The organism is Streptomyces sp. NBC_01116 (assembly GCF_041435495.1).
Lineage (GTDB): Bacteria > Actinomycetota > Actinomycetes > Streptomycetales > Streptomycetaceae > Streptomyces.
The window spans coordinates 2,405,877-2,463,547 of the sequence record NZ_CP108644.1 but is presented as its reverse complement, the minus strand read 5'-3'; the positions used below and the strand labels follow the sequence as shown (position 1 = coordinate 2,463,547).

At 71.6% G+C, this 57,671-nt stretch carries 48 protein-coding genes, 2 tRNA genes and 2 pseudogenes (2 of these 52 cut by a window edge); 19 read left to right on the top strand and 33 right to left on the bottom strand.

Annotated features, from left to right (window positions below; translation table 11 throughout):
- Both OG245_RS10710 and OG245_RS10705 read left to right on the top strand, forming a co-directional pair.
- Window positions 1–29, top strand: a tRNA-Asn gene (locus OG245_RS10710) (it extends 44 nt beyond the left edge of the window).
- 233 nt (window positions 30–262) lie between these two features.
- Window positions 263–336: transfer RNA gene (locus OG245_RS10705), tRNA-Ile, on the top strand.
- A gap of 250 nt (window positions 337–586) precedes the next feature.
- Here OG245_RS10705 and OG245_RS10700 read toward each other — a convergent pair.
- From OG245_RS10700 to OG245_RS10675, 6 genes and pseudogenes are all read right to left on the bottom strand, one after another.
- Window positions 587–1,243, bottom strand: a complete 657-nt coding sequence (locus tag OG245_RS10700; RefSeq protein WP_371623295.1) for a contact-dependent growth inhibition system immunity protein — start codon at window positions 1,241–1,243, stop codon at window positions 587–589.
- 13 nt (window positions 1,244–1,256) lie between these two features.
- Complete coding sequence (locus OG245_RS10695; RefSeq protein WP_371623294.1) at window positions 1,257–1,556, bottom strand: RNase A-like domain-containing protein; 300 nt, start codon at window positions 1,554–1,556, stop codon at window positions 1,257–1,259.
- A 56-nt stretch (window positions 1,557–1,612) separates the two neighbouring features.
- Entirely contained in the window at window positions 1,613–2,182 is a 570-nt protein-coding gene (locus OG245_RS10690) for a hypothetical protein (RefSeq protein ID WP_371623293.1), read from the bottom strand.
- 735 nt (window positions 2,183–2,917) lie between these two features.
- A pseudogene (gene xdhC, locus OG245_RS10685) lies at window positions 2,918–3,718 on the bottom strand (xanthine dehydrogenase accessory protein XdhC); the annotation flags it as partial.
- 1 nt (window position 3,719) lies between these two features.
- Window positions 3,720–6,137: a xanthine dehydrogenase molybdopterin binding subunit gene (gene xdhB, locus OG245_RS10680; RefSeq protein WP_371623292.1), complete on the bottom strand. Its 2,418-nt coding sequence runs from the start codon at window positions 6,135–6,137 to the stop codon at window positions 3,720–3,722.
- Window positions 6,134–7,597: a xanthine dehydrogenase small subunit gene (locus tag OG245_RS10675; RefSeq protein ID WP_371623291.1), complete on the bottom strand. Its 1,464-nt coding sequence runs from the start codon at window positions 7,595–7,597 to the stop codon at window positions 6,134–6,136. Before OG245_RS10675 ends, xdhB begins: the two co-directional genes overlap by 4 nt.
- Window positions 7,598–8,477: 880 nt before the next feature.
- Here OG245_RS10675 and OG245_RS10670 point away from each other — a divergent pair.
- The 3 genes from OG245_RS10670 to OG245_RS10660 are packed head-to-tail and all read left to right on the top strand — an operon-like array spanning window position 8,478 to window position 11,967.
- The gene (locus OG245_RS10670; protein WP_371623290.1) at window positions 8,478–9,845 is read left to right on the top strand and encodes a uracil-xanthine permease family protein; all 1,368 of its coding nucleotides are present in this window, start codon (window positions 8,478–8,480) and stop codon (window positions 9,843–9,845) included.
- Window positions 9,842–11,260, top strand: coding sequence for an amidohydrolase family protein (locus OG245_RS10665; protein ID WP_371623289.1), 1,419 nt, complete (start codon window positions 9,842–9,844; stop codon window positions 11,258–11,260). Before OG245_RS10670 ends, OG245_RS10665 begins: the two co-directional genes overlap by 4 nt.
- The gene (locus OG245_RS10660; RefSeq protein WP_371623288.1) at window positions 11,257–11,967 is read left to right on the top strand and encodes a TSUP family transporter; all 711 of its coding nucleotides are present in this window, start codon (window positions 11,257–11,259) and stop codon (window positions 11,965–11,967) included. The genes OG245_RS10665 and OG245_RS10660 overlap by 4 nt, the downstream gene beginning before the upstream one ends.
- On the opposite strand, the gene OG245_RS10655 is transcribed toward OG245_RS10660, so the two are convergent.
- The 3 genes from OG245_RS10655 to OG245_RS10645 form a co-directional block, all read right to left on the bottom strand.
- On the bottom strand, window positions 11,951–12,994 hold the full coding sequence (locus OG245_RS10655) for a substrate-binding domain-containing protein (RefSeq protein ID WP_371623287.1): 1,044 nt from the start codon (window positions 12,992–12,994) through the stop codon (window positions 11,951–11,953). The genes OG245_RS10660 and OG245_RS10655 overlap by 17 nt on opposite strands.
- Before the next feature lie 67 nt (window positions 12,995–13,061).
- Window positions 13,062–13,376, bottom strand: a complete 315-nt coding sequence (locus tag OG245_RS10650) for a multidrug efflux SMR transporter (RefSeq protein ID WP_371623286.1) — start codon at window positions 13,374–13,376, stop codon at window positions 13,062–13,064.
- Between the two features lie 103 nt (window positions 13,377–13,479).
- Window positions 13,480–14,220 (bottom strand): SDR family NAD(P)-dependent oxidoreductase, encoded by a 741-nt coding sequence (locus OG245_RS10645; RefSeq protein WP_371623285.1) that lies wholly within the window; start codon window positions 14,218–14,220, stop codon window positions 13,480–13,482.
- Window positions 14,221–14,320: 100 nt separating this feature from the next.
- On the opposite strand from OG245_RS10645, the gene OG245_RS10640 reads away from it, so the two are divergent.
- Window positions 14,321–14,941, top strand: a complete 621-nt coding sequence (locus tag OG245_RS10640; RefSeq protein WP_371623284.1) for a TetR/AcrR family transcriptional regulator — start codon at window positions 14,321–14,323, stop codon at window positions 14,939–14,941.
- Between the two features lie 51 nt (window positions 14,942–14,992).
- Here the strand turns inward: OG245_RS10640 and OG245_RS10635 are convergent, their stop codons facing one another.
- Both OG245_RS10635 and OG245_RS10630 read right to left on the bottom strand, forming a co-directional pair.
- Window positions 14,993–15,553 carry a hypothetical protein gene (locus OG245_RS10635; RefSeq protein WP_371623283.1) on the bottom strand — a complete coding sequence of 187 codons (561 nt, stop codon included), beginning with the start codon at window positions 15,551–15,553 and terminating at the stop codon, window positions 14,993–14,995.
- A gap of 227 nt (window positions 15,554–15,780) precedes the next feature.
- On the bottom strand, window positions 15,781–16,389 hold the full coding sequence (locus OG245_RS10630; protein WP_371623282.1) for a GNAT family N-acetyltransferase: 609 nt from the start codon (window positions 16,387–16,389) through the stop codon (window positions 15,781–15,783).
- 205 nt (window positions 16,390–16,594) lie between these two features.
- Here OG245_RS10630 and OG245_RS10625 point away from each other — a divergent pair, with 205 nt between their 5' ends.
- Window positions 16,595–17,869, top strand: coding sequence for an MFS transporter (locus OG245_RS10625; protein WP_371623281.1), 1,275 nt, complete (start codon window positions 16,595–16,597; stop codon window positions 17,867–17,869).
- Window positions 17,870–17,934: 65 nt separating this feature from the next.
- On the opposite strand, the gene OG245_RS10620 is transcribed toward OG245_RS10625, so the two are convergent.
- Both OG245_RS10620 and OG245_RS10615 read right to left on the bottom strand, forming a co-directional pair.
- The gene (locus tag OG245_RS10620) at window positions 17,935–19,284 is read right to left on the bottom strand and encodes a carboxyl transferase domain-containing protein (protein ID WP_371623280.1); all 1,350 of its coding nucleotides are present in this window, start codon (window positions 19,282–19,284) and stop codon (window positions 17,935–17,937) included.
- Window positions 19,274–20,812: an acyl-CoA synthetase gene (locus OG245_RS10615; protein ID WP_371623279.1), complete on the bottom strand. Its 1,539-nt coding sequence runs from the start codon at window positions 20,810–20,812 to the stop codon at window positions 19,274–19,276. The genes OG245_RS10620 and OG245_RS10615 overlap by 11 nt, the downstream gene beginning before the upstream one ends.
- Before the next feature lie 424 nt (window positions 20,813–21,236).
- On the opposite strand from OG245_RS10615, the gene OG245_RS10610 reads away from it, so the two are divergent.
- Together OG245_RS10610 and OG245_RS10605 are read left to right on the top strand one after the other, a co-directional pair.
- Window positions 21,237–23,726, top strand: a complete 2,490-nt coding sequence (locus OG245_RS10610) for a PQQ-dependent sugar dehydrogenase (RefSeq protein ID WP_371623278.1) — start codon at window positions 21,237–21,239, stop codon at window positions 23,724–23,726.
- Window positions 23,723–25,888 carry a ThuA domain-containing protein gene (locus OG245_RS10605; RefSeq protein WP_371623277.1) on the top strand — a complete coding sequence of 722 codons (2,166 nt, stop codon included), beginning with the start codon at window positions 23,723–23,725 and terminating at the stop codon, window positions 25,886–25,888. The genes OG245_RS10610 and OG245_RS10605 overlap by 4 nt, the downstream gene beginning before the upstream one ends.
- A 71-nt stretch (window positions 25,889–25,959) precedes the next feature.
- On the opposite strand, the gene OG245_RS10600 is transcribed toward OG245_RS10605, so the two are convergent.
- Complete coding sequence (locus OG245_RS10600; protein WP_371623276.1) at window positions 25,960–27,183, bottom strand: nitrate/nitrite transporter; 1,224 nt, start codon at window positions 27,181–27,183, stop codon at window positions 25,960–25,962.
- A 127-nt stretch (window positions 27,184–27,310) separates the two neighbouring features.
- On the opposite strand from OG245_RS10600, the gene OG245_RS10595 reads away from it, so the two are divergent.
- Window positions 27,311–27,742: an Lrp/AsnC family transcriptional regulator gene (locus tag OG245_RS10595; RefSeq protein ID WP_371623275.1), complete on the top strand. Its 432-nt coding sequence runs from the start codon at window positions 27,311–27,313 to the stop codon at window positions 27,740–27,742.
- Between the two features lie 29 nt (window positions 27,743–27,771).
- On the opposite strand, the gene OG245_RS10590 is transcribed toward OG245_RS10595, so the two are convergent.
- The 3 genes from OG245_RS10590 to OG245_RS10580 form a co-directional block, all read right to left on the bottom strand.
- Window positions 27,772–29,379, bottom strand: coding sequence for a GAF domain-containing protein (locus tag OG245_RS10590; protein WP_371623274.1), 1,608 nt, complete (start codon window positions 29,377–29,379; stop codon window positions 27,772–27,774).
- Window positions 29,380–29,428: 49 nt separating this feature from the next.
- Entirely contained in the window at window positions 29,429–30,466 is a 1,038-nt protein-coding gene (locus tag OG245_RS10585; RefSeq protein ID WP_371623273.1) for a rod shape-determining protein, read from the bottom strand.
- Between the two features lie 211 nt (window positions 30,467–30,677).
- Window positions 30,678–31,247 (bottom strand): hypothetical protein, encoded by a 570-nt coding sequence (locus OG245_RS10580; RefSeq protein ID WP_371623272.1) that lies wholly within the window; start codon window positions 31,245–31,247, stop codon window positions 30,678–30,680.
- A gap of 123 nt (window positions 31,248–31,370) precedes the next feature.
- Between OG245_RS10580 and OG245_RS10575 the strand changes: the two genes are divergently transcribed.
- Window positions 31,371–32,201 carry a hypothetical protein gene (locus OG245_RS10575; RefSeq protein WP_371623271.1) on the top strand — a complete coding sequence of 277 codons (831 nt, stop codon included), beginning with the start codon at window positions 31,371–31,373 and terminating at the stop codon, window positions 32,199–32,201.
- Between the two features lie 9 nt (window positions 32,202–32,210).
- On the opposite strand, the gene OG245_RS10570 is transcribed toward OG245_RS10575, so the two are convergent.
- Window positions 32,211–32,639 carry a MarR family winged helix-turn-helix transcriptional regulator gene (locus OG245_RS10570; protein WP_371623270.1) on the bottom strand — a complete coding sequence of 143 codons (429 nt, stop codon included), beginning with the start codon at window positions 32,637–32,639 and terminating at the stop codon, window positions 32,211–32,213.
- Between the two features lie 131 nt (window positions 32,640–32,770).
- Here OG245_RS10570 and OG245_RS10565 point away from each other — a divergent pair, with 131 nt between their 5' ends.
- From OG245_RS10565 to OG245_RS10550, 4 genes are all read left to right on the top strand, one after another.
- Entirely contained in the window at window positions 32,771–33,790 is a 1,020-nt protein-coding gene (locus tag OG245_RS10565; RefSeq protein ID WP_371623269.1) for an NADP-dependent oxidoreductase, read from the top strand.
- A gap of 101 nt (window positions 33,791–33,891) precedes the next feature.
- On the top strand, window positions 33,892–34,320 hold the full coding sequence (locus tag OG245_RS10560; protein ID WP_069754619.1) for an organic hydroperoxide resistance protein: 429 nt from the start codon (window positions 33,892–33,894) through the stop codon (window positions 34,318–34,320).
- Between the two features lie 93 nt (window positions 34,321–34,413).
- Window positions 34,414–35,229, top strand: a complete 816-nt coding sequence (locus tag OG245_RS10555) for an EI24 domain-containing protein (RefSeq protein WP_371623268.1) — start codon at window positions 34,414–34,416, stop codon at window positions 35,227–35,229.
- Window positions 35,226–35,834: a LysE family transporter gene (locus tag OG245_RS10550; RefSeq protein WP_371623267.1), complete on the top strand. Its 609-nt coding sequence runs from the start codon at window positions 35,226–35,228 to the stop codon at window positions 35,832–35,834. Before OG245_RS10555 ends, OG245_RS10550 begins: the two co-directional genes overlap by 4 nt.
- Window positions 35,835–35,859: 25 nt before the next feature.
- Here the strand turns inward: OG245_RS10550 and OG245_RS10545 are convergent, their stop codons facing one another.
- Both OG245_RS10545 and OG245_RS10540 read right to left on the bottom strand, forming a co-directional pair.
- A complete protein-coding gene (locus tag OG245_RS10545) occupies window positions 35,860–36,885 on the bottom strand; it encodes an aldose epimerase family protein (RefSeq protein WP_371623266.1) in 1,026 nt (341 codons plus the stop codon).
- 11 nt (window positions 36,886–36,896) lie between these two features.
- A complete protein-coding gene (locus tag OG245_RS10540; RefSeq protein ID WP_371623265.1) occupies window positions 36,897–37,805 on the bottom strand; it encodes an SGNH/GDSL hydrolase family protein in 909 nt (302 codons plus the stop codon).
- A gap of 401 nt (window positions 37,806–38,206) precedes the next feature.
- On the opposite strand from OG245_RS10540, the gene OG245_RS10535 reads away from it, so the two are divergent.
- Entirely contained in the window at window positions 38,207–38,701 is a 495-nt protein-coding gene (locus tag OG245_RS10535) for a DUF3145 domain-containing protein (protein WP_371623264.1), read from the top strand.
- A 183-nt stretch (window positions 38,702–38,884) separates the two neighbouring features.
- Here the strand turns inward: OG245_RS10535 and fabF are convergent, their stop codons facing one another.
- From fabF to OG245_RS10510, 5 genes are all read right to left on the bottom strand, one after another.
- Entirely contained in the window at window positions 38,885–40,147 is a 1,263-nt protein-coding gene (gene fabF, locus OG245_RS10530) for a beta-ketoacyl-ACP synthase II (protein WP_371623263.1), read from the bottom strand.
- Window positions 40,148–40,223: 76 nt separating this feature from the next.
- Window positions 40,224–40,472, bottom strand: coding sequence for an acyl carrier protein (locus tag OG245_RS10525; RefSeq protein ID WP_014045780.1), 249 nt, complete (start codon window positions 40,470–40,472; stop codon window positions 40,224–40,226).
- Between the two features lie 63 nt (window positions 40,473–40,535).
- Window positions 40,536–41,567, bottom strand: coding sequence for a ketoacyl-ACP synthase III (locus OG245_RS10520; protein ID WP_371623262.1), 1,032 nt, complete (start codon window positions 41,565–41,567; stop codon window positions 40,536–40,538).
- Window positions 41,568–41,576: 9 nt separating this feature from the next.
- Complete coding sequence (locus OG245_RS10515) at window positions 41,577–42,491, bottom strand: ACP S-malonyltransferase (protein ID WP_371623261.1); 915 nt, start codon at window positions 42,489–42,491, stop codon at window positions 41,577–41,579.
- Window positions 42,492–42,580: 89 nt separating this feature from the next.
- Complete coding sequence (locus OG245_RS10510; RefSeq protein WP_371623260.1) at window positions 42,581–43,780, bottom strand: PucR family transcriptional regulator; 1,200 nt, start codon at window positions 43,778–43,780, stop codon at window positions 42,581–42,583.
- A gap of 141 nt (window positions 43,781–43,921) precedes the next feature.
- Between OG245_RS10510 and OG245_RS10505 the strand changes: the two genes are divergently transcribed.
- Together OG245_RS10505 and OG245_RS10500 are read left to right on the top strand one after the other, a co-directional pair.
- On the top strand, window positions 43,922–44,581 hold the full coding sequence (locus tag OG245_RS10505) for a pirin family protein (protein ID WP_371623259.1): 660 nt from the start codon (window positions 43,922–43,924) through the stop codon (window positions 44,579–44,581).
- A 76-nt stretch (window positions 44,582–44,657) separates the two neighbouring features.
- Window positions 44,658–44,864 (top strand): annotated as a pseudogene (locus OG245_RS10500) (SGNH/GDSL hydrolase family protein); the annotation flags it as partial.
- A gap of 34 nt (window positions 44,865–44,898) precedes the next feature.
- Here OG245_RS10500 and OG245_RS10495 read toward each other — a convergent pair.
- The 8 genes from OG245_RS10495 to OG245_RS10460 all read right to left on the bottom strand — a co-directional run bounded on the left by OG245_RS10495 (window position 44,899) and on the right by OG245_RS10460 (window position 51,991).
- The gene (locus OG245_RS10495; RefSeq protein ID WP_371623258.1) at window positions 44,899–45,612 is read right to left on the bottom strand and encodes a DinB family protein; all 714 of its coding nucleotides are present in this window, start codon (window positions 45,610–45,612) and stop codon (window positions 44,899–44,901) included.
- 117 nt (window positions 45,613–45,729) lie between these two features.
- A complete protein-coding gene (locus tag OG245_RS10490) occupies window positions 45,730–46,137 on the bottom strand; it encodes a hypothetical protein (protein WP_371623257.1) in 408 nt (135 codons plus the stop codon).
- 42 nt (window positions 46,138–46,179) lie between these two features.
- A complete protein-coding gene (locus tag OG245_RS10485) occupies window positions 46,180–46,683 on the bottom strand; it encodes a GNAT family N-acetyltransferase (RefSeq protein ID WP_371623256.1) in 504 nt (167 codons plus the stop codon).
- 30 nt (window positions 46,684–46,713) lie between these two features.
- Complete coding sequence (locus OG245_RS10480) at window positions 46,714–48,150, bottom strand: MFS transporter (protein ID WP_371623255.1); 1,437 nt, start codon at window positions 48,148–48,150, stop codon at window positions 46,714–46,716.
- A gap of 194 nt (window positions 48,151–48,344) precedes the next feature.
- Window positions 48,345–48,623: a hypothetical protein gene (locus tag OG245_RS10475; protein ID WP_371623254.1), complete on the bottom strand. Its 279-nt coding sequence runs from the start codon at window positions 48,621–48,623 to the stop codon at window positions 48,345–48,347.
- Window positions 48,624–48,733: 110 nt separating this feature from the next.
- Window positions 48,734–49,003 (bottom strand): DUF397 domain-containing protein, encoded by a 270-nt coding sequence (locus OG245_RS10470; RefSeq protein WP_371623253.1) that lies wholly within the window; start codon window positions 49,001–49,003, stop codon window positions 48,734–48,736.
- Complete coding sequence (locus tag OG245_RS10465; protein ID WP_371623252.1) at window positions 48,987–49,811, bottom strand: helix-turn-helix domain-containing protein; 825 nt, start codon at window positions 49,809–49,811, stop codon at window positions 48,987–48,989. Before OG245_RS10465 ends, OG245_RS10470 begins: the two co-directional genes overlap by 17 nt.
- Window positions 49,812–50,542: 731 nt before the next feature.
- Window positions 50,543–51,991: an LAETG motif-containing sortase-dependent surface protein gene (locus OG245_RS10460; RefSeq protein WP_371627856.1), complete on the bottom strand. Its 1,449-nt coding sequence runs from the start codon at window positions 51,989–51,991 to the stop codon at window positions 50,543–50,545.
- A gap of 1,542 nt (window positions 51,992–53,533) precedes the next feature.
- On the opposite strand from OG245_RS10460, the gene OG245_RS10455 reads away from it, so the two are divergent.
- Window positions 53,534–57,671, top strand: partial view of a DNRLRE domain-containing protein gene (locus tag OG245_RS10455; protein ID WP_371623251.1) — the 5' portion only. It continues 2,057 nt past the right edge of the window; only the first 4,138 of its 6,195 coding nucleotides appear in the window; its start codon is at window positions 53,534–53,536; its stop codon lies beyond the right edge, outside the window.

The following is a 57,671-nucleotide window of genomic DNA, read 5'->3' as shown; positions in this document are numbered from 1 at the left end:
GGTTACTGGTTCGAGTCCAGTCGGGGGAGCGGAACGGAAGAGGGCCCTTCGGGGTCCTCTTTCGCGTGCCCGGCCGATGCCTTCCCGGGGCCCTGGAGGGCACCGGAGTGACTCTTTCGGGTCTCCTTGATCTCGCCTGCAACCGGGCAGCACGCAGCGCCGTCCTCAAGATCAGGTGAAGTCGGCCATCCGAAGCGGGAGATCGTATGACCGGCTATGCTGCGGCAGACGGTGCGCACACTTGTACGCGCCACGCCGAAACGGGGCGGTAGCTCAGCCGGTTAGAGCAGCGGACTCATAATCCGTCGGCCGTGGGTTCGAGTCCCACCCGCCCCACCGAGCGTCCCCAGGCAGAATCGTTCTGGCCTGGGGAAACGCGTTTTTCGGGGGCGTTTTCGCGTGTGGCGGTCGCCTCATGGCGGTGTGGCGAACGCGGATTCTCGCGCATCGAGATCGACCTTTAAATGGCTTTGACCTGGGGGGTTGCAGCGACTCCTTCGTGGGAGCGTCGTGGAGTGATCCCACCCGCCCTGTCGTGGGCTGCCCATGCCTTCGTGCGCGAGTGGGTGGCGAAGTCTAGGTCTGATCAGACGCTGGACAGCGTCGTCGCCAGCGACTGGAACCAGGCTCCGTGGGAGAACGGTTCGGGCGGGCCCACCTCCATGCCGAGTTCGGCGGCGGCCAGGGCGTAGTCACCCTCGTCCAGAGGGAGGGCGAGTAGCTCGTGGAGTTCGCCCACGAGGCGCGCGACCAGTTGGGGGTCGGTGGTGGCGGTGTAGTCGGTGACGGCGGCGTCGTGGTCGGGGAACTCGTCGACGATGTCCTGCGAGAACCAGCCGCCGAGCAGTTGCGCGGTCTCGGGGAACCGCATGTGCCATTCCCAGTGGGTCTGAGGGGAGGACGGTTTGGGGACGTCGCCTTCTTCGATGCTCTGCTTCAGGTGGTCGGCCAGCACCGTCAGCCAGTCACCGATCTTCGATTCGGGCATGCCGGTGTCCGGGATCGCGTAGAACTCGCCCAGGCCGAGCCGGACGCGGCCCGGGGGGGTGCGGCTGTACTCGCGCAGCTGGCGCTCCGCTTCCGCGATGGCCGAGGGACGGGTGTGCCAGGTGTGGCGGAGGTACGCGTCCAGGGCACGGCTGCGCCGCTCCGGTGTGTCGTCGGCGGGCTGCCCCAGGTATGCGCGCATGACCTGGTCCAGCTCGCCGTAGCGGCGGTCGTGTTCGAGGGGCTTCATGGGCATGTGCCTGCGATCCCTAGAGGTAGAACGGGATGGTCGTGTGGACGACGAAGCCGTGCGGTTTCGACGGCTCACGGCGCAGCACCACGCGTGCCGCGCGGACATCGATGGGCCCGCGCCCGGCCAGCAGCTCGGCCTCCAGCTGGACCCGTCCCACGGGTTCCTCTCGGGAGGGCCAGGCGGCCTCGATGGTGAGGCAGGACCGGGTGTTCCGGGCGAGCCAGCGGTGAATGGCCTGCTCGTTGGCGGTCACCACCTGCTGGGTGGCCCACTGGGCGGTCTCCCGGTCGGGGTACGTCGCGGATCTCGTCAGCAATGCTCACGTTCCTCCAAGGCGCCGGGAACGGTTGTTCCTGGTACCTGAGCGTGTTCTCAGTTTGCGTTGAAAGACCAGAAGACCCCGACCTCGTCCGTGCTCACGGCGATCAGTCCGAGATCCATGACGTGGTCGGTGAAGGCGCGGCCGCCGGCAAGTTCTCCGGCGAGGAAGTCCGGCGATGTGGAGGTCCGGGCCAGGTCGGACGACGTACGAAAGTCGGCGTCGGCACCAAAACGGCTGAGTACCGAGCAGGCGTCGGCCATTACATCGTCCCGGTCGGCACGAGTCCGCACGGGGCGCGCTTCGAAGAACCACTCCTGGGTCAGAGAGGCGAGTAGCGCGGCGGCGGCAGAGGCCGTGACAGGATACGTCCACGCGTGCACCTGCTCAGCCGTGAGCGGCAGGAACGGATAGGAAGGACGGATGTTCTCCCGTCCCTTCTTGTCGATCTGCCACTCCAGTGTCTGCAGGCCCCGGGGGTCGGTGACCGAGCGGTCCATGACATCCAGGACATCTCCTCCCCAGTCGTCGTGCCGTCGGGGCCCAGTCCTCGCGAAGGCGTACACGTCGTCCAGAAGCCGCTCCAGAGCGGCGTCCCAGACGGTGTTGTCGATCGGGTTCATTCGGCTTCCGTAGGTCACGGGGCGGGCATGGATGTGTAAATGATGTAGGGCGCAGTACCATGAGAATCCTGTCGAGCCACGGCCGTCCGTCACCGTCGCGGACCAGCACGGCGACGATGACCACGGCCACGGTCCAGGCGGACACGAACGTCGTCTGGCGCATGGTGCACAGGGCCGACGCCGCTCCCGGCAGGAAGATGAGGAGCCCGAGAAGCCACACCAGGGACGCCGACAGAGCGCCGAGGGCCAGCACCAGGACGGTCACCACTGCCACGGCGACCACTACTTCGGTATCGCGCGGCGGTTCGATGGCCTCACCGGGACGGGCGAGCTTCTTCAGGTGGTGACGGGGCACGGAACCTCCCGGGCAGACAGTGCGCTGCCCCGTACGTTAGGCACGCTCGGCCGTGAGGCCGGCGCGCCCCGCCGGGCGCCGCGGGTCAGGGCCCGGGCGGTGGTCATCCGCTCGACGGCGTCGGCCCGCCGTGCGTCCGGGGGCGACATCGCCGATGGACGGTGCCGAGGGCCCCGTCCCCGTCCGCACTCCGATCGGACACCCGCCTTCGGACACCCGCCTTCGGACGACCGTCTTCAGACGACCGTCTTCAAGTGGGGGGACGCGTGCGCGATGTTCGCGCCTGCGGCCCGGAACCCGCTCCGGGCGGCCGCGGGTGCGTCCTCGTCGGTGCCGGCGTCCACCGTCTCGTCACGGTGGTGCTCCTCCGCCTCGTACTCCTCGGCCTCGAAGGTGCGCAGCAGATCGGCCGCGACGCTCACGGCGATGGTCGCGGGGTCCTTGCCGGTGATGTCGGCCAGCCCGATCGGGGTCTTGATCCGGTCGATGGCCGCCTCGTCGTGGCCCCCCTCCGTGAGCAGGCGCTTGCGGAACCGCCCCCACTTGGCCGCCGACCCGATCAGCCCGATGGAGCCGAGGTGGGGTGTCCGCAGGGCGGCGTCGCACAGGGCGGCGTCCTCGGCGTGGTCATGGGTCATGATCAGGACGTGGGTGCCCTGCGGCAACGTCTCCAGGACCTCCTCGGGCAGCAGCGGAGTGTGGTGCACCCGCACCCCCGCCACCGCGTCCGCGAGGACGGCGAGCCGCTCCTCGGCGAGGATGTCCGAGCGGCTGTCGACCAGATGGAGGTCGAGGTCCTGCCGTGCGAGGACGCGCGCCAGCTCCATCCCGACGTGCCCGACGCCGAAGATCGCCACCGCCCGTACCACCGGGAGCGGTTCGAGCAGCACCGAGACCGTTCCGCCGCAGCACTGCACGCCGTGCCGGTTGGTCACCTTGTCGTTGAGCGCGAAATCCAGCAACTCCGGTTCGGCCGCGGACGCGGCGATCATCTCCCGGGCCCGGTCGATCGTGACCGCCTCGACGTTGCCGCCACCGATCGAGCCCCAGGTCTCGCCCTGCCCCACGACGAGTTTCGCGCCGGCGTTCCGTGGGGCGTGGCCGCGCACGGTCGCGACGGTCACGAGCACGCCGGCCTCCCGGCGTGCTCGCAGCCGCGCGACCGCGCCGAACCAGGTCATGTCAGGCACCGCTCAACGCCACTGTCCCGGCCGGAGCCCCGGCCTCGGTGGCAGACCCGTCATCGGTGCGACCGTCCGTGGAGGGTACGGCCCGACGAGCCGCCTCGACCGCCCAGTACACCGCCTCCGGTGTGGCGGGCGAGGCGAGTTCCACGCTCACCCCGGCGGGCCCGAACGCCGCGGCGGCCTGCCGCAGCGCCTCCCGTACCGAGAACGCCAGCATCAGCGGAGGCTCGCCCACGGCCTTGGAGCCGTAGACCGCGCCCTCCTCGGTGGCGTTCTCCAGCAGCCGGACGTGGAACTCCTGCGGCATCTCGGAGAAGCTGGGCAGCTTGTACGTACTCGCCGCCTGGGTCAGCAGCCGGCCGCGGCCCGGCCCGTCACCGGTGTCCCAGCGCATGTCCTCCAGCGTCAGCCAGCCCGCGCCCTGCACGAAACCGCCCTCGACCTGGCCGATGTCGATCATCGGGGAGAGGCTGTCGCCGACGTCGTGCACGATGTCCACCCGCCGGACGCGGTACGCGCCGGTGAAGCCGTCCACCTCCACCTCGGCCGCGGCGGCACCGTAGGAGAAGTACTTGAACGGTGAGCCCTGGAACGCCTTCGCGTCCCAGTGCAGCCCCTCGGTCCGGTAGAAGCCCGACGCCGACAGCTGCACGCGCTGGAGGTACGCGGTGCGCACCAGGTCGTCCCAGGCCAGTTCCTCGTCGCTGCCGAGGGCACGCGCGACGCCTTCGACGATGCGTACGTCCGAGGCGTTCGTCCCCAGCCGGCCGCCGGCCACCCGGAGCAGCCGCTCGCGGATCTGCTCGCAGGCGTTCTTCACCGCCGCGCCGTTGAGGTCGGCCCCAGCGCTGGCCGCGGTGGCGGAGGTGTTGGGGACCTTGTCGGTCCGCGTCGGGGCGAGGCGCACCTTGTGCAGCGGGATGCCCAGTGTCGTCGCCGCGACCTGGAGCATCTTGGTGTGCAGGCCCTGGCCCATCTCGGTGCCACCGTGGTTGATCAGGACCGAGCCGTCCTTGTAGACCAGGACCAGCGCGCCGCCCTGGTTGAAGGCGGTGAGGTTGAAGGAGATGCCGAACTTGATGCCGGTGACCGCGAGCCCCCGCTTGGTGTTCGGGTGGGTGGCGTTGAACGCCGCGATCTCCCGCCGCCGGTCGGCGACGCGGCCGTCGACGCACACCTGCTGCCAGACGGTGGAGATCCGTTCGGGGTGCGTGACCACCTGCCCGTACGGCGTCGTCAGGCCCTGTCCCGGCCGGTAGAAGTTGCGCTCCCGCAGCTCCATCGGGTCGAGGCCGAGCAGCGGTGCGCACCTGCCCATGATGTCCTCGATCACCAGCATGCCCTGCGGTCCGCCGAAGCCGCGGAAGGCGGTGTTGGAGACCTTGTTGGTCTTGGCGATACGGCCCGCGACCCGTGCGTTGGGGATCCAGTAGGTGTTGTCGATGTGGCACAGCGCGCGGGCGACCACCGGCTCGGACAGGTCCAGGCTCCAGCCGCCGTCCGCGGTCAGGGTGGCGTCCAGGGCCTGGATACGGCCTTCGGCGTCGAAGCCGATGCGCCACTGGGCGTGGAACCCGTGGCGCTTTCCGGACATGGTCAGGTCCTGGGTGCGGTTGAGCCGGACCCGGACCGGCCGGCCGGTCAGCCGGGCGCCGAGCGCGGCGACGGCCGCGAAGCCGTGCGGCTGCATCTCCTTGCCGCCGAAGCCGCCGCCCATCCGCAGGCACTGCACGGTCACCTCGTGACTGTGCAGGCCGAGCACGTGCGCGACGATCTCCTGTGTCTCGGAGGGGTGTTGGGTGCTGCTCTGGACGAACAGCTGCCCGCTCTCGTCGACCAGGGCCAGCGCCGCGTGCGTCTCCAGATAGAAGTGCTCCTGGTCGGAGAACTGGAACTCGCCCGAGAACACGTGCGCGGAGTCGGCGAAGCCGGCGTCGACGTCGCCGGTGAGCATCATGGGCCGGGCGCCGTGGAAGCTGCCGGCCGCGATCGCGTCCCCCAGCGCGATCAGGGAGGGCTGTTCGTCGAGGTCGACCTCGACGGCCGCCGCGCCGAGCCGGGCCGCCTCCAGCGTCTCGCCGAGCACCCAGGCGACCGCGTGACCGTGGAACATCACCGTGTCGGGGAAGAGCGGTTCGTCGTGCTTCATGCCGGCGTCGTTGACACCGGGCACGTCGGCGCCGGTCAGGACGCGGACCACACCGGGCACGGCGAGCGCGGGCCCGGTGTCCAGCCGGCTGATCCGGCCGTGGGCCTTCATGACCTGGACCGGGTAGGCGTGCAGCACGTCCTTCGTGCGATGGACGAGGTCGTCGGTGTAGAGCGCGGTGCCGGTGACGTGCTGGACGGCACTCTCGTGCGGCATCGACACGCCGACGACCGGCTTCTCGGGACGCTGGGACAACTGGCTCATGAGGAAACCGCCTCGGTGGTCTGCGCGTACAGCTTCAGCAGGCTCTGGCCCAGCATCGCGGAGCGGTAGGCGGAGCTGGCACGCTGGTCGTTCATCGGCGTGCCCTCCGCCCGCAGCACCCGCGCCGCGGCCTCGACGGTCTCCGCCGTCCACGGACTGCCCTCCAGCGCCTCTTCGGTGGTCAGGGCCCGGATCGGGGTGGCGGCGACTCCGCCCAGACCGATGCGGGCCTTCCGGACGATCCCGTCCTCGACGTCGAGCGCGAAGGCGACCGCCACGCTGGAGATGTCGTCGAAGCGCCGCTTGGCGATCTTGTGGAAGGCCACGACCGGCGACAGCGGCAGCGGGACGCGCACCGCGCGGATCAGCTCGCCGGGACGGCGCACGCTCTGCCGGTAGCCGGTGAAGTACTCCGCGAGGGGAACCTGTCGTTCTCCGTCGGCGTCGGCGAGCACCACCGACGCCTCCAGCGCGAGCAGCACCGGCGGACTGTCTCCGATGGGGGAGCCGGTCCCCAGATTGCCGCCCAGCGTCGCGCCGTTGCGGATGAGCCGCGACGCGAACTGCGGGAACAGCTCCGCGAGCAGCGGCACCCGGCCGTCGAGGCGGCGTTCGATCTCGGTGAGCGTCAGCGCCGCCCCGATCTCCACGGCGTCGGATCCGACGCGCAGCTCCCGCAGTTCGGGCAGCCGGTCGACGGCGATCACGCAATCCGCCCGGCGGGCGCGGATGTTCACCTCCACGCCCCAGTCGGTGGAGCCCGCGACCACCACCGCGTCGGGCCGCTCGCGCAGCAGCCGCAGGGTCTCGCCCAGGGTGTTCCTCCGCAGGAACGCGCTGCCGTCCCGGACGTACTCGGTGGCGACCGGCGCGGGCGGGGACTGCGCCCGACGCCGGGCGAGCGGGTCCTCGTCGGCGGGCGCACCGACGGCGAACGCGGCATCGCGGATCGGACGGTATCCGGTGCAGCGGCACAGGTTTCCGCTCAGCGCGTGCAGATCGAAGCCGTTCGGCCCGTGCTCGGGGTCGGTGTTCCCGGCCGGCTCCGCGTGGGCGCAGCGGTCGGGCCGGTAGTACTCGGCGGCCATGCTGCAGACGAACCCCGGTGTGCAGTAACCGCATTGGGAGCCGCCGCGGACCGCCATCTCCTCCTGCACCGGGTGCAGCGTGCCCGGCGGGCCGGCCGCGCCGGCGGTGGCGAGCCCCTCGGAGGTGACCACCTCCTGCCCGTCGAGCGCCGCGGCCGGGAGCAGGCAGGCGTTGACCGCCACCCAGTCGGTGGGCTCGCCGGTCCCGGGACGGGCGACCAGGACTGCGCAGGCGCCGCACTCACCCTCGGCGCAGCCCTCCTTGGTGCCGGTGAGACCACGCTCGCGCAGGAAGTCCAGCACCGTGGTGTGGGGCGCGGCCGGTGAGATCGGTGCTTCGGTCCCGTTGACCGTGATGCGTGGCGTTGTCACGACTGGCCTTCGTTCCGTTGCGCGGTGGGTCGGTTCATCATCTTCGTCAAGGTCGGACAGCTCTCTTGATTCGGACGCGCCACGGGAGAGGAGCGGGCGCGAGACGGCGCACGACAGCGATGCGCCGCGAAAGAAGTGGCGGAAGAAGGAGGGGAGGGGAGGGGAGGGAAAGGCGAGGGAAAGCGGCGCGGCGGGACCGCCGAAAGGCGCCACGGAAGGGCACCGCAGAAGGGGGCGCGTTCAGCAGCCGTGCGCGATACGCCCCGGAACCCAGGCGGTGCACTCGGCGAGGCGACCGAGGTCGGAGTAGGTGAACATCAGCTGGTCGCCTCCTTTCGAGGCCGCGGGTCGGCGTTCACGGCAAAGTAGTTGCTGCCGTCATGGAGGTCAAGAGGCCGTCCGGCGCCGTGGCCCGCACGAACGGCTTCCATGACCGCCGCGGCTCCGTCGCCTGCGGCGGACGGGATCCCGTCCGAGGTGTCCGGCCCGCCTTACGCCGCCCGTCTTAGGCCGCCCGTCTTGCGCCGCCTGCCGCCTACGGCCCGCCGCCCTCCGTACGCACGCCCGTCGCAGGCCCTGCCCCCGCCCGCCGCCTGCCTTCCGGCCTGCGAGCGTCCCGCGCCCCGGACGTCGTGTCCCAGCGGCCGAATCCCGGGGTCACGGCTCTTGACGACGGTTGCGGGGCCTCCCCATACTGACGCCCAAATCGATTTGGCCAAATCGATTTGGCCCTCCGTTCGGGGCCGGATCGCGGCTGATGTCCGAGCGTTCCTCACGCCCGAATGGGAGCACCGACGTGTCCAGTCATCGCCAGCCCGCACCCGGAGCTGAACAACCACCGACGCCGGAGCCGGTCACGCCCGGAGCGACGTATCCACCCGTGCCCGACGCCGCGCACGACACCCCGCACCCACCCGTGCACCCCGTCGACGAGTCGCGCCCCCTGGGGCGGATCGTCCTCTTCGGGATTCAGCACGTCCTCGTCATGGCCGCCACCCCCATCTCGGCGATCTTCCTGATGAGCGCCACCCTCCGGCTCGACGCCGGCCTGACCATCAACCTGCTCTCCGCGGCGTTCGTGCTCTCCGGCGTCGGGTCGCTGATCCAGTCGCTGGGGCCCTGGAAGTTCGGCCCCCGGCTGCCGTTCGTGATGCTGCCCGGCGGTGCGCCGCTCATCCTGTTCATCGCCATCGCCGAGCAGCACGGTCTGCGCACCGCCACCGGCGCGGTCATTCTCACCGCGGCCTTCTACTTCGTCGTCCTGCCGGTCTTCTCGCGGCTGCTCAGGTTCTTCCCGGCCCTGGTCATCGGCACCATGATCGTCATCGTCGGGGTCAACCTGGTGAAGGTCGGCGCGGTCCTCGTCACGGGCCGGCCCGGCGAGCCGGGGTTCGCCGACCCGACGAACCTCGGGCTCGGCATGGCGACGATCGGCTTCACCGTCGTCTTCTACCTGCTGTTCACCGGCATCCTGCGGCAACTCGCCGTCATGCTCGGCCTGGTCGCCGGCACCGTGCTGGCCGGGCTCCTCGGCAGCATCGACCTCGGTCGCGCCGCCGACGGCGGTCTGGTCAGCGTGCCGGAACTGATGCCGTTCGGGTCGCCCCAGTTCAGCCTGATCGCCGCGCTGCCGCTGATGCTCTACAGCCTCGCCTCCATGGCGGAGGCCACCGGCCAGACCGTCATCAACGCCGAGGCCGTCGGCAAGGAGATCGACACCCGCACCGACGTCCCCAAGACCGTCCGCGGTGACGCGCTGACCTCCCTCTTCGGCGGGTTCTTCGGGCTGCCGCTGATGGTGACCAGCGGCGAGAACATCGGGATCGTCCGGGTCACCGGCGTCCGCAGCCGCTACGTGACCGCCGCCGCCGGTGTGGTCCTCATCGTCATCGGGTTCCTCGCGCCGGTGACCCGCGCGATCAGTGTCGTTCCGTCCGCCGTGGTCGGCGGCACGGCGATGGTGGTCTTCGCGGTGATCACCGTGCTCGGTGTGCAGATGCTCGGCCGTTCCGACCTCGACCGGCACACGTCCACGTTCATCTGCGCCGTCGCCCTGGCGCTGGGCCTGCTGCCGATCCTCATCCCGGGCGTGTACGCGGGCTTCCCGCCGAACGTCCGCATCCTCCTCGAAAGCGGCGTCGCCGTCGGCGCGTTCGTCGCCGCCGTACTCAACATCCTGTTCCACCACGTCAGGCCGCGCGTCGCCGCCCGGCTGACCACCACCTCCCGCACGGAAAGCGACCGATGACCCAGCTCACCCGCGACCTCCTCGACTCCTCCGGCCCGCTCCTCCTCGTACCCGATGCCGTGCTGCTGCCGGAAGGGCCCGCCCACGGCCACGCGGTCGTCGTCGCCGACGGCTCCTTCCGCGCCGTCGGACCCGCCGGGGAACTGGCGCGTACGCACCCGCACCTCGACGCCGTCACGCTGCCCGGCCATCTCCTGATGCCCGGCTTCGTCGACGCCCACCACCATCTGACCCAGAGCTTCGGCTCCGCGCTCGCCTTCGGTGAGCCCTCGGAGATCTTCCGCAGGGTCTGGGTTCCGCTGGAAGGGGCGCTGGACGAGGAATCGGCCTACGCCGCCGCCAAACTGGCGGCGTTGGAGGCCCTGCGCGGCGGCTTCACCACCGTCACCGACGCCGGTACGCGTGCCGACGTGGACGTCGACGTCGTCGCGTCGGCCGCCCGTGACGCCGGAGTCCGCTGCGTGCTCGGCCTCGTGTGCAACGACGTCGCCGGTGACGCCGCGACCGCCGACGAGGACTCCGCGAGCACCACCGCCGTCCTCGAAGGCGCCGAGAAGCACCTCGCCCGGTACGACGGCGATCCGCTGATCCACGCCTCCCTCGCCGTCTCGATCCCCGAAGCGGCCACCTCGGCGACCCTTCACCGCACCGCACGTCTCGCCGCGGAAGCCGGCGCGATCGTGCAGATCCACGTCAACGAGCACCTGGCCGGTGTCGAACGCTCCCTCGTACGGCACGGACTGCGCCCGCTCGAACACCTGCACAGCATCGGCGCGCTCGGCCCTCAACTGCTCGCCGCCCACGCCACCCTGCTCACCCCCCGAGAGCTGTCCCTGCTCGCCGACACCGGGACCGCCGTCAGCTACAACCCGGTGGCCAGCGCCTGGAAGGGCAACGCGGTCGCCCCGGCCACCGCCATGTCCGAACGCGGCATCCGCTTCGGGCTCGGCACGGACGGCACCCGCGGCGACGGGTTCCGGCTCGCGGAAGCGGCCGAGTTCGCCCAGCGGATCGCCTACGGGCTGGCCACCGGGGACTCGTCGTGCGGCGCCGGCTGGACCTGGCTCGAACACGCCACGGCGGGCGGCGCCGACGCGGTCGGTCTCGGCGCCCGCACCGGCACGGTCGCCGAGGGGCTGGCCGCCGACTTCCTCCTCGTCGACCTCACCACCCCCGAGCTGGCGCTCTCCCGGGACGTGCCGTGGGAGCTGGTGCGCCGGGGCAACCGCGACCAGATCACCGCCGTGTTCGTCGCCGGGGAGCTACGGCTGTGGCGCGGCCTGCCCACCGGCTGGGACGGACCCGCCTTCGTGCGGCACGCGGCCGAACTGGCCCGTACAGCCGTCGAGAAGGCGCCCATCACGCGGGTTCACCCCACGTCCACGGCCGCACGGCAGGGGAGCACCGCACGGTGAGTACGGAAGCACTCGCGGTCCTCGCCGTCACGGTGGCCGTCGCCGCGTTCGTCCAGGGCAGCAGCGGGCTGGGCTTCGCCCTGATCGTCGCGCCCGTCGCCGGGATGCTCGACCCCGCTCTGCTCCCGGTGTTCGTCCTGGCGGCCATGATCCCGCTCAACCTGTACGTCGCCTGGCGCGAACGCGCCTCGATCGACCTGCGCGGCGCGGGCTGGATCACCGGGGCCCGGCTGGCCGCCACGCCCGCCGGGCTCGCGCTGCTCTGGCTGATCCCGGACCGCAGCATCGGCCTGTTCGTCGGCATCGCCACCGTGCTGGCCGCGGTGGTGAGCCTGGCCGCCCCCGCCTTCACCCCCGGCCGGGCGGCCTACCTCGGGGCGGGCGTGGTCACCGGACTCACGGAGACCGCGACCGGCGTCGGCGGCCCCCCGCTCGCGCTCGTCTACCAGCACCGGCCGCCCGCGGAACTGCGCTCGACCGTCGCGGCCTGCTTCCTCGTCGGGGAAGTGGCCTCGCTGGGCCTGCTGTTCGCGACGGGGGAGGGCGAGCCCGGACACCTGGGTCTCGCGGCGGCGCTGCTGCCGGTGATCGCCGTGGGCGCGTGGCTGAGCCGGCTGGTGCACCACCGGCTGGACGCGCGCCGCATGCGGCTGTGCGTCCTCGTCTTCGCCCTGGTCTCCGGTCTGGTGCTCATGCTGGGGCTGTGACCCGGAGCGACGAGGCACGCGGAACGACCCGCGGCTCGGGCGCCGTCGCCATCGCGGCGGCGGCGCCCTCGCCGCGCAGCCGGCCGAGCAGCAGCTCCACCGCGGCGGCCGCCGCACGGTCCAGATGAAGGTCCACGGCGGTCAGCGGCGGCTCGCAGGTGCGCGCACGCAGCCCGTCGTAGCGGGTGACGACCATGACGTCGCCCGGTACGGACCGCCCGCTGTCCCGGATCGCCCGCACCGCGCCCACCGCGAACGCGTCCACCAGCGCGCAGACCGCGTCGGTCCCGGGGTGCGCGGCCAGCAGGGCGGCACAGCTCTCGTACCCGGCCTGCTCGCCGCCCGCCTCCGGGGCGCTCGCCACGACGGGCTCCCAGCCGTACCGCTCGGCGACCCGCTCGTACGCGGCGCGCGCGTCGACCGACGAGTGGCGTGATCCGGAGCCGACGATCAGCGCGGGCCGCCGGGCGCCCTGCTCCCGCAGGTGTGCGAACAGCAGCTCGGCGACCGGCCCGCCGCGCAGATCGACGTACGGCGACGTGTCGTCCGGCGACACCGGCCGGCCGAGCGACACATAGGGCAGGCCCCGCTCCGTCAACTGCGCCGCGGCGGCGTCGTCCACGTCCGGCTCGACGACGATGGCGCCGTCGATGTCGACGGAGTAGAGGGCGGACCCCGACTGCACGGGCGGTACGAGCACCAGCGCGTAGCCGTGCAGCAGCGCGCTCTCCGCGGCGGCGGCGGCGATCTCCATGTAGAACCCGAGCCGCGACGGCCCACCGGCCACCGCGAACGGCATCGAGGAGGCCAGCGCGATCGCCTTCGCCTCCCCCCGGCGCAGCCGCTGGGCCCGGAGGTTGGGCCGGTAGCCCAGCTCGGCGGCGACCCGCTTGATGCGTTCCCTGGTCCGCGGATCGACCTTGCCGATCCCGTTGAGGGCGTGGGAGACCGTCGTACGCGACACCTCGGCGAGCCGCGCGACATCGGCGATCGTCGGTGGCCGCGAACCGGGACCGGAGGTGGGCATCGACGGGCACTCCTTGCGGGCTGAGGACGGGGCACCCCATCTTCGCCCACCGGACACCGCCACCGGCTCAAGCCTCCAGAAGCCTCAGCCCCACCACCCCGGCGATGATCGCCACGACACAGGCCAGCCGGGCCGCGGACGCGGCTTCGCCCTGGACGACGCCGGCGGTGACGACCCCCGCCGCACCGATGCCGACCCAGACCGCGTAACCCGTGCCGACCGGCACCTCCCGCAGGGCGAAGGTCAGCAGTACGAAGCTCAGCAGGGCGAAGGAGACGCCGATGACGCTGGGCCAGAGCCTGGTGAAGCCGTTCGATTCCTTCAGGGCCAGGGCCCAGACGATCTCCAGGAGACCGGCCGCCGTCAGGATCACCCAGGCCATCGCTCCTCCTCCCATCGGTGTCACTGTTCTGGCGGTGGCCACGGCGACGCGCCGTCGCTCCCCTCCTGCTCCTCCACGCCGCCGTCCGGCGGACCCGTCGAGGTCAGGCGGTGTAGCCACCGTCGACCGCCAGGGAGGTGCCGGTGATCCACTGGGCGTCCGGACCGGCGAGGAAGGCCACGGCCTTCGCGGTGTCGGCCCCCGCGCCCAGCACCTTCGCCGCGGTCCTCAGACGCTCCTCCTCGGCCTCGTCCGTGCCGTCCGGGTTCATGTCGGTGACGGTGGGCCCGGGATCCACGATGTTCGCGGTGATGCCCCTGGGAGCCACGTCGTGGGCCAGGCCCTTGGTGAAGCCGATCAGCGCCGACTTGCTCATGGCGTACAGCGTCACGTCCGGCACCGGCACGCGGGTGGCCCAGCAGCTGCCGATGCTGATGATGCGGCCGCCGTGTCCCAGGTGGGGGATGGCCGCCTGGGTGGCCAGGAAGACGGCGCGCACGTGGACGGCCAGCGTGCGGTCGATCTCCTCCAGCGTCACGCCCTCGATCGGGCCGTAGGGGAAGACTCCGGCGTTGTTCACCAGGATGTCGAGCCGGCCGAGCTCCGCCGCGGTCCGCTCGACGGACCGGACGACGGCCGCCGGGTCCCCGCTGTCGGCCCGGATGGCCAGGCCCCTGCGTCCGAGGGCCTCGATCGCCTTGACGACCTCCTGGGCCCTGTCGGCCGCGCTCACATACGTCAGGGCGACGTCCGCGCCCTCCTCCGCCAGTCGGAGGGCGGTCGCGGCACCGATACCGCGGCTTCCTCCGGTCACCAGTGCCACCTTGCCCGCAAGCTGAGGCATCTCGCTCCCATCACGCTAGGGTTGATATCTAGGTCGGACGATCCAGAAATACTAAACAGGCATGATGACCGGGGGTCAACCCAGCTCCGAGGAGGCAGACATGGCCGAAAGAGGCCGACCGCGCGCGTTCGACCGCGCCTCAGCGCTGCGGCGCGCGATGGAGACGTTCTGGGATTTCGGGTACGAGGGCACGAAGCTCACGGACCTGACCGCCGCCATGGGCATCAACTCCGCCAGCCTGTACAACACCTTTGGCTCGAAAGAGCAGTTGTTCCGCGAGGCCGTCTCGCTCTACGACCGCACGGCGGGCTCGGCGACCAACCGGGCGCTGCGCGAGGCGCCGACGGCGCGGGCGGCGGTGGAGGCCATGCTGCGCGGCAACATCGACACCTTCACCGACCCGGAGACGCCCAGCGGCTGCATGATCGTGCTGTCGGCCACGAACTGCTCGTACCAGAACAGGCAGGTCGCCGAGCATCTGGCCCAGTGGCGGCGGACCTCGGTGGCGGGGCTGGAGAAGCGGCTGGAGCGGGCCGTGGAGGAGGGGGAGTTGGCGCCGGGGACGGACGTCCGCGCGATCGCCGCCTTCTACGCGACCATTCTGCACGGGCTGTCGATCGAGGCCCGGGACGGCGTGCCCCTGGAACGGCTCCGCTCCACCGTGGACCACGCCGTGGCCCTGTGGGACTCCCTGGTGCGGCAGCCGGCCGGACAGCGCTGAGGGGCGCGCGGCCGCATCGTCGGCCGGACGCCCCCTGTACGCCGGGCGGGGTCACCCGCAGGCGGCTGTCCCCTCGACCGCCCCGGTGTAGGCGACGAGCAGTTCCTCGATGGCGGCCGGGTCGTCGATGCCGGAGTCGCGGGTCTCGACCGTGATGTAGAGGTCCTGCTCCGGGTGCTCCGAAGCCTGGCAGGAGGGCACGGTCTTGCCCACGCCGGCTTTCCCGGTGTGGACGAAGCGTCCGTCTTCCGACATCGTCCCGTCGCCCGTGCCGGGGTACGCCTGCGCGACCGCCGCCGTGGTCTGCCGCTCACTCCACCAGGCCTGCGCGAGGCTGAGGACCAGTTTGCCGTCCACGGACAGGTTGCAGCGGATCGTTCCGCCGTTCGGCTTCTGGACGGCCGTGGTGAGGGAGTCCCCGCCGGGCAGTACGGCCTTCACCAGTGCGGGGTCCACCGTGATCCCGCACAGGGATGCGGGCACGGTGTACGCCTTCTCGGGCGGTTCGTCGCCGGAGCATCCCGACAGGGTGGCGGCGAGAGCGACGGCGGCCGACAGGGACGCGGCCGCGCCGATGAACCGGTGACGCGGAAGAGACGCGGGGGCAGACAACGGGAGAAGCCTTTCGAGGCAGAGGCAGAGGCAGAGGCAGAGGCAGAGGCAGAGGCGCAGGCGCAGGCGGACGACCTCGGCGGAATCGGAGGGGTACGGCGGGTGCGGCGGGCACGGCGGGCGAAGCCCCTGGATCTCCCGGGATCAAGCGATCGGTCAGCGTACTGCGCGCCCTGCGGGGCCCGCCGGTGCGACCCGGCAGGCCCCGCGGGGCGGTACGAGGGACCTCAGGCCGGGTGCCGGGCCTCCGGCCGGTCGCCGTGAGGCGTCGCGACGCCGTCCGGCTCCGGCCCGGGCAGGACCCCGGCCCGGGGACACACGTGGAGGGCCGCCTCCTTGTGCGGCAGTTGCACCGTTCTCACCAAGGCCATCCCGGCCCGCTCCATCACCCTGCGGCAGGCCAGGTTGCGTACGTCGGGCTCGGCGGCGACGCGTTCCGCCTCGGGGAAGCAGCGGAACAGCGTCCGCACCAGGTCCGACACGAACACCGTGCCCAGGCCGCGCCCGGTCAGTGCCCGGTCGACGATCGCCAGGTGGAAGCCGAGGTCGTGCCGGCTCCAGGACTGGAAGGAGGCGATATTGGAGTGCAGCGGACGGTAGACCTCGATGTAGGCGAACTGCCTGCCCTCGTACGTGATCAGGAACGGCCCGCCCGTCTCGCTCCCGTGCAGCCGGCGCAGCTCGTCACTCCAGCGCTCCGGGGGCCATTCCTGGTGCCAGGTCTCCACCAGGTACTCCTGGCCCATCCAGCGGGACAGCAGGCGGCCCTCCTCGGTGGTGCCGCTGAGCGGACGGGCGGCCCAGGGCGTGGGCAGCTCCAGTCGGTCGGCGATCACAGCTCTCCTCTCTCCTGTACGTGTGTGTGCTCCCTCGGCCTCCGTGCCGACCAGCCTTGATCAAGAGGAAGGACCCGTCAAGGAGCGGCCGAATCCGGTGTACCGGGCGGTGCGGTACCGGCGGCGCGGCGCTCGACCCGTGGATTCCGGGCGTACCGCGAGGCGAGGGCGGGCGGTTCCGGAGCGGGCGCGGCTACCATCCCCTGTGACCGAAACGACCGAAGCGACCGAGCAGCCCGGGCGCCGCAGCCCCATATTCGCCGACCTCACCCCGCTGCGGCTCTCCCCCGACTACCGGCGGCTCTGGTTCGGCAACACCGTCTCCTGGATCGGCCAGGGCATGACGTCGCTGGCGGTCTCGCTCCAGGTCTACGACATCACCGGGTCCGCGTTCTCCGTGGGGCTCATCGGATTCTGCTCGCTCGTGCCACTGGTCGTCTTCGGGCTCTACGGCGGGGCCGTCGCGGACACCGTCGACCGGCGCAAGCTCGGCCTGTTCAGCGCGACCGGATCGTTTCTCCTCTCCCTCGTCCTGGTGGCGGCGACGGTCGCGGGCGTCGAACGGGTCGGGCTGCTGTACGCGGTCGTCGCCCTCCAGGCCGTCTGCTTCGCCCTCAACGCACCGGCCCGCGCCTCGATGATGGCCCGGCTGCTGCCGGCCGAGCAGCTGCCCGCCGCCAACGCGCTGAACTCCATCACCAGCACCACGGGCATGCTCGTCGGCCCGATGCTGGGCGGCCTGATCGTCGGCTGGTGGGGCTACCGCTCGGCGTACACCGTGGACGCCGTCTGCTTCACCGCCTCCCTGTACGCGATGTGGCGGCTGCCCTCGATGCTGCCCGAGCGGCAGGACGGCGGCACGGGCAAGCGGGCCTCCGTCCTGGACGGGCTGCGTTTCCTCGGGACCCGGCCGAACCTGCGGATGACCTTCTTCACCGACCTGTGCGCCATGGTCCTCGCCCATCCCCGCGCCCTCTTCCCGGCCATCGCCGTCCTCTGGTACGGGGGTGACGCGCGGACCACCGGCATGCTCGTCGCCGCACCGGCCCTCGGCGCGCTGCTCGGCGGCGTGTTCTCCGGCTGGCTCGGCCGGATCCGGCGGCACGGACTCGCCGTCCTGCTGGCCGTCGGCTCGTGGGGCGTGGCCATCGCCGTCTTCGGGCTCACCCGCAACCTCTGGCTCGGGCTGCTGTTCCTGGCGCTCGCCGGATGCGCGGACACCATCTCCATGGTCTTCCGCAACACGATGCTCCAGGCGGCCGTGCCCGACGAGATGCGCGGCCGGCTCCAGGGCGTCTTCATCGTCGTCGTGGCGGGCGGCCCCCGCCTCGGTGACTTCCTGGCGGGCTCGGTCGCCGACCTCGCCACCCCCGCCGTCGCCATCACCGGCGGCGGCGTCCTCTGCGTGACCGGCGTGGCCCTCCTCGCGCTGAAATGGCGCGCCTTCGCCCGCTACGACGCCCACGACCCGCAGCCGTAGCCCCGGCCCGCGGCTCCAGCGCCCCGGCCCCGGCCCCGGCCGGACGTCCGGGCGGTGCCGCCCGCTCAGCTCACGATCGAGCGGGCGAACCCGAGCTCCAGGAGGTCCTGCGGGCGCAGCCGCAGCTGGTCGGCGGTGGCGCCGGTCTCCGACGGCGGCCGCTTGAGGATCGCGGCGGCCAGTTCCGGGGCGATGACGGAGAAGTAGCTGTCCGCCGTGACATGGGTGTTGTCCGGCGCCGCGAGGGCCAGCGCCCCGCCCGAGCCGCCCTCGCCGATCACCAGCGTCGTCACCGGCACCCGGGCCGCGGCGACCGCCGCGAAGGCGTCCGCGATGGCCGCGCCCGCGCCCGTCCGTTCCGCCTCGGCGTCGTTGGCCGCGCCCGGGGTGTCGACGAGGGTGAGGACGGGGACGCCGAGCCGGTCCGCCAGCCGGATGGTCCGGGCCGCCGCGCGGTAGCCGGCCGGGCGGGTCGGCGTCCCGCACTGGGCGACGTACGCGACGGGCAGCCCGTCCGCGCGCAGCCCGAAGCCGCACAGCAGCCCCGGGTCCGTACCGCCGCACCGGTCCCCGTGCAGGGGGAGCCGGGTGCCGAAGTAGTCGTCGAGATACGCCTGCGCGCGGGGCCGCCGGGGGTCGCGGGCCGCCGCCACCGCCTCCCGCCCGGTCTCCGGCAGCCGGGCCGCCGACAGCGCGCGGGGCACGGGGGCGGCGGGGAGCCCGCCGTGCGGGCCGAGCGCGCGCAGCCAGTGGGTCAGCGCCCCGGCCAGCTCGCCGGGCGGGACGACCGCGTCCACCTGGCCCGCCGCGAACTGCCCCTCGGCGCCGTAGGCGTGAGGATCCGCGTCGACCGGCCGCACCCGGGACCCGGCGAAGCCGACCTGCGCGCCCGGCAGCGCCAGCACCACATCGGCGCCCGCCCCCACCGTGGCCCAGCCGCCGCCGGTCGTCGGGTCGCGGACCACCGCGATCTGCGGGAGCCCGGCCGCGCGCAGCCGGGTGGAGGCGGCGGCCACCCGCTGGAGCTGGGTCAGCGCGACCATGCCCTCCTGCATCCGGCTGCCGCCCGTGGCGACGAGCGCGAGCAGGGGCAGCCGCCGGGTCAGCGCCAGCTCGTAGGCGGCGGCCAGCCGGTCACCCGTCGACCGGCCCAACGAGCCGCCCAGGAAACCGAATTCGAAGGCGAGCAGCACGCACGGGCGGTCGCCGACGACCCCGGTGCCGTAGACGACGGACTCCTCCTCGCCGGTCCGTCTCCGGGCCCGCTCCCGCGCCGCGTCGTACCCCGCCCAGCCGAGCGGACCGTCCGGCGGCAGGGGGCGCGACGGCGGCCGGTGCTCGGTGAAGCCCGCCGCGCCGGTGAGCAGCGCGATCGTCTCCCGGGCCGTCGCCCGGGCGGGGGAGTCAGCCGGCACGGAGCGACCTCTTCATGATCTTGCCCAGGTCGTTGCGGGGCAGGGCGTCCAGGTAGTGCACGGTGCGCGGGCGCTTGTGCGGGGCCAGCTGGGCCGCGACATGGTCCGCCAGCTCCTCGGCGGTCGGCGGGGAGCCCGGATCGGCCGCGACCACCCAGGCCACGACCCGCTCGCCCAGGTCCGGATCCTCCTCGCCGGTCACGGCCGCTTCCCGGACCCCGGGGTGGGCGAGCAGCACGTTCTCGATCTCGCCCGCGCCGATCTTGTAGCCGCCGCTCTTGATGAGGTCGGTGGCCTTGCGCCCGACGATCGTGACGTATCCGTCCTCGTCGACCGTGCCGACGTCCCCCGTACGGAACCAGCCGTCCGCCGTGTGCGCGGCGGCGGTCGCGTCGGGCCGGTTGAGGTAGCCGGTGAAGAGGTTCGGACCCCGGACCTGGATCTCACCGATCGCCCCGGGCTCGCCGAGCACCGTGCCGTCCTCCTCCGCCAGGCGCAGCTCCACCCCGGCGAGCGGCGGGCCCACCGTGCCGGGGCGCGGGGCGCCGTCCGCCCGGATGCCCGTGTTCATCAGGGTCTCCGTCATCCCGTACCGCTCGATCACCCGCCGCCCGGTCGCCGCCGCGATGCGTTCGTGGTCGTGCACGGGGAGCGCCGCCGATCCGGAGACCAGCAGCCGGGCCCCGGCCAGCGCCCCGGCCAGAGCGTCCCGTTCGCCGCCCTCCGGGGAGCCGTGTCCGTCCGCCGGGGAGCCGTGCCCGCTCCCGCCCGCCGGGCCGTCCAGCACCTCCGCGAGCCGGTGGTACATCGTCGGCACCCCGAACAGCATGGTGCCGCCGGAGGCCAGCTCACGGGCCACGCCCTCGGGCGAGAACCTCCCCAGGTGGCGGACGGAGCCGCCGCGCCGCAACGGGCCGAGGACGCCCAGGATCAGCCCGTGCACATGGAACAGCGGCAGCGCGTGGACCAGGACGTCGTCGCCGCTCCACCCCCAGGCGTCCTCCAGCGCGTCCAGGGACGCGGCGACCGCCCGCCGGGGCAGGACGGCGCCCTTGGGCGGGCCGGTGGTGCCGGAGGTGTAGACGATGAGGGCGGGGGACTCGGGGTCCTCCTCGGCCGGCAGGGCCCGGCCCGCCGAGTCCTCCGCGAGCGTGCCTGCCGCCCGCCGCGCGTCCACGGTCACGCGGCGCGGCTTCTCCAGCGCGGGCGGCAGCGCGTCGTCCGGCCCCGCGAGCACGGCCGTGGGCTCGCTGTCGGCCAGGATGTGCGCCAACTCGCGTTCTCCGGTGCGGGGGTTGAGCGGTACGGCCGGGACGCCGGCCCGCAGTGCCGCCACCACCGCGATCACCGTCTCCGGCGTCGGGGTGGCCCAGACGGCGACCCGGCCCGCGTCCGCGATGCGGGCGGCGAGCGCGTCGGCGGCTTCGGCGAGCCGGCCGTAGGTCAGGGACAGGTCACCGAAGCGGACGGCCTCCCGGGAGGCTGCCGGGCCGGTGGGGGACTGGAGCGCGGGAAGAAGGAGGGTCACGCCGGGAAGCCTAGGGCTTCCGGGCGGACCTCGCCCGGACCCGGATACCGATGAGGGCAGCGTCACCCCAGGTCGGTTCCGGGCCGACCGTTCCGCCCGCCGTATCGCTGCACGGGGCATCCAAGCGCAATTTTGACACGACCTTGACAAATTATTTTTGCGTTGCCAACATGCAAAAAGCTCGCCCATCGGGGGAGTTGGAGCGCTCTCTCCAAGAAAGAAGCTGCCTGCGCCCGTGCACCGGCGCAGTCGCCGCACGCCTGCACGCCGCACACCCGCACGGCTGCGCATCGCATGCCGTACGCCCCGCACGTCGCACACCGCACACCGCATGCCGTACGTCCCGCGCGCCGGGACCCGTACGCCGCAAAGCGCGACAGCGCCTTGCCTGAGGGGCCCCACGTACCGTCAGGAAGGAACGACCATGTCACCCGCACCCCCACGGTGGTCCGGATACGCCACCGCGCTCGCCGCACTGCTCGTGGCCACGCTTGCCGTCCCCGCCGCGGGACCGGCCCTCGCCGCCGACCCCGAGGCCCGCGCCCCGCGCGTCGCGGCCGACATCCCCGCCGCCGACTACCAGCAGGTCCAACTCGCCCTGGGTGGGGCCGAGCTGGGCGAGGCCATGTCGCTCGCCGTGCTGCCGGACCGGTCCGTGCTGCACACCGCCCGCGACGGCACGGTCCGGCTGACCGACGCCGCCGGGTCGACGAAGACCGCCGGGAAGCTCGACGTCTACACGCACGACGAGGAGGGCCTCCAGGGCATAGCCGTCGACCCGGGCTTCTCGGCGAACCGCTTCGTCTACCTCTACTACTCGCCGGTCCTGAACACTCCGCCCGGTGACGCCCCCACCACCGGCTCCGCCGCCGACTTCGAGGCGTGGAAAGGGCATCTGAACCTCTCCCGCTTCGTCCTCAGGGCCGACGGCACCCTCGACACCGCCGGCGAGAAGGTGGTCCTGGAAGTCGCGAGCGACCGGGGCCAGTGCTGTCACGTCGGCGGCGACATCGACTTCGACGCCGCCGGGAACCTCTACCTCACCACCGGCGACGACACCAACCCCTTCGAGTCGGCCGGCTACGCCCCCATCGACGAACGCACCAACCGCAACCCGCAGTTCGACGCCCAGCGGTCCTCGGGCAACACCAACGACCTGCGCGGCAAGCTGCTGCGGATCAAGCCCACGGCGGACGGCGGCTACACGATCCCGGCGGGCAACCTCTTCGCCCCCGGCACCGCGAAGACCCGCCCCGAGATCTACGCGATGGGCTTCCGCAACCCGTTCCGGATGTCCGTCGACAAGAAGTCCGGAGCCGTCTACATCGGCGACTACGGCCCCGACGCGGGCGGCACCGACCAGGCCCGGGGCCCCAGCGGCCAGGTCGAGTTCAACCGGGTCACCCGGCCCGGCAACTTCGGCTGGCCGTACTGCACGGGCACCAACACGCCCACGGAGACGTACGGCGAGTACACCTTCCCCAGCGGCCCGTCCGCCGGGAAGTACGCCTGCGCCTCCGGCCCGGCCAACAACTCCTTCCGCAACACCGGCCAGGCCACGCTGCCCCCGGCCCAGCCCGCCTGGATCCGGTACGCCGGTGACGCCGGCTCGCCGCCGGAGTTCGGCGGCGGCTCGGAGTCCCCGATGGCCGGACCCGTATACGACTTCGACGCGAACCTCGACTCGGCCGTGAAGTTCCCCGCCTCCCTCGACGGCCGCTTCTTCGCCACCGAGTACGGCCGCAAGTGGATCAAGCCCGTCGAGGTGAAGGCCGACGGATCGCCCGGGACCATCGACACCTTCCCGTGGACCGGCACCCAGGTGATGGACTCCGCGTTCGGACCCGACGGCGCGCTGTACGTCCTCGACTACGGCACCGGCGCGAACAACCAGGCCCTGTACCGCGTCGAACACCTCGCGGGCAGCAACCGCTCCCCGGTCGCGAAGGCCGCCGCCGACCGGACCTCCGGGCCCACCCCGCTCACGGTCTCCTTCTCCTCGGCCGGCAGCGCCGACCCCGAGGGCGGAAACCTCCGCTACGCCTGGGACTTCGGCGACGGAACCACCTCCACCGCCGCCAACCCCAGCCACACCTACACCACCGCAGGAACCTTCAACCCGACCCTGACCGTCACCGACCCCGAAGGGCTCACCGGCTCCGCGAGCCTGGTCGTGACCGCGGGCAACAGCGCGCCCACCGTCACCCTCACCACCCCGGCGGACGGCTCGCTGTTCTCCTTCGGCGACTCCGTCCCCTTCACCGTGAGCGTCAGCGACCCCGAGGACGGCACGATCGACTGCTCCAAGGTCAAGGTCACCTACCTCCTCGGCCATGACAGCCACCGCCACCAGATCACCTCGAAGAACGGCTGCTCCGGCACCATCGACGTCCCCGTCGACGGCGAGCACGACACCGCCGCCAACATCTACGGGGTCTTCGACGCCGAGTACACCGACGCGGGCGGGCTCACCACGCACAGCGACTCCGTCCTCCAGCCCCGCCACCGCCAGGGCGAGCACTTCGCCGCCCAGAACGGCGTCCAGATCGCCCCGCACGGCCCCGCCGAGGGCGGCGCGACCGTCGGCTACACGGACAACGGCGACTGGGTCTCCTTCAAGCCGTACGTCCTTTCCAACGCCACCTCCCTCACCGCACGGGTCGCCTCCGGCGGCGCGGGCGGCACCCTGGAGGTGCGGGCAGGATCCGCCACCGGCACGCTCCTGTCCACGCTCACCGTCGCCCCGACCGGCGGCTGGGAGAACTTCGTGAACCTCACGGCGGACGTGGACAACGCCCCCGCCGGAACCACCGAGCTGTTCTTCGTCTTCAAGGGCCCGACGGGCCAGGGCAGCCTCTTCGACCTGGACGCCTTCACGTTCGGCACGCAGGGAGCGCGGGGGGACCACCGATGAGACGATCCCGCGTCCGCCGCCTCGCCTGCGCCGTGGCCCTCACCCTCGGGGCGGCCTTCCTGAGCCCCGGCGTGCAGAGCGCGGCGGCAGCCGACCCGTACCAGGTCCTGGTCTTCTCCAAGACCGCCGGATTCCGCCACGACTCCATCCCGGCGGGCATCACCGCCCTCCGACAGCTCGGCGCGGCCAACGACTTCACCGTCACCGCGACCGAGGACGCGACCGCCTTCACCCCGGCCGACCTCGCCGCCTACGAGGCCGTGGTCTTCCTCTCCACCACCGGCGACGTCCTGAACGACACCCAGCAGAGCGCCCTCAAGGGGTACGTCGACGGCGGCGGCGGATTCGTCGGCGTGCACGCGGCGGCCGACACCGAGTACGACTGGCCGGAGTACGAGGACCTCGTCGGCGCCCGGTTCCGGAGCCACCCGGCGATCCAGGAGGCCCGCCTCACCACCGAGGACCACGCCCACCCGGCGACCGCCCACCTGGACGACACCTGGACGCGGACCGACGAGTGGTACAACTACCGCTCCAACCCCCGCTCGGATGTCCACGTCCTCCAGTCCCTGGACGAATCCAGCTACAGCGGCGGCGAGATGGGCGGCGACCACCCCATCACCTGGTGCCACCCGCAGCAGGAGGGCCGCTCCTTCTACACCGGACTCGGCCACACCATCGAGTCCTTCGCCGACCCCGACTTCCGCCAACTCCTCCTCGGCGGCGTCCAGTACGCGGCCGGAGCCGTCGAGGCCGACTGCGGCGCGGGCGGTCCGAACCCGGACCCGGGAGGCGACAGCGCCGAGGCGGAGGCGTACACCTCCTCCTCCGGCGTCCAGAGCGCCGCCCACGGCTCGGCCGGCGGCGGAGCCACCCTCGGCTACATCGACCACGGCGACTGGGCGGGCTACTCCTCCCTCGACATCTCCGGGGCCACCGCCCTCACCGCCCGGGTCTCCTCGGCCGGCGCGGGCGGCACGATCGAGGTCCGCGCCGGCTCCGCCACCGGGCCGCTCCTCGGCTCCGCGACCGTCGCCCCGACCGGCGGCTGGGAGACCTTCACCGAGGTCACCACCACCCTCACCGCCGGGACGGGCCCGCTGTTCCTGCGGTTCACCGGGGGAGCGGGCGCCCTCTTCGACGTCGACCGCATCACCCTGACCCGCGCCCCGGCCACCGAGGACGAGGGCTCGTCCGACGTGCACCTCTTCTACTACCCGTGGTACGGCACCCCCGACGGCTCGGGGAGCTGGCGGCACTGGCAGCAGGGCGGCCACACCCCGCCCGACGCCATCGGCGCCGACCTCTACCCGAAGCTCGGCCCGTACGACTCCGGGGACATCGCCGGAGCCGTCGACCAGCACATGAAGTGGGTCCAGCGGTCCGGCGCGGGCGTCATCGTCTACAGCTGGTGGGGGCAAGGGGGTTACGAGGACTCCCTCGCCGGTGACGTCATGGGCGCCGCCGCCCGCCACGGCATCGAGGTCGCCTGGCACATCGAGCCCTACGGGGGCCGCACCGCCGCGTCCGTCGTCGACGACATCGGCTATCTGGAAGGGAAGTTCGGCGACCACCCCGCCTTCTACCGGGACGCGGCGAACGGCGACCGCAACGCCTACTACGTCTTCGAGAGCCTGAAGATCCAGGACTGGTCGGCGCTGGACGCCGTCAAGGACACCGCCATCGTCCTCGCCCAGACCACCGACACCAGCAAGGTCGACCACTTCGGCGGGATCTACACCTACGACGGCATCGCCGGGGCCACCGCCCCCGGCTGGAAGAACGCGGGCGACTACGCCAAGGCCAACGGACTCGTCTGGGCCCCCTCGGTCGCCCCCGGCTACCTCGACGACCGGGCCGTCCCCGGCAACACCACCCCCACCCTGGACCGCGAGGACGGCGCCTCCTACGACCTGGAGTGGAACAACGCCCTCGACCCGGCCATCGGCGGCGACCCCACCTGGGTCTCCGTCACCTCGTTCAACGAGTGGCACGAGGGCAGCTCCATCGAACCGGCCTCCTCCAGCCCGCCCCCGGGCCACGGCTACGCGACCTACGAGGGGGCGTACGGCACGACGGGGGAGGCCGCCGAGACGGCCTACCTCGACCGGACCGCGTACTGGGCGGACCGGTTCGAACAGCAGCTCCGCGAGCGCGGGTAGCCGCACCGGAGCCCGCACACGGACGGCCGCGTTCCGGCGGGAACGCGGCCGTTCCTCCGTATCCGGAGGTCTCACCCGTCCCGCTGGACGGTCCGCATCCGCCCGTACGCGTACACACACCCCGCCAGCGCCAGATCGGACAGCAGCATGAAGCCGATCGCGTAGCTGTCCTTGGCGCTGTAGATCGCGCCCATCACCAACGGCGGCACGAAGCCGCCCAGCCCGCCCATCGCCCCGACGATGCCCGTCACACTGCCCACCTTCGGCTGCGGCGTCACCTGCGAGACCAGGGCGAACACACTGCCGCTCGCGGTGCCGAGCCCGGCCGCCATGGCCAGCAGCGCGATCGTGCCCACCGGGTACAGCGGCGGCTCGAAGGCCTGCACGATCGCCATCAGCGCGGCCAGCAGCAGCGCCACCGAGGTCACCAGCGCCGGGTGCGCCCGGTCCGAGAGCCAGCCGCCGATCGGCCGGAAGACCACCGTGACCAGGGCGAACCCGGCCGCCTTGGTGCCCGCCTCGGTCGGCGACATCTCGTACCAGGTCTTCAGATACGTCGGCAGATACACCCCGAACGCCACGATGCCGCCGAAGCCGATCGCGTACAGCGCCGACAGCTCCCACGTCACCCGCAGCTTCCCTGCCTCGCCGAGCCGGTGCGTCAGCGTGTCCGTGGGGATCTTCCGGCCGGGGTGGTCGCTGACCAGGACGGCCGCCAGCAGCGCGTACACCACCAGCGCCCCCGCGACCACGAGGAACGGCAGGTTGTCGCCGTGCTTCGCGATGCGCGGCGTGAAGTAGCCCGACAGCGCCACCCCGCCCATGCCCATCCCGAACACCCCCAGCGCGAAGCCCCGTTTCGCGGGCGGGAACCACGAGTTGACCAGCGGAACGCCGATCGCGAACGTCGTCCCGCCGAGCCCCAGCAGGAAGCCGACCGCGAGCATCGCCCCGTAGGAGTTCTTCGCCGGGATCAGCAGCAGCACCGGCACGATCGTCAGCGCAGACACGAGCGGGAACATCAGCTTCGCGCCGTACTTGTCCGTCAGCGCCCCCACCGGGATCCGGCCGAGCGATCCGACGAGCACCGGCACGGCCACCAGGAAGGACTGCTGGAAGGAGCTGAGCCCCAGCCGGTCCTTGTAGTCCCCGGACATCGGCGCGATCAGGTTCCACGCCCAGAAGGTCAGCGCGAAGCCGACCGTGGCCAGGACGAGATTGCGGTACGCGGCCGCGGGCGGTGCGGCTGCCGCCGGTGCGGGCGGCTCGGGGGACTGCTTGACGGAGGGGTCCACACGAGCCAGTCAAGGGCGCGGGGCGCCGCACGGCCCGCCGGACTGCGCCGACCGGGGGACCGCGGGCGCCCCGGCCCTCCTCGGTCTCCCCTCAGCCGATATCGCCATGAGCTGGGACAATCACGGTATGGATCGGCTGGACAGGGAAATCCTCGGCATTCTCCAGGAGGACGCCCGGATCTCGTACCGGGATCTGGGCGTACGCGTGGGGCTCAGCGCCAACGCGGCGGGCGACCGTGTCCGCCGGATGCGCCGTGACGGGGTCATCCGGGGCTTCACCGTCATCGTCGACCCGGCCGCCGACACCCGTTCGGGCCTGGTGGTCTTCATCGATGTGACCCTGCGCCTCGACACGACGAACGAGGAGTTCGAGCGCTCGGTGCTGATGCTGCCCGGGATCACGGAGGTGGTGCACGTGACGGGCGGCCACGACTACCTCGTCCGGGCCACCGCCGCCGACCCGGCGGCCCTGGACACCCTGCTGCGCCGGCTGAAACGGGAGGCGGGCATCGCCCACTCCACCACCCGGATCGCCCTGCGGGCCGCCCCGAAGCACTGAGCCGCAGCACCCCCCCGGGCCGGACCGGCTCAGACCGGGGTCTGCCAGGTCACCGTCGTCGGACGGCCGTCCTCGCCGCGCCCGTCGTCCGCGACCACCAGCCGCACCCCGCTCCGGCCGTCCGGCAGCCGGACCGTGGCATCCACCTCCACCTCGATGGCCGACACCCCGGGCCTGCGGTGCGCGGCGGCCAGCGCCCCGCGCAGGGCGGCCAGCAGCTCCCGTCCCGTCTCCTCGTCCACCAGCGCGTCCACCGCCCCGGCGAACCGCACCGACGGCGGGAAGCCCAGCAGGGCCGCCGCGCCCCCGGTCTCCCGCAGCACCCGGCCCCGGAAGGTGCTCGGGGCCCCGGCGGGCGGCTGCTGGAGCGCGAAGATCGCGGTACGGACCTCCTGGATGGTGGAGTCCAGCTCGTCCACCGCCCGCCCCAGCAGCTCACCGGCCTCGGTCCCCCCGCTGCCGCCGGTCCCGGTCTCCGTCTCCCCGCTGCCGCCGACGTCCTCCGAGCTGCCGCCGGTGTCCTCCGACGCGGCCCGGCGGCGGGTCGACTCCAGCATCATCTCGGTGGCGAAGAGCCGCTGGACCACCAGATCGTGCAGGTCACGGGCGATCCGGTCACGGTCCTCGTACACCGCGAGCTGCTCCCGGTCGGCCTGCGCGTCCGCCAGCACCAGGGCGAGGGCCGCCTGCGAGGCGAACTGGGTCGCCAGCAGCCTGTCCATCTCCGTGTAGGGGCGCTCGCCGCGCCGCCGGGGCAGGGCGAGGGTCCCGATGAGCCGCCCGCCGCTCTGCAGTGGCAGCATCATGCTCGGCCCGAACCGGGAGCGTACGCCGGTGGTCATCCGGGGATCGGTGGCCGAGTCCTCGATGAAGACCGGTTCGCCGCCGAGCAGCTGCACCAGCACCGCGGAGCCGGGCTCGATCACCGTGCCGACGATGCCCGCCGGATCGTCCGGCGTGGACGCGGTGACGATCTCCATCCCGCCCTCCTCCGTCGGCTGGAGGATCACCCCGGCCGACGCGCCCGCCAGCACCCGGGCCCGCTCGGCCACCGTCATCAGCGCGTCGGCCGCGTCGGTACCGGTCAGCAGGGCCGTGGTGACGGCCGCCGCGCCCGTGATCCAGCGCTCGCGCTGCCGGGCCGTCGCGTACAGCCGGGCGTTGCCGATCGCGATGCCCGCCTGGGCGGCGAGGACCCGCAGCAGGCCGTGATCCGCTTCGTCGAACGGCCCCGACGGCTTCCCGGCGACGCAGAGCTGCCCGAAGACCTCGGTGTGGACCAGGACCGGCGCCCGGAGGACGTCCCGCGCCGGAGGGCGGCCGGGCGGTGGGTCCCGGTCCTGCGGGTCCTCCTCTGCCAGGGCGGCCGGCCCGCCGGAGGAGTCGTCCGGGAAGAGGTCGAGGTGCCGCCGCTCCGCCTCCGTCATCCCGGCGGTGTACAGCTCCTCGACCCGGTCCCGGTCCGGGTCCAGCACCCCGAGCGCACCGTGGCGGGCCCCGGTGAGGGCGGTGGAGGCGTCCACGATCTGCTGGAGGGTGGAGCCCAGCTCCAGGTCGCTGCCGACGTTGAGGACCGCCTCCAGGAGCATCGGCAGCCGCCCGACGCCGGACGGGCCGGACTCCACGGGCCCGTTCATCCGCGCTGCCCGCGCCGGCCGTTCCACCGCCCGGTCCGTGCCGACGCGCTCACCCCGCCAGCGGGTTGAGGACCATCGGCTGGATCTTGCCGTCCAGCATCGCGCCCAGACCGAGCACCGAGCAGACGTCGGGGCGCTCGGCGATGTGCACCGGCATCCCGGTCGCGTCGCGCAGCATCTGGTCGAGGCCCGGGAGCAGCGCGCTGCCGCCCACCATCATGATGCCCCGGTCCGCGAGGTCGGCCACCAGGTCCGGCGGGCAGTCGCGGAGCACCTTGCCCACCCCGTCGAGCACCGCGGTGAGCGGCGTGTGGATGGCCTGCCGTACGGCGGCGGTGTCGACCTGCACCGAGCGGGCCAGCCCGGTCGCCACGTCGCGGCCGTGGATCTCGGTGAGGGCGGGGCCGGTCAGCTGGAGGCCGTTGCCGTGCAGCGCCAGCTGGAGCGGGCGCACGGACTGGCTCGGCAGCAGCAGCTCGTGGTGCTGGCGCAGGTGCTGGATGATCGCCTCGTCGATCGCGTTGCCGCCCACCGGGATCCGGACGGCGGTCACGATCGAGCCCAGCGAGAGCACCGCGATCTGGGTGGTGGCGGCCCCGCACACCATGATCATGGTGGCGGTCGGCTGCTCGACCGGCAGCCCGCAGCCCACGGCCGCCGCGATCAGGGTGTCCACCAGCTCGACCCGGCGGGCGCCGAGCCCGACCAGGGTCTCCACCGTGGCGCGCTGGGCCAGCGGGTCGGCCTCGTGCGGGGTGCAGGCGGCGGCGCGCAGCCGGGGCTTGCGGCGCAGCTGGCGGCGGAGCTTGTCGCCCAGCAGGTGACGCAGCATCCGCTGGGCCATCTCGATGTCGACGACGGTGCCGCCGGAGACCGGACGGGCCACCCGGATGTACGCGGGGGTGCGGCCGGTCATCTGCTCGGCGAGCGCGCCGACGGCGATGAGGGAGCCGGTACGGGTGTTGACGGCGGCGACGCTCGGTTCGTCGACGACGAGACCGAGCCCCTTGACGTACACCCGGGTCCTCGCGGCCCCGAGATCGACGGCGATGTGGCAACGCTGCAACTGCTCAAGGCTGACGGTCACGGCGGGTTCTCCCGAGAGCGCGGATGGGGGGCACCGGCGGCAGCCGGTCTCTCCTTGCATGGTCGCGCTCTCCCGTCCGTCGCGCGCGCTGAGCTGCGCCGTAAGAGGGGCCGGAGCTGACGGCGCCTCAGGTCGCCGGGCCGGAAGCAGCCGCCGGGGCCGGATGGCCGCAGGCGGCCGTCGGATCGGCGGGCCGCGGACGGCCGTCGGATCAGCGGGCCGGCAGCAGCCGCTGGAACAGACCCCAGGTGAACTCCGCGACCCGTTCCCCGCCGGTGGCCGGGTCGGTGACGGCCAGTGACCAGCGGGTCGGGGCGCTGCCCTCCATCGGCCGGGCCGGGGGAAAGGCGCGGGCCGCCTCGTCCACCGTGCACGACCACGGGAGCAGCGCGTCCGGAGAGGTCAGCTCCGGCCCGGCCGCGCCCGGGGCCCGCACCAGCCACTCGTTCCACACGGCCCCGCCGGGCCCGGCCATCACCTCGAACCGCAGGTCCGGCCAGAGCGGCACCGGCCAGAGCAGCGCCTCGCACTCCAGATCCCCGACCCGGCGCGGCAGGACCGCCTCCGGTTCGCCGAGCACCGAGCGGTAGCGCCGCAGCGACCCCCGCCCCCGCGGCGCCCGGACCATGGCCTGCCAGCGGCGGTTGGCCTCCCGCATGTCGGCGAGGGAGGCGCTCAGTTCGTGCCGGGCCTCCTCGACCAGACCGGGCTGGTGGTCGGCCATCCGGCGCAGCAGGACGAGCTGGAACTGGAGGGGGCCGAAGGGGGCCGGAGCGGTCATGCCGCCCATCCTCCCGCGTGTCAGGCGTATCGGACGGCCGTCACCGGAATACGGGCTTCGTCACACGATCCTCACCTGTGCGGCTTCCCTGGTTGATCCGCGTACGCCTAACCTGCGGGCGCCATGGATTACTGCCACCCGTGCCGACGGCATCTCAACGGAGCCCTGGCCTGCGCCGGGTGCGGTACGCCCGCCGAGGCGCTGGGCCCCTTCGCCGTGCCCGCTCCGCACGTGCGTGACGCGTCGGACGGGGCCGCACCGCCGGGCGGGACGGCCGCGCCCGTCGACGGGGGAGGCCCCCGACGCGACGCCCGGCGCGACATCGGGCGTGGCACCCGGCGCGATGCCCGCCCGGAAGCCCGGCGTGACGCGCGGCGCGGTGCCGGCGCCCGTCCCGACGCCCGTCCCGGTGCCCGCCCCGCTTCGCGTCGGCGGCCCCGCGGCCGCCGTTCCCGGCGCGGCCGGACCGTCCTGCTGGGAGCCCTCGGGCTGCTCCTCGCGGCGGGCGCGCTGGGCCTGGCGGGCCTGGCCATGGCGCCCGAGCGGAACGACACCGCGGCCGACTACGTACGCGAGTCGCCGTCCGGCCCGTCCGGGGCCGCGCCCGAGGAGTCGTCCGCCGACGAGCCCCGCGATCCCGGCCCGGTCGGCACCCGGGCCGGGGTGACCACGGGCCCCGCGACCGACGCCTCACCGGCCGGCAGGCGCGGCGCGAGCCCCTCGGGGGAGCCGAGCCCCGGGCCCTCCGCCACCGAGGGGCCCACCGCCTCCCCGGCCCCCGACGACGTGGCCCCGTCCGACGCCCCGGACAGCCCGCCCGCCGATCCGCCGGAGCCGGACGAACCGCGGGATCCGACGACCGCGCCGGCGCCCCCGCCGCCCCCGGCGGAGCCGACGCCCAGCCCGACGCCGTCCTCCCCGACCTGCACCCGCTTCCTGTGGTGGTGCGCGTAGGTACGGTGGTCAGCCGGTCTCGCCCAGCATCCGGCGCAGCAGGTCCCGCAGGACCGTGCGCTCCGCGTCGGAGAGGCCGGACAGCGGCTCCCGGGCGAAGTCCAGCGCGTCCCGCAGCTCACGGGCCGTGCGCCTGCCCTTCTCCGTCGCGGCGGCCAGCTTGATCCGCCGGTCGGCCGGATCGGGCCTGCGCTCGACCAGCTCCCGGGTCTCCAGCCGGTCGATGATCCCGGTGACGTTGGACGGCTCGCACTTCAGCCTGAGGGCGATCTTCCGCATCGGCAGGGGATCCAGCGAGAGCAGCCCGAGCACCCGCGCCTGCGCCCCGGTGAGGGAGTGCTCGGCGGCGGCCCGGTCGTACTCCTCGTGGTAGCGCGCCACGACGGCGCCGATGAGTTCGACGACCTCAAGGGTCAGGGGGTCTGCGCGAGTGGCCATGGGCCACAGCGTACCGATTTACTTGACATCATGAAATATTGAGGAGCATGGTTGTTTCATGTCATGAAGCTTTTCGCGTCACCGGGCGCGGAAGCACACCCCTCGTATGACATTGAGGAGAACCCGAGCCCATGTCTGCAGCACTTCCCACGTCCAGCCGTGAATGGCACCTGGTCGCCCGCCCGCACGGCTGGCCCAAGGCAGAGGACTTCGCGCTGCGCGAGGCCGAGGTCGCCGCTCCGGCCGAGGGCCACGTCCTCGTCCGCAACAAGTTCTTCTCGGTCGACCCGTACATGCGCGGCCGGATGAACGACGTGAAGTCCTACACCCCGCCCTTCCAGCTCGACCACCCCATGGAGGGCGGCGCGGTCGGCGAGGTCATCGCCTCGAACGCCGAGGGCCTCGCCGTCGGCGACCACGTCCTGCACCGCCTCGGCTGGCGCGAGATCGCCGACGTGTCCGCGAAGCACGCGGTCAAGGTCGACCCCGACCTCGCCCCGCTCTCCGCCTACCTCGGCGTGCTCGGCATGACCGGACTCACCGCCTACGCGGGCCTGTTCGACGTCGCCTCCTTCAAGGAGGGCGACGCGGTCTTCGTCTCCGGCGCGGCCGGCGCCGTCGGCAGCCAGGTCGGCCAGATGGCGAAGCTCAAGGGCGCCTCCCGGGTCATCGGCTCCGCGGGCTCCGACGAGAAGGTCAAGCTCCTCACCGAGGAGTACGGCTTCGACGCCGCGTTCAACTACAAGGACGGGCCCGTCCGCGACCAGCTCAGGGAAGCGGCCCCCGACGGCATCGACGTCTACTTCGACAACGTCGGCGGCGAGCACCTGGAAGCCGCGATCTCCTCGCTCAACGTGCACGGCCGCGCCACCATCTGCGGAATGATCGCCCAGTACAACGCGACGGAGCCGACCCCCGGCCCGAGCAACATGGCGCTGATCATCGGCAAGCGGCTCCGCCTCCAGGGCATGCTGGTCGGGGACCACGCCGACCTCCAGCCCCAGTTCGTCCGGGACGTCGCCGGGTGGCTGGCCTCGGGCGAGCTGAAGTACCAGGAGACGACGGTCGAGGGCATCGAGCACGGCTACGACGCGTTCGTCGGGCTGCTGCGCGGCGAGAACACCGGGAAGATGATCGTTTCGCTGGTCTGACCCGCCCCCGGCCGGTCAGAGTCACGCGTTAGGCTCGTCCCCAGGCCGTCGCGATCCGTGGGCGCGAGTCGCGGCGCACCAACAGGAGGAATCCTCACATCATGACCATCCAGAAGATCGACGTCGCCTACACCGCCGTCGCCACCGCCGAGAACGGCCGCGACGGACGCGTCTCCTCCGACGACGGTCAGCTCGACGTCGTCGTCAACCCGCCGAAGGCCATGGGCGGCAGCGGCGCGGGCACCAACCCCGAGCAGCTCTTCGCGGCCGGCTACAGCGCCTGCTTCCAGGGCGCGCTGGGCGTCGTCGCCCGCCAGGAGAAGGCCGACATCTCCGGCTCGACCGTGACCGCCTCGGTCTCGATCGGCAAGACGGAGGCCGGCGGCTTCGGCCTGGAGGTCGCGATCAGCGCCTCCATCCCGAACGTCGACGCCGCCACCGCGCAGGCGCTCATCGAGAAGGCCCACCAGGTCTGCCCGTACTCGAACGCCACCCGCGGCAACATCAACGTCGCGCTCTCGGTCGCCTGACCACAGAGCCGCTGACCACAGCGCCGTACGAGGACCGCACCCACTCCGGGGTGCGGTCCTCACCGCTTTCCGCCCGCCAGTACGCTGACGCCCATGAGTGATCTCGGGGCGGGTTTCGGCTACTTGATGAAGGGGCAGCGCTGGGTTGCCCAACACGGACGATGGTTCGGCTTCGGGCTGCTGCCCGGACTCGTCACCCTCGTCATCTACGCCGGAGCTCTGATCGGACTCGGCTACGGAGCCGACGACTTCGTCGGCTGGGCGACGCCGTTCGCCGACGGCTGGTCCTCGCCCTGGCAGGGAATCCTGCGCACCGGGCTGACCGCGTTGGTCTTCGTCTTCGGCCTGTTCCTCGCGGTCATCACCTTCACCGCCGTGACCCTCCTGGTCGGCCAGCCCTTCTACGAGTCGCTCTCCGAGGAGGTCGACCGCAGCGAGGGCGGCGACGTCCCCGAGTCCGGACTGCCGCTCTGGCGGGAACTGTGGATCTCCGCCCGCGACTCCGTGCGCATCCTGCTGCGCGTCGCCCTGTACGGGATCGCCCTCTTCGCCTGCGGTTTCATCCCCGTCGTCGGGCAGACCGTGGTCCCCGCGATCGGCTTCTGCGTCTCCGGCTACTTCCTGGCCGAGGAGCTGACCGCCGTCGCCCTCCAGCGCCGGGGCATGGTCCTGGGGGACCGCCTCGTCCTGCTGCGCGGACGCCGGATGCTGGTGCTCGGCTTCGGCGTCCCGCTGACCCTGGCCTTCCTCATCCCCGTGGTCGCGGTGTTCCTGATGCCGGGAGCCGTCGCCGGGGCCACCCTCCTCGCCCGCGACCTGGTCGACCCGGACACGGCGGCGGACCCGGGCCCCGGGCCCGGCACCGCCGACAGCGGTGACGCGCCGGCCCCCCGGGCGTGGTCCGCGTGACCGAGCTGCTGGCGGTCGCCGCCATCACCGTCCTCGCCGTCGTCTCGCCGGGCGCCGACTTCGCCATGGTCGTGCGCAACAGCTATCTGTACGGGCGCACCACCGGCGTCCTCGCCGCCACCGGCGTCGCGGCGGGCGTCCTGGTCCACGTCACGTACACGATGCTCGGCGTCGGGCTGCTCATCGCCTCCTCGACGGCCCTGTTCACCGCGGTCAAGCTGGCGGGCGCCGCCTACCTCGTCTACATCGGGGTGCGCACCTTCCTGGCCCGCGCGGACCTCGACGTCGACCTGAGCGACCGGCCGGGCCTCTCCCCGTTCGGGGCGCTGCGCAGCGGCTTCCTGACCAACGCCCTCAACCCGAAGACGACCCTGTTCGTCGTCGCGACCTTCACCCAGGTCGTCGGCCCCGGTACCGCCCTGTGGCAGCAGGCGGGCTACGGCCTGTTCATGTCGGCCGCCCACCTCGGCTGGTTCGCCCTGGTCGCGCTGTTCTTCTCGCACTCCCGGCTGCGCGGTGCGATGCTGCGCCGCCAGAAGGCGCTCAACCGCTCGATCGGCTCGGTCCTGGTCGGCCTCGGCGTCACCCTGGGGCTGGCCCGCTGAGCCGAGCGCCGAAGAGGGGGAGGTCTCAGCGCACCGAGAACGCGTACTCGGTGCGCGAGACGAACTCCTCGCCCGGCCGGAGCACCGTGGAGGGGAACTCCGGCCGGTTCGGCGAGTCGGGGAAGTGCTGGGTCTCCAGCGCGATCCCGGCGCACGGCCCGAACGGCCGCCCGTCGAAGTGGTCGGCCGTGTAGAGCTGGAGCCCCGGCTCGGTCGTCCGCACCGTCAGCACCCGCCCGGACGCCGCGTCGTACAGCTCGGCGGCGACACCGGCCGCCTCCCCGGCCCCCTCCTCCAGCACGAAGTTCTGGTCGTAGCCCGCGCCCACCGCACGCATCCCCCGGAAGTCGAACCGGGTCCCGGCCACCGGCCGCAGCTCACCGGTCGGCACCGACGCCGCGTCCACCGGGGTCACCTGCCCCGCCGCGATCCGCAGCTGCTGCCCGAGCGCGCTCCCGCTGTCCGCGCCCGCCAGGTTCCAGTACAGATGGCTCGTCGGGTTCAGTACGGTCGGGGCGTCGGTCACCGCCCGGTAGACGAGCCCCAGCGCCCCGCCGGGCCCCAGGGTGTACGTCACCGAGAAGTCGAGCCGCCCCGGATAACCCTCGTCCCCGTCCGCCGAGACCAGGGACAGCCGCACCCCGCCCGGGACCGCCACCGCGTCCCACACCCGCTTGTCGAAGCCCCTGGCCCCGCCGTGCAGATGATTGCCGCCCTCGTTGGGCGTCAGGCGGTGCGTGCGCCCGTCCAGGACGAACGACGCGCCCCCGATCCGGTTCGCGTACCGCCCGACCACCGCGCCGAAGTAGGGGGCCGGGAACTCCTCGTAGCCCGCGACGTCCGGCAGCCCGAGCGCCACAGGGGCGGACGAGCCGTCCCGCCCGGGCACCTGGACCGACTGCACGATCGCGCCGTAGGTCAGGACCCGCACCCGGACCCCGTCCCGCTCCAGCGTCCACCGGCCGACCGGCGACCCGTCCGCGAGGGCGCCGAAGTCTTCCGTGTACGTGGCCGTATCCGCGTACGTGGCCGTGTCCGCGCTGGTCGTCATGGTCACCGACCCTACGCGGGCGGCTCGGGGGCCGTGATGGTGCGGTAGGCGATCTCCGCCAGCCGGGCCTGGCCGTCGCGGCTCGGATGGAACCAGTCCCACTGGCTGAGCTGCTTCCCGGTGAAGCGGAAGTCGAACACCGCCCCGCCGTCGTACCGGCAGTACCGGTCCTCCGCGCACACGTCCCGCAGCACCCCGTTGTACGCCACCACCCGCTCCCGCACCGCCTCCCGCCGGGCCACGGCCGCCGGGCCCAGGTCGTCCGCGTCGGCCAGCATCGACCGGCAGATCCCGAGCTGCCAGATCTTCTTGCCCAGCTCGTTCACCCGCCCCGTCGACCAGAGCCGCTTCAGGTCCGGCACGCTGGAGACGTACACCTGCGCCTTCGGGGCCCCGGCCCGCAGCTGCCGCATCGACGCCTCGAACGACGCCCGGAAGTCCGCCACCGGCGTCATCATCCGCACCGAGTCCCGGCACGCGTCGTTCGCGCCCGTCATCACCGTCACCAGCTCCGGCCGCTCCTTCGCCGCCAGCGCCATCTGCTCGGGCAACTGCACCATCCGCGACCCCGACACCGCGTGGTTCCAGCTGCGGTCCGCCGCCCCGGACGGGCCGAGCAGCCGGACCGCGAGACTCCGCACCGCGTCGTCCGAACCGGTCGCCCACGACACCTCGGGGCAGTCGGCCAGCACCGAACACGCGTCGAAGCCCCGGGTGATCGAGTCCCCGACCGCCGCGACCGACGCGGGCCGCGGGTTCCAGTCCGGGGTGGGGGAGGGAGAAGGGGACGGGGAGGCGCCGCGGGTGGCCGCCGGCGCGTTCCGCGACACGCCGCCCTCCGCCCCGCCGGAGCCGCACCCGGCGAGCGCGGCGACGCCGAGAGACGAGAGCGCCGTCAGTACGGCGGCAGCGGTACGCATCTGTGGGCGTGTCGCACGCTCCGGCATCAGTCGGATCCCCTCCGGTCAACCAGTGGCCTATGCCCCTGGACATGCCCCCCGGCAAGCACACGATCCCCAGGTCGGGGCTCTGCGCGCCCTGCCGGGTGAAACCCGGCGAATCAGGGGCCCGAGACCGACGGTACGTCACACGGACGGCCCCGGCGCACGGTAGCTTTTCCCCGTCGAAGCAGTGGCGTCCCGCCCGCCCGCGCACGCACGGGCGGCTCCGGTACATTACGTCACGTCACATACTGTCCCTTTTCAGGAGATTAGCTCCCGATGCTGTTTACTGATGACAACCTCGGGCTCTGGCCGGAAAGAGGCGGTACGGACGCGAGGCCGCTGGGGAAGGCGTACCTCGTCCCACACGGGAGGTTCCGGTGACGACACGTGGAGTCCTGTACGTTCACTCCGCACCGCGCGCGCTCTGCCCACATGTCGAGTGGGCAGTGGCGGGCGTCCTCGGTGTGCGGGTCCAGTTGGACTGGATCAGGCAGCCGGCCGCGCCCGGCACCTGGCGGTCCGAATTCTCCTGGAAGGGCCGCGTCGGCACCGCCTCGCAGCTCGCCTCCGCCCTGCGCGGCTGGGACCTGCTGCGCTTCGAGGTGACCGCCGAGCCGTGCCCCACCGCCGAGGGCGAGCGCTACAGCTCCACCCCCGGCCTCGGCATCTTCCACGCCGTCACCGGCATGCACGGCGACATCCTGGTCCCCGAGGACCGGCTGCGGGCCGCGCTGGCCCGGTCGGTGCGCGGTGAGAGCGACCTGGAGACCGAGATCGCCGGCCTCCTCGGCAAGCCGTGGGACGACGAGCTGGAGCCCTTCCGCCACGCGGGCGAGGGCGCCCCGGTCCGCTGGCTCCACCAGGTGGTCTAGCCGCCGGGGCGCGAGATCAAGCCCCTCCGGTGCTCCTGACCTTGCGGTGACCGGTGCGAAATGAAGCCCCTCCGGCGATTGAGGAGCGGGGTCCGGGGCAGAGCCCCGAAGGACGACGAAGCCCGCCTCCCGGACCCCGGGAAGCGGGCTTCACACGTACAGGTCAGGCGGACGGCCGCCCCGTCACACGGATCGGAACGCGAGCACCACGTTGTGCCCGCCGAATCCGAACGAGTTGTTGATCGCCGCGATCGGCCCCTCGGGCAGCACCCGCGGCTCACCGCGCACGATGTCCGCGTCGATCGCCTCGTCCAGCTCGTCGATGTTGATGGTCGGCGGAGCGATGCGGTGGTGCAGCGCCAGGACCGTGGCCACGGTCTCGATGCCGCCCGCGCCACCGAGCAGGTGACCCGTCATCGACTTCGTCGCGGAGATCGCGACATGGTCGAGGTCGTCGCCCAGCACCTTGCGCAGCGCCTTGATCTCGGCGAGGTCGCCCTGCGGCGTCGACGTGGCGTGCGCGTTGAGGTGGACCACCTCGGACGGCTTCAGGTCGCTGGAGTCCAGCAGGTTCTGCATCGCGGCGGCGATGCCCCGCCCGGTGGGCTCGGGCTGCGCGATGTGGTGGGCGTCGGCCGACAGGCCCTGGCCCAGCACCTCGCAGTAGACCCGCGCGCCACGCTTGGCGGCGTGCTCGGCGGACTCCAGGACGACGACGCCCGCACCCTCGCCGAGGACGAAGCCGTCCCGGCCGGTGTCGTACGGGCGCGAGGCCGTCTCGGGCTCGTCGTTGTTCTTGGACATCGCCATCATGTTGGCGAACGCGGCGATCGGCAGCGGGTGGATCGCCGCCTCGGTGCCACCGGCGACGACCACGTCGGCACGGCCGGTACGGATCATCTCGACGGCGTACCCGATCGCCTCCGCGCCCGAGGCGCAGGCGGAGACGGGCGTGTGGACACCGGCCTGGGCGTTGACCTCCAGGCCGACGTTGGCCGCCGGGCCGTTGGGCATGAGCATGGGAACGGTGTGCGGGGAGACGCGGCGTACGCCCTTCTCCTTCAGCACGTCGTACTGGTCGAGCAGGGTGGTCACACCGCCGATGCCGGAGGCGATGACCGAGCCCAGACGCTCGGGGACGATGCTCTCGTCCTCGCCCGCCTTGGCGGTGAAGCCCGCGTCCGCCCAGGCCTCGCGGGCCGCGATCAGCGCGAACTGCGCCGAGCGGTCCAGCTTGCGGGCCAGCGGGCGGGGAAGGACGTCGCCCGGGTCGACGGCCGCGAGGGCGGCGATCCGGACGGGCAGTTCGGCGAAGCGCTCGCCTTCGAGAGGCTTGACGCCGGACCGGCCGGCCATCAGACCTTCCCAGGTCGATGCGGAGTCGCCACCCAGCGGAGTGGTTGCGCCGATACCGGTGACGACCACGGTGCGATTGGTCGAGTTCACTGGAAAATCTTCTCCACGTGTAGAGGGTCGTGAATCAGCGGCGCCACCGCCGGGTGGCGACACAGCCGGGCTGGGATCAGCCCTGGTGCTTCAGGATGTAGTCGGCGGCGTCGCCGACCGTCTTGAGGTTCTTGACGTCCTCGTCGGGGATCTTGACGTCGAAGCGCTCCTCGGCGGCGACGACGACCTCGACCATGGACAGCGAGTCGACGTCCAGGTCGTCGGTGAAGGACTTGTCCAGCTGGACGTCCTCGACCGGGATACCGGCGATCTCGTTGACGATCTCGGCGAGACCGGTGACGATCTCTTCCTGCGTGGCGGCCATCTTGGCGCTCCTTCGGTGGGTTTCTTCAGGGTTCGTGCGTACGGACCAAAAGGTCCGGTGTGCCTAGGGGAGGGTAACGACCGTCGCGGCGTAGACGAGACCCGCCCCGAAGCCGATGACGAGCGCGGTGTCGCCGCTCTTCGCCTGACCGGTCGCCAGGAGCCGCTCCATCGCGAGCGGAATCGAGGCGGCGGACGTGTTGCCGGTGGATTCGACGTCACGGGCGACCGTGACGTGCTCCGGCAGCTTCAGGGTCTTCACCATCGAGTCGATGATCCGCATGTTGGCCTGGTGCGGAATGAAGACGTCCAGGTCCTCCGGGGCGATCCCGGCCGCGTCCAGCGCCTGCTGGGCGACCTTCGCCATCTCGTAGACGGCCCAGCGGAAGACCGCCTGGCCCTCCTGCGTGATGGCCGGGAACTTGATCTCGCCCTTCGCGTCGAGCGGCAGCTTGGAGGCGTCGCCGGCGTGCAGGTCGTTCCAGGCCACCGTCTGCTTGATGGTGTCGGACTTGTCGCCCTCGGAGCCCCACACGGTCGGGCCGATGGCCGGTTCCTGGGAGGGGCCGACGACGACCGCGCCCGCGCCGTCACCGAACAGGAAGGCCGTCGCGCGGTCCTCCAGGTCGGTCAGGTCGCTGAGCCGCTCCACGCCGATCACCAGGACGTACTCCGCGGAACCCTCGACGATCATGCCCTTGGCGAGCGTGAGGCCGTAGCCGAAGCCCGCGCAGCCGGCCGAGATGTCGAAGGCGGCGGGCTTGCCCGCGCCGATCCGGTGGGCGATGTCGGTGGCGACGGCCGGGGTCTGCTTGAAGTGCGAGACGGTCGAGACGACGACCGCGCCGATCTGCTCGGGATCGATGCCCGCGTCGGCCATGGCCTTGCCGGACGCCTCGATCGACATCGCGGCCACGGTCTCCTCCTCGGAGGCCCAGTGGCGGGTGACGATGCCGGAGCGGGAGCGGATCCACTCGTCGGACGAGTCGATCGTCTCGAGGATCACCTCGTTCGGCACGACCCGGGTCGGGCGGTAGCCGCCGACCCCGAGGATCCGCGCGTACGGGGCGCCCTTGCTGGGCCTGATCTTCGACATGCTCGCTCCTTAGGCGCCTGCGTGCTCGGAAATGAGCGCGCGGGCCGCGTCGAGGTCGTCGGGGGTCTTGAGCGCGAGTGTCTTCACGCCGGGCAGCGCGCGCTTGGCCAGCCCGGTCAGCGTGCCGCCGGGGCTCAGCTCGACGAGTGCGGTGACGCCCAGCGACTGGAAGGTCTCCATGCACAGGTCCCAGCGGACCGGGTTGGCGACCTGCCCGACCAGCCGGGCGATGACCTCGGTGCCGGTGGCCACGGTGTGGCCGTCGGCGTTGGAAACGTAGCGCACGGTCGGGTCGGAGACCGTGAGGTCGCCGACCGCCGCGCGCAGCTTCTCCACGGCCGGGGCCATGTGGTGCGTGTGGAACGCGCCGGCCACCTTCAGCGCGACGACCCGGCGCACGCCCTCGGGCTTGTCGGCCTCCAGGTCGGCGATCTGGGCGGCGGTGCCCGCGGCGACGATCTGGCCGCCGCCGTTCACGTTCGCCGCGGTCAGGCCGAGCTTCTCCAGGTGCGGGATCGTTACGTCGGGGTCGCCGCCGAGGAGGGCGGCCATGCCGGTCTCGGAGACCGCGGCGGCCTCGGCCATGCCGAGCCCCCGGGTGCGGACGAAGCGCAGCGCGGCCTCGTCGTCGATGACGCCCGCGAGCGCGGCGGCGGTGATCTCACCGACGCTGTGGCCCGCGACGACGGACGGCGAGGCGTCCAGGGCGGCTGCCGAGAGCAGTCCGGCGGCGACCAGGAGCGGCTGGGCCACGGCGGTGTCGCGGATCTCGTCCGCGTCGGCGTGCGTGCCGTAGTGGGCAAGGTCGAGCCCGATGGCGTCGGACCAGGCCGCGATGCGGTCGGAGGCACCGGGGAGGTCGAGCCAGGGAGTCAGGAAGCCGGGCGTCTGAGCGCCTTGGCCGGGAGCGACGAGTACGAGCACCCTCACACTCTCTCTTGTGGACGGCTCCGCACGCCCGTGGGGACAGGGACGAAGAACCGTCGGGGGAATTGTTGAAGTCCAACAAAAGTCTAGGACTGAGGATCCGCTGCGGCCAAGCGCCCCAGGATCAGGGCGATCCGCAGCGTGAACGCGGAGCGCACGTCGGAGGGTGACCATCCGGTGACGTCGGTCACACGTCGCAGCCGGTAGCGCACGGTGTTGGGGTGCACGAAAAGCATCCGGGCGGCGCCTTCCAGGCTACTCGCCTGCTCCAGATAGACACTCAGTGTTTCCAGCAGCGCCGAACCGGCCTCTTCCAGCGGTCTGTAGATCTCCTCCACCAGCTGGTCCCGCGCGGCCGGGTCTCCGGCCATCGCCCGCTCCGGGAGGAGATCGTCCGCCAGGACCGGCCGGGGCGCGTCCTGCCAGGCCGAGCACGCCTTCAGCCCGGCCGCCGTCGCCTGCGCGGACCGGGTCGCCGCCAGCAGGTCCGGCACCACCGGTCCCGCGACGACCGGCCCGGCGGCGTACGGCCCGATCAGGGCCTTGGCGACCTGGAGAGGATTGTCGCTGCCGCCCGCGATGACGACGAGGCGGTTGCCCAGGACGCCGGTGAGGACCTGGAGCTTGGCGTGCCGGGCGGCGCGCCGGATGGCCTCCACGGTCAGCTCGCTGTCCCCGTCGGGCGCGGTGCCGAGGATCACGCACACGTGCTCGGGCGAGTTCCAGCCGAGCGCGGCGGCCCGGGACACGGCCCCCTCGTCGGCCTCGCCGGAGAGCACCGCGTTCACCACGAGGGACTCCAGCCGGGCGTCCCAGGCGCCCCGGGCCTCGGCGGCCTGGGCGTACACCTGAGCGGTGGCGAAGGCGATCTCGCGCGCGTAGACGAGGAGCGCCTCCCGCAGCACCGACTCGTCTCCCGGGGCGGCGACCTCGTCGATCGCGGCCTCCATGACCTCGATCGTGGTGCGCACCATCTCCACGGTCTGCCGCAGGGTGATGGCCCGGGTCAGTTCGCGCGGGGCGGTGCCGAACACATCGGTCGAGATGGCCTGCGGGGTCTCGGGATGCCGGAACCACTCGGTGAACGCGGCGATGCCGGCCTGGGCGACCAGGCCGATCCAGGACCGGTTCTCCGGAGGCATCGCCCGGTACCACGGCAGCGATTCGTCCATGCGGGCAATCGCGTTCGCGGCCAGTCGGCCGGAGGACTGCTCCAGCCGTTTCAGGGTCGCGGCGTGCAGGTGGGCGTCGTGGGCGGGGGGCAGCTCAGGATCGGGTCGGGGCACGAGGACAAGACTGCCTTATCGGGCCGGTGGTTCGGTGGGCCGGGGCGACGGTGCACCGTACCGGCGGGTAGACGAACACCTGACGCAACTGTTCCGCTTCCGCGGCGGTACGACGGGGCGTCTCCGGGCTACCGTGGCCGGGTGATTTCCGTGCACCGGTCCGATGACCGCTACCGGGGCGGGGACGAGGCCGCCGGGATCGTCACCCGGCACGCCCTCTCCTTCGGTCCCCACTACGACCCGGACAACCTCCGCTTCGGCCCGATCCTGGCCTGCAACGAGGAACGCCTCGCCCCCGGTGCGGGCTTCGAGGAGCACGCGCACAGCCATACGGAGATCGTCACCTGGGTCGTCGAGGGCGAGCTGACCCACCGCGACTCGGCCGGCCACTCCACCGTCGTCCGCGCCGGGGACGTGGCCCACCTGAGCGCCGCCTCCGGCGTCCGCCACGTCGAACGCAACGACGGCGCCGACCCGTTGACCTTCCTCCAGATGTGGCTGGCCCCCCTGGAGCCGGGCGGCGAACCCTCGTACACGGTGGTCCCCGGCATCGCCGACTCCACTCCGTACGCCCTGCCCGGCGCGGGCGCGATGCTCCATGCCCGCCGCCTGAGCGGGGGCGAGCGCACGGCGGTCCCGGACGCGGCGCGCGCCTACGTCCACGTGGTGCGGGGGCGGGTCGCCCTGGCCGACGCGGAACTGGGCCCCGGCGACGCCGCCCGGATCACCGGAGCGGAGGGGCTGGAGGCGGTCGCCGTGGCGGGGCCCGCGGAGCTGCTGGTGTGGGAGCTGGCGGGGTGAGGCCCGACGGCGCCGGCTCGCGAAGGGGAGCGGCGGCCTGATCCTCGTGCGGCCTTTTCTTCAAGACCACCCGACGGACCCGCCGCCGATCTCCTACCGGGAGGCGACGCCCGCGGCGGTCGTCGGCGTCCTCGTCCAGCGCACCGTGCTGCGGCGCAGCCTCGACACGATCTCGCGGCGGCGGGGTCTCGTCCTCACGACCGACCACATCCACCAGAACAGCCGCGGCGCCTCCCTCGTCGCCGAGGCCATCGACACCGGTCTGCTGACCCGGAGCGCGTAGCGGCGGCCGGGCGCTTCCGGGGCCCGGCGGTGCCTCACAGGGAGCGGCGGGCCCGCCAGAGGTCGCGGAGCAGGGCGATCTCGGCCATGTGGTGGATGAGTTCCAGGTTGGCGTTGGCCAGCACACCGATGTACGGGTCGTCGGGGTCGGAGCCGTACGGATACTGCGAGAGCCCGACCGTGTCGAGCTGCTCGTCGGTGAGCGTGGCGATGCTCGCGCGGTGGCGGTCGATCGTCTTCCAGAACCGGTCGAGCGCCAGGGAGGCGGACGGCGTGAAGTCGACCAGGAGGTGCGGATCCCGCCGCCGTTCGCCGAAGGTCCACTCCCACCGGCCCGCGAAGTCGGAGTGCAGGTGGGCCAGCCGCCAGGCGATGGTGGTGACCGGCACGACGTCGGGCTCCGGCTCACCGGTGAACGCGAGGACCTCCGCTACCCGTTCGGCGCTCACGCTCCAGTCCTCGGCGATCTTCGCCACGGACATGCCGCCCGCCGCCTGCCGCGCGACCTCCGCGTACTCGCTCGCCGGGATCTCCGGCGCCCCCTTGTCCATGACCCAGGCGCCGGGCCCGTACGCCCGCGGTGTCACCGCCTCGTCCCGGCGCCGGACCGACCAGCTGCCGGGGGCCGGCTCCCACAGGAACTCCTCGTCCCCGAGGCCCTTCAGCCGGACCTGGGCCATCTCCCGCGCCTGGTCGAACTGCTCGATGAGGATGCTCAGCCGGTCGGTCCGTCGATCGTGGTCGTTCATGCGCGGCTCCCTGGTCGTCGCGCCACGCGATCCACGGCGCACGGAGGAAGCTAACGGCTCGCCTCACGGGGCGCGACCGAATACCCGGGAGGACGGCGGCCTGCCGGACGCAGCAGGTCAGGCCTCGGCGCGCTTCTCGCGCTTGTCCGCGATCCGGTCCAGCTCGCGCATCGCCTGGGCGTGCCCGCTCATCCGCCGGCTCACCTGTCCGCTCGTGAACAGCGCGGTCCCCACGAGCGCTACGGGAACGGAGAGGCCCAGGACGAGCAGCGCCTCGGGCCAGTCGCGTTCGTCCTGGCAGTAATCGCCCTTCCACAGCCCCTCGTTGGCCGTGCCGCCCTCCGTGAACAGACGTGCCTCGCACTCGGCGGTGTGGCCGCTGCGCGTCTCGACCGTGTAATCCGTGAGCAGCAGAATCGCGCACCAGCCCCACAACAGGGCCGACAGGAGCAGCAGACCGGCTCCCCAGTTACGTATACGGGTGGACTGCTGCCGGAATTCGAGGTCGTAGTCCCGTGATCGCATGGCGGATGAATCTAGCAGCGTGCGCCGGGCCGCCGATCCGCCTCAGGGCAACGTGCGGGTGAGCCAGACCACTTCGCCGTTCTCCTCCATGGAGACGCGGACCCGTTCGAACGCGAGCTTCTCCAGGACGCGGAACGACGGGGTGTTCCACGTGGCGACGGTCGACCAGAGCCTCTTCCGCCCGGTGGCCGCGGCGGCTTCGAGCACCGCACCGGCCGCCTCGGTGGCATAGCCGTGCCCGTGGGCGCGCTGGAACAGCTCGTACGCGATCTCGGGCTCCTCCAGGGTGGAGCGGCCGATGATCAGCCCGGCGTACCCGATGAAGTCGCCCTCCTCGCGGCGCTGGATGGGCAGCAGGGCGATCCCCGTGGTCTCCGTCGCGGCGAGCAGTTCCCCTAGGGACGTCCGGATGCGCTCGACCGGGGGCTTGCCCTTGCCGCGTTCGGCGAGCAGGTCGCTGAACCCCTCGGCGTCCGACTCGGCCCACGGCCGCAGGATCAGCCGCTCGGTCTCCAGGTGGTAGGGCATGGTCTCGTAGGTCGGCATGGGCCCACTCTGCCACCGCGTCCCGGCCGGTCACCCGGGGCCGGGAGCGTCCTTGCGCGCGCGGACGGCCAGGACGGCGACCAGCAGGGTCGGTACGAGCAGGAGCGAGAAGGTGATGGCGTAGCCCCCCAGCCGGCTCGTCCCGGCGGCCAGCCCGGCGTTGAGCACGGCGGTGGCGAACGCCAGGACGACGACCTGCCCGAGGTTCATGTTGGTCTGCATCGCGCTGGTGGTGTGGCCCAGCCGGTCCGGTGCGCTGTGCGAGAGCGACAGCACGGTGACGCACGGGTCGAGCATCCCCATCCCGATCGCCGCCAGCGGCATGGCCGCCATCGCGAGCAGCGGGGAGACGCCGGAGAGGCTGCCCGCCACGGCGAAGGCGACGGACACCGCCATGATCAGGGCGCCGACCGTGACGAGCCGGTGCCGGGCGACGTCCTGGAGGAGCTTGCCCTGCGCCCACGACGCGACCGCCCACAGCACGGCGGAGGCGGTGAACGCCACGCCGACCGTCACCGCGGCCACCCGCCGCTCGGTGATCAGCATCAACGGCACCAGCGCCTCGACGGTGAAGTACGTACCGGAGGTCAGCCCGCGCAGCAGCACCGCGGTGGGCAGCCCCCGGGCACTGCGCCAGGTGCCCTCCGGCAGCAGACGGGGCGCGAAGACCACCAGCAGCGCGACCCCGGCGACGACGAACAGCAGGTGCCGCACGTCCCAGCCGGAGACGCCGTACTGGCCGAGCGCCGCGCCCAGGCTGAGCATCCCCGCGACCAACAGCGGCGGCCGGGAGGCGCGTTCCCCGGCGGGCGGGAGGTCGGCGGGCGGGGCCTGGTCGCTCCCTCCGGCGGGAGCCTTCCTCAACACCGCGACCAGGGCGATCGCGGGCAGCGCGGTCAGCACGGCCAGGCCGTAGAAGACCGTCCGCCAGGACCACGCCTCGGCGACCACTCCGGCGACCGGCGGTCCGACCAGCGACGGGATGATCCAGCTCGCGCTCATCATCGCGAGCATCCGGGGCCGCAGGTACTCCGGATACGACTGCCCGATGGCGGTCGTCACCGACACCGCCACCATCCCGGCCGCCAGACCGTCGACGAAGCGGCCGGCCACCAACTGCCAGACGGAGACGCTGGACGCCGACACCAGCAGCGTCACCACGGAGAGGATCATGCCCAGCGCCAACGGCCGCCGGGCGCCGGAGCGGTCCGCCCAGTGCCCGCCCAGCACGCCCCCGAGCAGGCTGGCAGCGACAAAGCTGCCCGCCACCAGGGGGAACAGGGACACCCCGTCCAGATCCTCGGCCGCCGTCGGCAGCGTCGGCACCACGGCCAGCGCGGCGAAGCCGGTCAGGAACATCACCGTGGCGAAGGTCAGCGTGGCCGCCGCGTACGGCCGGGAGAAGATGCCCGGCAGAGTGTCGCCGGTGTCGCTCGGTGGGGGGCGGAGTGCCTGTTCAGCAGTCATGGACGTCCCGTTGACGTGGCTCGACACCCCGAGGCTTGGTCTGGACCACCCGGAGCCAGCGCGAAGCTATGTCACGGGCCGACCACCGGGCAATCGCTTTTCCGGCGGCGTCGCCCGTCCTTCGTCGGCGTCGCCGCGGCCGTCATCCGCGCTGCCGGCGACTCGCGACGTGAGGCAGCGGACAGCCTTCCGGATCAGCGCCACCGCGGCGGGATGTTCGCCAACTGCCTCAGCGGATCCCAGCCGGCCGGCCGCAGCTTCGGATCATGCCAGGAGGCTCCGTTGCCGACCCAGTAGCCACGCAGTTCACGGACCTGCGACACGGTGTCGTCCCCGATGCCGGACTCGTTGTAGCAGCACGGGCAGATGACGTAGCGAGGGGCGCCGTACTCGTCGAACACGGGCTCGCCGTCGTCATGCCCGCAGATCCGGCAAGCGGTCTCGGTCCTGTCGTCCTCGTCCCGCGCGCTCATTCCGGTTCCCCTCCCTTGATCACCGCCCCGGCCGACGACGTGTCGGCCGACGCCGAACAGGGCGGTACGGGGCCAGTCGCCCGTACCGCCCTGCTCCCGGTGAAGTCGTTTCAGCGCAGCCCGTCCACGAACGCCTGCCACGCGTGGGCCCCGAGGACGATGGCGGGACCGGTCGGGTTCTTGCTGTCGCGGACGGGGACGGACCCGCAGGTGGGGTTGGCGGCGACCTCGACGCAGCAGCCGCCGGTGCTGCCGCTGTAGGAGGAGGTCCGCCAGGCCGCGCCGCCGGTCACGGTGCACTCGACGCAGTCGCCGCCGGTGGTGCCGCTGTAGCTGGACTTACGCCATTCCGCGCTCTTCAGGTCAGTGCTGGTCTGCATAACGCTCCTCCATCACGCGGCTGATCCGCGCCGCTGATTCCCCCACGGAGAGGGCGGCGGCTTGCAGGTGAGCGTATCGGAGCGAAGCCTCCTTGACTGTTTCAAGGTTGGCCGTCATATGGCCGGAGATGAGGTCCTCGGTGTAGATGATGTCCGGGTCGTCGTCGAAGCGCAGGAGGTTGAACGAGCCATCCAGGCTCGCGTGTTCGCCGGCCTCGAACGGCAGCACCTGGATACGCATCCAGCGGTGCGCCGCGTAGTCCAACAGCTTCTGTAGTTGGGCGCGCATCACCGCAGCGCCGCCGATCGGACGGTACAGCACCGCCTCGTCCAGGATCGCCCAGGCCAGCGGCGGCTTCTCCCGATCCAGGATGCGCTGACGCTCCATGCGAGCCGCTACGAGGCTATCCGGGGCGTCGGGCATGCCGGGGGCGAGCAACGCCCGCGCGTACTCCTCCGTCTGCAACAGCCCGTAGACCACCTGCGCCTGGTACGTCGAGATGTACGCGGCCTTCGCCTCCATGTCCGCGTACGGCTGGAACCACGTCGGCAACTGGCTCCGCAGCACCAGCCCCACCAGCCGCGAGAACGTTCCGTCCGTGCCCAGCGCCGCGTCCAGCCGCTCCGAGAAGTCGCGGGTGGGGATCTTCCTCGTCGTCTCGACCTGGCCGATCAGCGAGCCGGTGCAGAAGATGATGTCGCCCAACTGCGGCTGCGTCAGCTTCTGGGCCTCGCGCCGGCGGCGCAACTCCCCGCCGTAGTAGGCGAGCGGGGAGGCGTCGGGATCGAGCGTCTGGATGTTCGCCACGGCGTGGACCTCCGGGTGCAACGCCTCGCGGCGTTCGTTTCGGTACGTGGCCGAGCGTAGCCATCCCGTCGCAGCCTGGTGACATGAATCACGTACTTGTCCCCCCGGAGGGATCCCGGATCGGACTTGATGCCCCGTCCTTGCTCACCGTATGGGTGTCGGGGTCAAGGCCCGTCCCGCGCACAGCGACGCGGCCGTCACCGTGGCGACACCCACGACGAGACGACTCCGGCTGTCCTGGCGCCGCAGGTGGGCGAGCTCGTGCTCAAGGATGTACAGCAGCGCGGCACTGCGTCGGGCTCCAGCCGGTCTGAACGGGGCCGGCTTCGGACGCCGCTGATGCGTGCCATAGGTTCCCGGAGTCGTTTGCGGAGCTGCGAGTCGGCGCCCCCGCTCTCATGCCGTGGTGGTGTCGAAGCGGACGGCGTCGACCTCCCCGGCGAGCTTCTGAGCGATGGCCGGCCACCGGTCGATGACGCTGTCCGGCGTCGCGGCCGTGGCCGGCGGTATCGAGCCGCGCTCCGAGACTACCCGGGACAGGGCGTCGGGGAAGGGCAGCGGCTCGCGGTCGCCGCTGCGCCTGGTGCTCTTGGGCTGGGGCGCGATCTTCGCGGCGGCGCGAGCGGTCTAGAGGACAATGGGTGCCAGGTCGGCGCCGCTCGCGATGGTGGTACAGCGGCGGGCCCGGCGCGCATTGTGCCTGCCGGGCCCGCCTATGAACTGCATTCCGGCTACTGGACTGCTGTCTTCTTCCTGCGCAGGAAGAACACCGCCGCGCCACCTGCGGCGACGAAGGCCACCGCGATACCCGCGATCAGCGGCGTGGAACTGGAGCTACCGGTTTCCGCGAGGTCACCACCACCACCGCCGGTGGTGCCGCCTTCCGTGCCACCGGTCGTGTCACCCGAAGGGCTGGGGCTCGGGCTAGAAGAAGGGGTTTCGCCACCGCCGCTCGTGCCAGGGGCAGGGGTGCCCTGGGTCTCGCAGTCCAGGACTCCCTGGAACCGCTCCGAGAAGCCGTTGGGGCCGGTGACGGTGAAGTCGTACGCCTCGTCCTCACCGACTGGCACGGTCACGGTCTTGCTCTCGCCCGCACCGACAGTGTGCTTGGCGCCGGCGAGCTCGAAGGTGAAGGGGGTGTCCCCGGCGTTGCCGGCCGTGACGTCGATGCCGCTATCCGTGCAGTTCTTCTTCGCGGTGACCGAAGGGATGGCACCCTTCGTGGCCCAGTTCGCGGTCGCGTCCGCGGTGATCGTGGATTCGGTGGAGCCGGCAAGGATCTGTGTCTGACTCTTGCTCGCGCTCGCGAAGGCCCGGCCGACCGGAACCTGGGTGGTCGTCTTGGCGGTAAGGGACGCCTTGCCGTCGGCGGTGCCCGCGGGCACGTCGAAGTACAGCTCGGTGCCGTTGGCGGCCGACGTGACAGGCTGGCCGTTCTTGTCAGTCACCTTGACACCCGCCGCAGCGGCGTCGGCGTTGGCGGCGACGGAGACTGCGTCGGCGTCGGTGTGCACTGTCACCGGGCCGAGCTTGTCGCCCGACTTGCCGGACACGGCGTTCGGATCCAGCGTCAGGGAAGTCTTCGGCTCCTGGAGGCTCTGGGCCTGTGCCTCGAGCCAGTCCGCAAGCTTCTCGGCCTGCTCGTTCTTCGCCTCGACCTTCGCGCCGTCCGAGAATCGCCAGATGGCGACCTGCGTACCGGCGGCGGCCGTCTTGGGGGTCAACTGTCCGGCACCCGCCTTCTGGGCGAGCGCATTCAAGTCACCGGCCTGTGGGTAGGAGTTCCGGAGAATCCAAAGGATCTTCCCGGCGTCCTTGTTGGTGCCGAGCGAGGTCTGACCCCAGGGGGTCTCAAGGTACTTCGCGTTGTTCTGGGTCGGGTTGTGGATGTCGATGCAGTACGTCTGCAGTCGGCCGCCGCCCTCGACGTTCATCTCGAACAGACCTGCGGAGATGGTCTTGATCTTGCCGTTGCCGGTGTCGATGTGGGCCGTGTCGAACGTCTTCAACCCGTCCAGGGTGGCAAGCGCGCCACCCTGATGATGGACGTCCTCGCCGTCGGCCGAGGCGCTGCCGGCCCCGGCGAGTGAGCCCAGGACCAACAGCCCGACCGTGGCCGCTGTTGCGGCTATCCGGCGACCGGTGGTTCCCCGCCCGGTCCCGGTGGATGCTGAGTGTATTGCGAACACAGAAGTCCCCTCCGATGCGGCTCATCCTTGAGGCGCGTCAGATGCGCCACACGAGATACGTGGGAGAGTCGCGAAAGCCAGTGCCAAGTGCCCTGTGAGCACGGGGAGATACTATGAAGTGCGCCAGGCCAGATGCTCCCTTCCGGCCCAACTTCGTTGTTCCGAATCGGAATTGTTACCTCCGCAGACCCGGCGCGCATGTCGGCCACAGGTTTCCCTGGACCGCCTCCGCAGGCTGCCACCTCCACCGGAGGCCGTCCCCGGGGTGCCATTGCACTGGAACCCGGAGCTCCTAAGGGCTGCCGGCCCGGCGCCCCGGCTTCGTTCCTGGTCTCGGCAGCAGCACAGCCGGATGGCCGCCGTTCGGATTGATGGTCGCGGCAGCGGGGCGACCGGATGCAGCGGATCAGCGACTGCTTCTCGATGAGCTCGCGCCTCGTTCCGAGGCATCACTTCCAGGTGATGGGCGGTTCCCGTAGGGCCGGTCTCCTTTGGCGGCAACCGCAGGAAGGCGACGCTGCGAGAACAGGTGAACCAGAATCCATGGGGCGGCCAGAGCGGCACAGCCGATCGCGAGCGCAAAACCACCCCCGACCGCAAAAACCGCCCACACCATCCATGCAGTTACGCCGAATACTGCGGCGGTTACTGCCCACCTCAATGCGCCAGCACCGAGTCGCACAAAACGGGAAGTTTGCCGCAAATGAGTTCCTTGTTCTGCGTTCAGCTGCATGCGCCAAGCCGACGCATTCTTTGTCCCGAAGAATTCCCATTCGGCGCAAAGTGGACTAGGGGTCGGCGTGAGCAGGAGTTCCGTCCAACGCTGGATTGTGGTTAATTCGCGCGCACTGGACTCAGTCAAATTGCTTGAGCAGTCATGAAAGTAAAGCTACGTCAGGGGTTCGGCATCGCCTCGACGTGAATCGTGCGCCTGTTGCAGGCCGTTGTGGATGAGCACAGGGAGGACATCTTCGCGCCACTGAACCCAGTAGACGCGGCCGAAGAAAGCCCACCAGGGCCGCCGGATGTTGACGACCGACCCGACATTTTCGCCTTCGCGATAGTGGGTGACCCTGTCCCCGATTTGTAACTGTGCCTTACTCAACATGGCCCCTCGGACTATGCTTTTCGTTCCGCCGGATGCGGCCGAAACGGCGAGCGGGATACTTGCCTGCTCAGCGGCGACAACAGGGTACCGCAGTAGCGCACGCATTTAGTCGGCTCGCTCCCTCTCGTTCGGTCCGCATGGCCCACTTGCGAGTGGCTGCCGCCCGCCTCGTCGCGCGTCATCGCTCGTTTGGCGGTGGCTCGCGGCAATGGTCAGCTATCGGAAATTTGACCATGTATATGCATTCTGCGGCTCAAGGCGGCGGGGCTCGACTTCGGCCCGCTAGGCCTGTTTCAAGCCTGAGTGGCTAAATCTAGTAATGCATCAGTTCTGAGCCGTTTTCACAGAAGGGCAATGACGTGGCGTGAGGGCTGTGTGAAGATCACTGATTGGTATAGACCGCCTACAACCAGTGAGGATTTCGCATGTCGTCCAGTTTCATCAGAGGGACGCGGCTCAGACCCGCGGAATCTGTCCCGCCGCTCCGACCGGCTAAGCAGCGTCTGCGGCCCGTTGCTCTGGCGCTGACGCTCCTGATGGCCGTGCAGGCGGGCGTGATCGTCGAGGGCTCCGGTGTGGCGATCGCGCTAGCGAACGAGGCCGAGGGCACGAAGCCGCCAGGCAAGTCCAAGGACTTAGGCCCGGCAACAGCCGCTTCGGAGGCGGCTGCGCGGCTGAAGGCGAAGATCCAGAACCGCAGGATCGAGGTCACTGATGCTCGCTCAGAGACGTCGACCACCTTCGTGAACGCCGACGGCACGGTCACGGCTGAGATGTACGCGGGCCCGATCCGGTTCAAAGGCGACGATGGCTCGTGGCGCGACGTCGACCCGTCACTGGCTCTGTCAGCAGACGGTTCGATCAGCGCGAAGGGGCATCCCCACGGCCTGACCCTTGCTGGCAAGAAGCCCGCTCCGAAGGCGCTGAAGGCCACCGGGCTGGCAACCGCATCAGCGGGCGTGCCCCTGGCGAAGGTAGAGGACCGTGCGGGCCGGCAAATGGAGCTCGGCTGGTACGGGTCTCTGCCTACGCCCACCATTGAAGGCACCGAGGACACGGTAGCCCGCTACAAGAACGTCATGCCGGCGACCGACATGCTCATCGAATCCACACGGACCGGCTACGAGCAGTTCCTGGAACTGAAGGATCGCTCCGCCGTCGACGCCAACGGTCAGGTTTCCTACAGCTTGCAGGCCAAGGGCCTCAATGCCAAGGTGCGCGACGACGGATCGGTCAGCTTCACCGACTCGAAGGACAAGACGGCAGGTGTTCTGCCGTCGCCGGTGATGTGGGACGCCCGCACCGACAAGAACTCCGGTGAGCACACCCGCACCGCGAAGGTCGGCGTGAAGGTGACTCAGAACGGTGACAGGATCACCATCGCCCTGACACCGGACGCACGCTTCCTGGCCGACCCGAAGACCCAGTTCCCGGTCACGATCGATCCGTCGATCAACGTCGGAGCCAGCTTCGACACGTTCGTCCAGGAGGGATTCACCACCGACCAGTCCACCTCCACCGACCTGAAGATCGGCAACAACGGGTCAAGCCAGGTAGCCCGTTCCTTCCTGTCCTTCCCGATGAAGAACATCACCGGGAAGCAGGTCACCACCGCGAAGCTCAACCTCTTTGCCTATCACTCGTGGTCGTGCACGGCCAGGGGATGGGACCTGTACAGCGCGGGTGCCGCCTCGACGAGCACCCGTTGGACGGCCCAGCCGAGCTGGGGTACGAAGCACGCCACCAGCACACAGACCAAGGGCTTTTCCAGTTCGTGCAACGACGGCTGGGTCAATGTCGACGCAACCTCGTTGGCGCAGGCTTGGGCCGCCAACGGCAACGCCACCAACCATGTGGGGCTCCGTGCTTCCGATGAGGCCGACCCCTACGGGTGGAAGCGTTTCAACTCAGGTAACGCCGCAAGCAACACCCCGTACTTGTCGGTGACCTACAACTCCGTCCCCGATGTCCCGACCCTGATATCCCCCGCAGCTGCGGCCGCGACGAATGTCACCACGCCAACGCTTTCGGCGAAGGCGCTGGACGGCGACGGTTCGCAGGTGAAGTTCGACTTCGAGGTATGGGCGTCCAACGGCACCTCGGCCCTGCGCACAGGCACGAGCGCACAGGTGGCCTCGGGTGCGCAGGCGTCCTGGAAACCCGCAGCCCTGCCGGCGGGCACCTACAAGTGGCGTGCGCGTTCCTCGGACGCTTCAGCGAACAGCGCCTTCTCTCCGTTCCGCACGCTCACGGTTGACACCGCGGCACCTGCCGCAACGGCGGTGTCCTCCGCCGACTTCCCTGCCAGCCAGTGGTCCGGTACGCCCGACGACGCCGGCAACTTCACTGGCACCTTCCGCTTTACCCCGCCCACCAGCGATGTGAAGGAAATCCAGTGGAAACTGGATTCGGGAACCTGGCAGTCGGTGGCCACCGCCGGCACCGCCGTCACTCAGAAGCCGGTGTTCCGCGCTGGTAGGCACACCGTGACCGCCCGGACCAAGGACGCAGCCGGCAACGTCTCGGCGGAAACGGGTTATACCTTCTCCGCAGGATCCGGGGCTGCTCTGCTCACTCCTGGGGACGGAGACCGTCCGGCACGCCGTACTGAGCTGACGGGCCAGGGCAAGACGAGCGACACCGGGGTGCGCTACCAGTACCGCCGCGGCGAGACGGACAGCTGGAAGGCCGTTCCTGCCCAGGACGTGCGGCGCAAGACGGACGGCTCGGTGTTGCCCGCCTGGCCTGCGACGGTCACCGGAGGGAATGCCGAGGCGCTGGTCTGGAACATCACCGACACCCTGAGCGAAGACGGTCCGGTCGACCTGCGCGCGGTATTCACGGACGCCACCACCACCGACTCGTCCCCGCCCACGACGATCACGGTGGACCGCAATGCCGGCGAGGCTCCCAGCGAGGATGTCGGGCCCGGCAGCGTCAACGCGCTCACAGGAGACTTCGGGCTCTCTGCCACAGACGCCTCTGGCTTCGAACTGACCGCCACCCGCTCCTTCTCCTCCCGGCGACCTGACAACGGCTCCCAGCAGGAGGGGCAGGTCGCCATCTTCGGTCCCCAGTGGACCGCCGGGACCCTGGCCAAGCTCTCCGAGAGCGACTGGGCCTATGTGCGCTCGACCTCGGCGACCTCGCTGGCCGTCGTGGACGTGGAAGGCAAGGAGATCGGGTTCACCGCGACTACCGGCGGCGGCTGGAAGCCGGAGACGCGGGCGAACGGTCTGACCCTGACCGGGACCCTGGCGGGCTCGTTCACCCTGAAGGACACGAAGGGGTCCACTTCGGTGTTCACCAAGGTCGATCCGACGGCAACTGCCTGGCAGTTGTCTCGGACCTTCCTTCCCACAGACAACTCGACCACGACCGTGATCTCGGAGAAGATCACCGTGGGCGGCAAGACCCTGGCCCGCCCCAAGTATGTGATCGCTCCGTCCTCGGCCGTGTCGGCACCCACCTGTGCGGCCACACCGTCGACCAAGGGCTGCCGGATCCTGGAGTACCAGTACGCCACCACCACGACGGCGAGCGGTACTTCGCTGGGCACGGTCGCGGGGCAGGTCTCGGCAGTCCGCCTCTGGACGACCATTCCGGGAGCGTCGACATCCACCGCGACGGCCGTCTCCCAGTACGCCTACGACGACCAGAGCCGCCTGCGCGAGCAGTGGGACCCGCGTATCTCTCCCGCGCTCAAGACCACGTACACCTACGACAGCGCCGGCCGCATCCTTACCCAGACCCCACCCGGCGAACTTCCGTGGACGTTCAAGTACGGCAAGGCCGGTTCCAGCGCTGTGGCCGGCGACGGCATGATGCTGGCACTCTCCCGTCCCACACTGAAGGCCGGCACCAAGGACGAGCAGGACGGCGGCAAGTCGGTCACCTCCCTCGTCTACGAAGTACCGCTGTCGGGCGACAAGGCACCCAACCAGGTCTCCCCCACTCAGACCGCCAAGTGGAGCCAGACGGATGCGCCGACGGACGCCACCGCAGTCTTTCCCGCCGACCAGGTCCCCGCTTCACACGTCGGAGGTGATCTGACAGCAGCCGGTTATGACAAGGCCACCATCACCTACACCAACGCCTCAGGACGAGCGGTCAACACCGGCCTCCCTGGCAGGCACCTGACCGTGGCGCAGTACGACCGATTCGGCAACACCGTCTTCGAACTGTTGGCCACGAACCTTGAGCTGGCCACGGGCAGCGAGCCCTACCAGGTCAATGAGCAGAGCGAACTCGGCATTCTCGCTGACTCCCCAGCCGAACGCGCACGCCAGCTCGGTACCGTCTCGGTGTATTCCGCCGACGGCATACGCAAGCTGGATGAGTACGGGCCTCTGCACCTCGTCACTCTGACCAAAGCCCTCAACGGTGACGTGGACAGCCCCGCCCTTCCCGCCGGAGTCCAAGTGGCGGCCCGGGCGCACACCAGCAACAAGTACGACGAAGGCCGACCCACCGATGGCACTGCCACAGTGTCTGACCAGGTCACCAGCACGACCGTCGGAGCGGTGATCGACGGCTACCCGACCGACGGAGACATCCGCAGTA

Excerpts from the sequence above, each read along its gene's own strand:
- OG245_RS10700 (WP_371623295.1), bottom strand. The coding sequence starts at position 1,243 with ATGCCCATGAAGCCCCTCGAACACGACCGCCGCTACGGCGAGCTGGAC.
- OG245_RS10690 (WP_371623293.1), bottom strand. The coding sequence starts at position 2,182 with ATGAACCCGATCGACAACACCGTCTGGGACGCCGCTCTGGAGCGGCTT.
- xdhB (WP_371623292.1), bottom strand. The coding sequence starts at position 6,137 with ATGAGCCAGTTGTCCCAGCGTCCCGAGAAGCCGGTCGTCGGCGTGTCG.
- OG245_RS10665 (WP_371623289.1), top strand. The coding sequence starts at position 9,842 with ATGACCCAGCTCACCCGCGACCTCCTCGACTCCTCCGGCCCGCTCCTC.
- OG245_RS10655 (WP_371623287.1), bottom strand. The coding sequence starts at position 12,994 with ATGCCCACCTCCGGTCCCGGTTCGCGGCCACCGACGATCGCCGATGTC.
- OG245_RS10650 (WP_371623286.1), bottom strand. The coding sequence starts at position 13,376 with ATGGCCTGGGTGATCCTGACGGCGGCCGGTCTCCTGGAGATCGTCTGG.
- OG245_RS10645 (WP_371623285.1), bottom strand. The coding sequence starts at position 14,220 with ATGCCTCAGCTTGCGGGCAAGGTGGCACTGGTGACCGGAGGAAGCCGC.
- OG245_RS10640 (WP_371623284.1), top strand. The coding sequence starts at position 14,321 with ATGGCCGAAAGAGGCCGACCGCGCGCGTTCGACCGCGCCTCAGCGCTG.
- OG245_RS10610 (WP_371623278.1), top strand. The coding sequence starts at position 21,237 with ATGTCACCCGCACCCCCACGGTGGTCCGGATACGCCACCGCGCTCGCC.
- OG245_RS10605 (WP_371623277.1), top strand. The coding sequence starts at position 23,723 with ATGAGACGATCCCGCGTCCGCCGCCTCGCCTGCGCCGTGGCCCTCACC.
- OG245_RS10595 (WP_371623275.1), top strand. The coding sequence starts at position 27,311 with ATGGATCGGCTGGACAGGGAAATCCTCGGCATTCTCCAGGAGGACGCC.
- OG245_RS10590 (WP_371623274.1), bottom strand. The coding sequence starts at position 29,379 with ATGAACGGGCCCGTGGAGTCCGGCCCGTCCGGCGTCGGGCGGCTGCCG.
- OG245_RS10580 (WP_371623272.1), bottom strand. The coding sequence starts at position 31,247 with ATGACCGCTCCGGCCCCCTTCGGCCCCCTCCAGTTCCAGCTCGTCCTG.
- OG245_RS10575 (WP_371623271.1), top strand. The coding sequence starts at position 31,371 with ATGGATTACTGCCACCCGTGCCGACGGCATCTCAACGGAGCCCTGGCC.
- OG245_RS10570 (WP_371623270.1), bottom strand. The coding sequence starts at position 32,639 with ATGGCCACTCGCGCAGACCCCCTGACCCTTGAGGTCGTCGAACTCATC.
- OG245_RS10565 (WP_371623269.1), top strand. The coding sequence starts at position 32,771 with ATGTCTGCAGCACTTCCCACGTCCAGCCGTGAATGGCACCTGGTCGCC.
- OG245_RS10560 (WP_069754619.1), top strand. The coding sequence starts at position 33,892 with ATGACCATCCAGAAGATCGACGTCGCCTACACCGCCGTCGCCACCGCC.
- OG245_RS10555 (WP_371623268.1), top strand. The coding sequence starts at position 34,414 with ATGAGTGATCTCGGGGCGGGTTTCGGCTACTTGATGAAGGGGCAGCGC.
- OG245_RS10545 (WP_371623266.1), bottom strand. The coding sequence starts at position 36,885 with ATGACGACCAGCGCGGACACGGCCACGTACGCGGATACGGCCACGTAC.
- OG245_RS10540 (WP_371623265.1), bottom strand. The coding sequence starts at position 37,805 with ATGCGTACCGCTGCCGCCGTACTGACGGCGCTCTCGTCTCTCGGCGTC.
- OG245_RS10525 (WP_014045780.1), bottom strand. The coding sequence starts at position 40,472 with ATGGCCGCCACGCAGGAAGAGATCGTCACCGGTCTCGCCGAGATCGTC.
- OG245_RS10520 (WP_371623262.1), bottom strand. The coding sequence starts at position 41,567 with ATGTCGAAGATCAGGCCCAGCAAGGGCGCCCCGTACGCGCGGATCCTC.
- OG245_RS10495 (WP_371623258.1), bottom strand. The coding sequence starts at position 45,612 with ATGAACGACCACGATCGACGGACCGACCGGCTGAGCATCCTCATCGAG.
- OG245_RS10490 (WP_371623257.1), bottom strand. The coding sequence starts at position 46,137 with ATGCGATCACGGGACTACGACCTCGAATTCCGGCAGCAGTCCACCCGT.
- OG245_RS10485 (WP_371623256.1), bottom strand. The coding sequence starts at position 46,683 with ATGCCGACCTACGAGACCATGCCCTACCACCTGGAGACCGAGCGGCTG.
- OG245_RS10480 (WP_371623255.1), bottom strand. The coding sequence starts at position 48,150 with ATGACTGCTGAACAGGCACTCCGCCCCCCACCGAGCGACACCGGCGAC.
- OG245_RS10475 (WP_371623254.1), bottom strand. The coding sequence starts at position 48,623 with ATGAGCGCGCGGGACGAGGACGACAGGACCGAGACCGCTTGCCGGATC.
- OG245_RS10470 (WP_371623253.1), bottom strand. The coding sequence starts at position 49,003 with ATGCAGACCAGCACTGACCTGAAGAGCGCGGAATGGCGTAAGTCCAGC.